Source organism: Staphylococcus sp. B1(2026), assembly GCF_058895785.1.
In genome coordinates this window covers 1-46043 of sequence record NZ_JBZXTS010000009.1, presented here as the reverse complement: position 1 = coordinate 46043, position 46043 = coordinate 1, and the positions used below count along the sequence as shown (strand labels likewise).

Genomic DNA, 46043 nt, shown 5'->3' with positions numbered 1-46043 from the left:
GCACCAACAAAAAGTTGACACTATCAAAATAAATATTATAATTGCTTTATTAAAAAAAATTGTATATAATTAGTTTACAAATAATTCAATGTAATACAAAAAAGACAGAGCCGTATACTCTGTCTTTTTTTTCGGCTTATTACTTACGAAAATAGCTATTAAGCCATTCACAAATGCAATAAGAAATTACATTCGCTATAATAGCTATTATAATTTCTACGAAATAATTCAATGTAATACCTCCCTTCTGTTACAGTTTTACAGAAGGTGTAAGTAACTTAATTATTATACCATAATGTACTTCATTATAAATATTTGAAATATATGTATGTTTATAATACAATTTAGTTATGCTATATGAATTGATAAATTAATTTAAGAGGTGAGCATTATGTTGAAACAAATTCAAAATGTACTATTATTAGTAATGCTTATTATAGCTGTAGGTTTATTTTTCTTGAAGAAGGATTATAGTATTGTAGTATTCTTTATTACTATGCTTTTTTCTACTTACTTATTGATTACCAGAAAACAATTTAAAAATAAATAAAATTCCTAAAAAATAAAAATACTCGCGTTTTGATATTATTTTGTTAAATGATATCAAAATCATGAGTGTTTTTTATTTAGAGGCTAGTGTTTCCTACCGTTTTAAAAATAATGAATTAATGCTGTTCGTTCTATTTAAAAAAAATGTATTTTATAACTGAACATATAATTAGATCAATGTAATATATTCCACATAAAATTAAACATGTAGTTAGAAAAAAATCAATTTTTAAATACATATCTGTACAGAAAAAGAATAGTAAACAGCACCAATATAGATATGTAGTAAAAGAAACCATAGTATAAACACACAAAAATTTTATGAAGTATTGTGTAAAATCGCAAGGTAATGCTATTGCTATAAATATAATTTGAGGAATTTGGTATACAGCCATAATACTGAAAAAACCCAATATCTCATAAATGATGTATAGATAACTTTCTTTAGGAGGAGTTTCTATCCAAAATAATAATTGAACTACTGTTATACATATAGCATTTAGTACAAAAAATAAAATTGCAAATCTAATTAAAGGATGTTGTTTCAAAAAATTAATCATACGAATTCCTCCATTATATGAAAATAATAAATTAATGCCGTTCGTTCTATTTAAAAAAAATGTATTTTATAACTGAACATATAATTAGATCAATGTAATATATTCCACCTAAAACTGAACATATATATAGAAAAAAATCAATATCAAAAAATCTACCTGGATATAAAAAGCTTAGTAAACAAGACAAATATAGACATATAGCAAAACAAACAATAGTATAAACACATAAAAATTTTATGAAGTATTGTGTAAAATCGTGAGGTAATGCTATCGTTATAAATATAATTTGAGGAATTTGATAAACAGTCATAACAGCGAAATAACCTAATAGATCATAAATGTTGTATAGATAACTTTCTTTAGGAGGTACGTCCATCCAAAGTGCTAATAGAAATAATGTTATACATACAGCATTTGGTACAAAAAATAAAATTGCAAATTTAATTAAAGGATGTTGTTTCAAAAAATTAATCATACGAATTCCTCCATTATATGAAAATAATAAATTAATGGCGATTATAAATGTTAACAATATATCTAATAACTAAACATATGATTAAATCAACATAGTATAATCCACATATAATTGAACATGTAAGTAGAAAAAAATCAGTTTGAAAAAATCTATTTGAATATAAGAAGCATGTTAAATAGAAACAATATACAGCAATTGCAAAAGAAACAATAGTATAAACACATAAAAATTTTATGAAGTATTGTGTAAAATCGCGAGGTAATGTTATCGCTATAAATATAATTTGTGGAATTTGATATAAAGTACTAATACAGAAATAAATTAATATATCATCAATAATAGATAAATAACTTTCTTCATGAGGTGTTTCCATCCAAAGTGATAATTGAAATAATGTTATACATACAGCATTTAGTACAAAAAATAAAATTGCAAATCTAATTAAAGGATGTTGTTTCAAAAAATTAATCATACGGCTTCCTCCATTTACATGATATTTTTTATATTATAACAAAATTGGGATAAAAATAGTAACGATAACAATTTAAATGATAAAAGAAAGTAGGTGGAAAAATGAATATTAGTTTAGAAAAGCTAATTGAAACAACAAATTTAATGACAAGAGATCCATACATACATATTATCACACTAATTATTATATTAGATGTATTGACTGGCTATATGAAAGCTTTAGTGCAACATAAATTAAATAGTAGTGTAGGTTTAATAGGGTTATGTAAGCATATGTTAATGATAATTATTTTATTGATAATTTATCCATATTTTATGATATTAGGATTTAAAGGTATTATCTATGCAATAATTTTATTCTACATTGTCACTTATAGTATCTCATTAATAGAAAATTTAACATTAATTGGTATTCCGGTCCCTAATTGGATTATTCGACGCTTAGAAAAAGTTAAACAACAATTAGATGATTATAAAGGGGAAGATTAATGAAAAAATATAAAGAAAAACAACAAATTCGATGGGATGTGCCTCAAGTAGGTGTAGCACCATATAGACAAATTCATGCACATTCGACAGGTAATCCAAATTCAACGGCACAAAATGAAGCGGATTATCTCAATAATAAGGATATTAATTTAGGATTCTATACACATGTTGTAGGCAATGGTAGTATTATTCAAGTTGCCCCAATAGGTCAAGGTGCTTATGATGTGGGTGGTGGTTGGAATTGCGAAACCTTTGCAGTAGTTGAATTGATAGAAAGTCATCAAAACTATGAGGCATTTCGTCAAGATTATGAAATATATATATATTTATTAAGAGCATTAGCTATGCAAGGCAATATTCCACTAACACTTGATACAAATGAATTAAGTGGTATTAAAACACATTGTTTTTGTACGAATAATCAACCTGATAATTATTCAGATCATATTGATCCATTACCATACTTATCAAAGTGGGGGATTTCTTTGGAGCAATTTAAAAAAGATATAGCAGATGGTATTGTGGAAAGTATAGGAATTATGACAGAAATTGTTAAAACAACTGAACAACAATTATGGATAAAAATTACACATTATCATAGTGTTTCAATGTTAGAGGGAACAATTTTCAATGTGTATCTTTTAAATAATCAGCGTGTAGATTGTGAAGTGATATATATTAAAGAAGATACGTATAAGGTCATCGTACCTTATGAACAATTAACATCAGAAGTTTATCAACTATGTGTAGAAATTATTTTAGACGAAAATCATATATTTTCAGAGGTTGCATGGTATCCTTATTATCAGAGACATGTTAATTATCAAAATTATCGATTATTAATTAATCATCATCGTGCGGGTATTCAGAGAATTTAACTAGAAGCATGTATTTATTATCACCAGATACAAATTGACAACACGACTAGTGATAGCTATATAATATATAAAAGGAGTGATAACATTGACAACAATTATTTTTGATTGGGATAATACTTTATTTGATTTTCAATATTATTGGGAACAAGCGCATCAGCAAATTTTTAAAGAATATGATTTTGATAAGTACAGTAGTTATGATGATTTTATGAAAATGTATAGAACATTTGATAAACATTTATGGCAACAATTATTGGATAATGATATAACTTTAGATGAATTAAGAACGCAAAGAATTATTTTGACATTGAAGCACTATCAAATCAACTTTAATGAACAACAAGCACAAGTATTTTTTCAAAGATTTTTTGAAATTTTATTAGAAAAGATAGAACCTAATACGCAAAGAATTAAACAAATTCAGTTATTACAACAAAAATATCCACTGGCAATATTAACGAATGGTAAAATTGAAGAACAAGTAAGTAAAATTAAACGTGCGAAGTTTGAAGGCCTATTACCAGTCTATATTTCTGAAGAAATAGGTTTTGAAAAACCTGACTTTAAAGCATTTGAATTTGTATTAAAAGACTTGAATATCGCTGCTAACACAACAATAATGGTAGGAGATTCTCTTGAAAATGACATTCGACCAGCGAAGCAGTTAGGTATGACGACGATATATATCGGTGATACACAAAATGAAGTAGCAGACTGTACTTTTGACAATATAGATGAAGCAATCGATTTTTTATTAAATCGTTAATTAAAGCATGAATTTACACTTGCATATCTGTTTTATATGTAGTAAGTTAGAGAGATAATGATATAACTAAAATTAAGAAGGGGGATAATAAGTGGTTAAACGTACAAAATTAGATGCAGATTATGTATATAAAAAAGGTCACCAACAATCAGTGAGAGCTGCGGCTATGAAACGCAGTCAACAAATAAAAATTAATCGTTTAAGATTATTTGTCATTGTGCCCTTAATTATCCTATCTTTAATTTTTTTAGTGAGTAATATTCGTATGTACATAGATATAAAACAAACAAAACAACAAATAGTAGAACAACAATCCACAATTGAAGTGTTGAAAAAACAACAAGCACAATATAATGAAGTGATTGAATCATTAAATAATGAAGAATTTATTGAAAAATTGGCACGTCAACAATATTTATTATCTAATAAAGGTGAAATTATTTTTAAACTGCCAAATGATGAAAGTTTAATTGATAATATGATTCATCAGAATGACTAATGACAATATAAAAGTAAGAAGACGAAGAGATTGTAATAATAACTTCGTCTTTACTCGTTTTTAATATGGAGGTAATAAATGCAACAGATTGAAGAAGGTAAAGTAATTAATATTACTGATTACGGTGTTTTTGTTAAAGTGCAATCAGGCAAAAAAGGTTTAGTACATATTAATGAAATGTCAAAAGCACAAAAAAATAAATTTAAAAAATTATATAAGCCGAAACAAAGTGTAACAGTGAGAGTGTTAGAACAATTAGAAAATAATAGATTGAAGTTATCTTTTAAATTAGATGATCAACCGTCAAAACCTAAAAAGAAAGTTGCACCAATCGCAGTTGTGCCAACTATTGAAGAAGATGAAATCACACCTATTCAAAAACAATTACAGAAATTGGCACGTGTAAAAGTACAACGTCAAAAAAAACCAACCAAAATGACACAACAACAAGAAAAAAAACAAACGATGAACAAACAAAAATCATTACCCTTAACAGGGCAAGAATTTGAACAACGATTATCTCAATTTTTATCAGAAAGCTATCAACGTTTAGAAATATTATCTCAAAAATCACAACATGAATAATAGAGGTTAGTATGAAAGCAGCAAAAATTTTATGGACACCACAAAGTAAATTATTAGTCGCTGTGTCAGGTGGTATTGATTCAGTTGTCTTATTAGATTGGTTGATGACGCAGTCTAATACTTACCAACAATTAGCCATTGTTCATGTAGATCATGGTTTAAGACAAGAAAGTCGTTCGGATTATCGTTTTGTTGAACAATTAGCGCAATACTATCAATTAGCTTTTTACGGCTATCATTGTGATGTAATAGCTTATAAACAACAGCATCATTTAGGGACACAACAAGCTGCACGTGAAGTGAGATATGCTTGTTTTGATCAAGCAATGCAACAAAGTGATAGTCAATTATTGTTAACAGCACATCATGGTGATGATCAAAGTGAAACCATTATTTATCGTTTAATGACTGGAAGATTTCATCAACAATCATTAGGGATCAATGAATTATCCACACGAAATAATTATCAAGTAGCAAGACCTTTATTGAAATGTAGTCGTCAGCAAATACAAGCTTATTATGATAAGCGTCATTTAAAACATGTAGAAGATAGTTCAAATGCACAATTAACTTATCATCGTAATCAAATACGTCATTTATTAATGCCGATTTGTCAACAAATTATGCCACAAACAGTACAACATTTAGATGATTTTAATCAACACTATCAAGCACAACAACAGTTTATTAATCAGTATAGTCAACAATTATTAACGCAATTAATTTTATCGATACAAGATAATAAAGTTGTGATTAATCGAAAAGAGTGGTTAATGCAGGATCAAATTATTCAGCAAACAATGCTTTATCAATTATGTCAGCAATATGCTAATATTAATGATTTGAAACATCATAGTGTAGCATCGGTTTGTTATATGATTAATACGGCACAAGGAGAAAAGCAATATTACTTGAAAAGTCATTGTCTAGTGCGTGTAAGTTATGATAAAATGACATTGTTAGTAAATGATATAAAAAAAACTGCTGAAATTGAACCAATTATTTTAAATCAACAGCATTTACAACAATATGTACGTTTTGATAATTATCAATGTATATTATCTGTTGAGAAAATAGATGAGACAAGTGTAGCTATTAATGAACAAGATTTACCTTTATGTATTCGTACTTATCGTCAAGGTGATCAAGTGGTATTAAAAAATGGTCATAAAAAAGTAAGGCGGCTATTTATTGATCATAAATTACCACAACATTTACGTGCTACTTATCCAATTGTTGAAAATAAACAAGGTGAGATTATTGCAGTAGGTCAATTATATCAACAACAAAGAACAATGAGTCAATATTATTTGACAATTACATTAATATAATTTCATAAATGGTATAGAAGGAGTTTAGGATGAAAGTATTATCACAGGAAATTGAGCGTATTGTTGTGTCAGAACAACAAATTGTGGAGGCATGCCAACGATTAGGCGCACAAATTACAGAAGACTACAAAGATAAAAACCCTGTACTAGTTGGGGCGTTAAAAGGCGCAGTACCATTTATCGCAGAATTAATAAAATATATTGATACACATATTGAGATAGATTTTATTGACGTATCAAGTTATCACGGTGGTACGGAATCTACGGGAGAAATTACAATTAATAGAGATATTGCAACATCTTTAAACAATAGAGATGTGTTAATCATTGAAGATATTATCGATACTGGTCAAACATTAAAACGTTTAGTGGAGTTATTAGCTTCACGTGGTGCCAATAGTGTTAAAGTTGTTACATTAACAGATAAACCTTCAGGACGCGTTGTAGAAATGGTTGCTGATTATGTAGGTGTTGTTGTACCAGAAGGCTTTTTAGTAGGTTTTGGTTTAGATTATCGAGAAAACTATCGTAATTTACCTTATATAGGTATTTTAAAAGAAGAAATGTATAAATAATCAATGGTCAGAAAGATAATTTTATCTTTCTGATTTTAATATATTACTTCAAAATGATTAAAAAACTGATAATATCGTACTAAAGTTGCAATTTTATCTAAATCTAGATAAGGATAATAATAATATACTAGCTTATTACTAGCATTAGAATAGCTAAATATGATAAAATTTTAATCATACTACTGAGAATAAATAATGTTTAAATCGTTTCAGTTAGTTTATATTAAATAAATATGAGTATCCAAAAAATACTTATTGTTATTACAACAAGGAGGAAGGGTTTAACATGAATAAAATGCCAAAAGGGCGTAGTAATATCTTGTCTATTATCTTGGCAATTGTTTTAATATTTGGAGTCTATTCATTTATTAATCCTACAGAGCCAGCAACAAAGCCGACAAGTTATTCAACTTTTGTGACTGCATTAAATCAAAATAATGTCGACACAATTACCATGCAACCGGATGAAAACAGTCCAACAACAACAGTAAAATGGAAAGAAAAAAACAATAAGTCACAAACGAATGTAACAGTGATTAAAGAAAATGATCAAGATGTTGCTAAATTAATTGCTAACAAGGCAGTGACTGTAGATGTTGAAGTTAAACAAACAGAAAAAACGAGTGTTTGGTTATCACTTGCATCAGGCATCATTCCATTTATCTTAATGATGGGCTTCTTGTTCTTTATTTTAAGCCAACAAAGTGGTGGTGGCGGAAAGCTTATGAGTTTCGGAAAATCTAAAGCTAAATTAATTAATAAAGATAAGAAGAGTGTTCGTTTCCGTGATGTAGCAGGTGCAGATGAAGAAAAACAAGAATTAGTAGAAGTTGTAGACTTCTTAAAAGATCATAGTAAATTTACAGCAATGGGTGCACGTATTCCAAAAGGTGTGTTACTTGTAGGTCCTCCGGGAACAGGTAAAACTTTATTAGCACGTGCTGTTGCTGGTGAATCAGGCGTACCGTTCTTTTCAATTTCAGGTTCTGATTTTGTAGAGATGTTTGTCGGTGTTGGTGCGAGTCGTGTTCGTGATTTATTTGAACAAGCTAAGAAAAATGCACCATGTATTATTTTTATTGATGAAATAGATGCTGTAGGTCGTCAACGTGGTACGGGTGTTGGTGGTGGACATGATGAACGTGAACAAACTTTAAACCAATTATTAGTCGAAATGGATGGTTTTGATGGTGATAAAGGTATTATTGTTATCGCTGCAACTAACCGTGCTGACGTACTAGATCAAGCATTATTACGTCCAGGTCGTTTTGACCGTCAAATTAGAGTTGGTTTACCGGATGTTAAAGGTCGTGAAGCAGTCTTGAAAGTCCATGCACGTAAAAAACCATTAGATAGTAGCGTTGATTTAGAAGCAATGGCGGAACGCACACCAGGTTTCTCTGGTGCTGATTTAGAGAACTTATTAAATGAAGCAGCGTTATTAGCAGCAAGAGAAAATAAAACTAAAATTGATATGCGTGATTTAGACGAAGCAATGGATCGTGTGATTGCAGGGCCAGCGAAGAAATCTAAAGTCATCAGTAAAAAAGAACGTGATATTGTGGCTTGGCATGAAGCAGGTCATACAGTAATTGGTATGGCATTAGATAATGCTGAGAAAGTTCACAAAGTAACAATCATCCCACGTGGTGAAGCGGGCGGTTATGCCGTAATGTTACCTAAAGAAGATCGTTACTTTATGACTAAACCAGAATTACTTGATAAAATTACTGGTTTACTTGGTGGACGTGTTGCCGAAGATATTACTTTCGGTGAAGTATCAACAGGTGCACATAATGACTTCCAACGTGCGACACAAATTGCACGTGCAATGGTAACTGAATATGGTATGAGTGATAAAATTGGACCAGCACAATTCCCAAGTAGCAATGGCGGCAATCCATTCTTAGGTCGTGAATTAGCTAATGGTTCACATTATTCAGAAGCGATTACTAAAGAAATTGATTTTGAAGTACAAGATATTTTAAAACAATGTTATGAACGTGCTAAAGAAATTTTATTAGCACATCAAGAACAATTAAATTTAATTGCGACTTCATTATTAGAATTAGAAACTTTAGATTCAAAACAAATTAATTCTCTATTTTATGATGGTAAATTAGAAGAACGTAAATATGGTACAGATGAAACAAACAATGAAATAGATGTGACATCTGTAGAAGATAAAGAAATTTAATGACGATCAAACAAGCTTGAAAATTTTATTTTCAAGCTTGTTTTTTTAATTACTATTTTGTATATATATGATTATTTTAGTGCAATATATATTGCCTTTTATATTATAATTATGTATTCTAATAAAGATAAAATAATATGTAAAATATTTTAATACGAATGAGGGGATATATAATGATTTGTACAATTGATGTAGGGAATACTAATATTTCTGTAGGTGTTTTCAATTCGCAAGATCAATTAATTCATGCTTGGCGTTTAGAAACAGATCATAGAAAAACAGCTGACGAATTAGGTATGATGACTAAAAATTTATTAAATGATGCTGACTTGACATTTTCAGATATTAAAGATATTGTCATTTCATCAGTTGTGCCTTCAATGATGTTTAGTTTAACACAATTATGTCAACGTTATTTCAAAGTGGAACCATTAATTGTTAATGGTTATATTGAAAGTGGTTTGAGATTAGATGAAGCACATAAAGGACGTTTAGGTGAAGATCGTATTGTAGATGCTGCACCAGTTATTGCAGCTGGAAAGTTACCTGCAATTATAATTGATTATGGTACAGCAACGACATTTGATTATGTGGATAAAGATGCAAAGTATTGTGGGGGTGTGATTGCACCGGGTATTCATATTAGTAGTGAAGCTTTATATGATCATGCTGCTAAATTACCAAGAGTTGCGATGGTCGCACCAACAACTGCTTTAGGTTTAAATACAGTTGAACAAATGCAAGCAGGACTTGTATATGGTTTTGTTGGACAAACAGAAGGTATTATTCGTCAAATGAAAAAAGATATTAACGAACCACAAGTACATGTGATTGCCACAGGTGGTTTAGCATCATTAATTGCACAATTCACTTCTGAAATAGATGAAGTTGATCCAGATTTAACGTTAAAAGGTTTGTTATTAATTTATCATTTAAATAAAAAACAAAAATAAAGGGGTACATAATATGGTAAAAAAAGGCTTTTTAACCGGTTTATTATTATTCGGTATATTTTTTGGTGCAGGTAATTTAATTTTTCCACCTAATTTAGGTTGGTTATCAGGCGAAAATTTTTGGACAGCTAATATTGGGTTTATTTTATCTGGTGTAGGGATTGCAATGATTACATTAATTATTGGTACATTGAATCCTAGAGGTTATCAAGCGGAATTAGAACAAAAATATTCAGTGTGGTTTGCTAATATTTTATTAGCGGTACTATATTTAACTATTGGACCATTATTTGCGATACCACGTACGGCAGCTACATCATTTGCGATTGGTTTACAACCTATATTTGGCGATAGCAGTTTAGCATTATTAATTTTTACTATAATTTATTTTGCGGCAGCACTTGCTATTTCATTAAAACCATCTAAAATTTTAGATAGTGTTGGTAAAATTTTGACACCATTATTTGCGTTATTAATAATTGTATTAATTATTTTAGGAAGTATTAAATACAGCAATATGCCAGTAGCTCCAGCAGCAGAGTCATTTGTTTTAGGAAAAGCATTTGGTGCAGGATTTATTGAAGGTTATAATACATTAGATGCAATTGCAGCAGTTGCATTCTGTATTATTGCTATGAATACTTTAAAACAATTAGGTTTTACTTCTAAAAAAGAATATTTATCAGCTGTATGGGTTGTCGGTATTGTAACTGCCATATTCTTTAGCGTATTATACATTGGTTTATCTTATTTAGGTAATCATTTCCCAGTTCCAGAAATGATTGCTAAAGATGAAACAATTAATAAAGGTGCGTATATTTTAAGTGAAGCATCTAAAGGTGTTTTTGGTAATTATGGTCAAATTTTCTTAGGTATTATGGTTGTGTTAACTTGTTTTACAACAACTGTAGGTTTGATTGTATCCGTATCAGAATTTTTTGTGAAGTTATATAATAAAATTTCATATGAAATTTATGTAATTTTCTTTACAACAGTAGGATTTTTAATTGCTAATATTGGTTTGAATAATGTAATTACTTATTCAGTACCTGTTTTATTAATTTTGTATCCAATTGTTATTACTATGGTTTTATTTACAGCCATTAATAAATTTATTGCATTATCTAAAAAAGGTATGCAGTTCACAATGGCGATAGTGACATTATTATCAATAGTTACAGTATTAGCAAAAACTTTTAATGTATCAAGTGTAATGAATTTATTAGCTTTATTACCATTTAATGAGCAATCATTAGGATGGTTAGTACCTTGTCTATTAGGTTTATTATTATCATTAATTTTACCTAATAAACAACGTGGTGAAGTTTTTGATTTCGATACATTCAATAAATAAGTGTTAACATAGTATTAAACGCATTGTCGTTTGATACTATGTTTTGTTTATATCAACTATTTGTTTTTAGTGATAAAAAATAGTATGATTAGCCTAATATGAATTTAGGAAGGAAGTTACAATGAAAGATTATTTAGTAAAAGCCATGGCATTTAATGGCGAAGTTCGTGTATATGCTGTTAATACAACAGCAACAATCAATGAGGCGCAACGTCGTCATCAAACATATCCAACTGCATCTGCAGCATTAGGTCGTGCTATGACAGTAGGTGTGATGATGGGTGCGATGCTTAAAGGTGATAATAAAATTACAATTAAAATAGAAGGTGATGGACCGATTGGTAGTATTTTAGTAGATGCTAATGCACAAGGTGGTGTTCGAGGTTATGTGACACATCCACAAACACATTTACCATTAAATGAATTTGGTAAATTAGACGTTGCTGGTGTTGTCGGAACAACAGGTGTTATCTCAGTCGTAAAAGATTTAGGTTTACGTGAAAATTATACTGGTCAAAGTCCAATTGTTTGTGGAGAATTAGGATTAGATTTTGCTAATTATTTTGTAACAAGTGAACAAACACCTACAGCTGTAGGTGTAGGTGTTTTAGTAGATACGGATAATACAATTAAGGCTGCAGGTGGTTTTGTTATTCAAATGATGCCAGGTGCAAGTGAAGCAACTGCTATCACCATAGAACAAAAAGTAACAACAATGACACCAGTTTCTAAATTAATTGAACAAGGTTTAACACCAGAACAAATTTTAGTATCAATATTAGGTGAAGAAAATATTGAATTTTTATCTGAAGAAGAAGTCAACTTCCAATGTACTTGTTCTCGAACAAGATTTGAAGATGCAATTATCAGTTTAGGACAACATGAGATTGAAAGTTTAATTGAAGAAGGGCAAGCAGAAGCGGATTGTCATTTTTGTCGAGAAAAATATATTTATACCATTGCTGATTTAGAAAAAATGAAAGATTTAGCAATATAAAATAAAAGCAACTGAGAGTGGTAGGTCTCTCAGTTGCTTTTATTTTTTGGATGAGAATTTTTTGTTGATTATACTATATGTTATTTGTATATAGTATAATGTAATGGTAAAATAAAAATATACATATCAACTAAATATTACATATTATTTCTCAACAACCATTACATTTACCATTATAAACAGAAAAAAGAACTTATGATTTTTTTGTTTACAATATTAAACAAATGGAGTGATAATGGCATGACAGTTAACAATTTTGGCAATATTTTAGCAACAGTACGTAAAGCAAAAGGTATGAAACAAAGTGAAGCAGCATCAGGCATTGTTACGAGATCATATTTATCTCAGTTAGAAAGTGATAGAAATAAAATAAGTTTAGAAGTATTTATTAAATTATTAGACAAATATAATACTTCATTATACGAATTCGAATATTTATTGCAAGAAACTGAAAATATGGTTGTAAAAACAAATCATTTAGTAGATATTCAAAATATTATGTATGAATATAGTACACGTGAAATTGAAGCATATCATCAAAAATTTCTTAATGTCGAGAAAAATATTTATTTGCATGAATATCATATGAAAATATTATCTCAAATAGTTTTATTATATCGTCAAAAGGGTAAAGTCGAGAAAAAAATTTATCAAGATTTAATGACGTATTTATTTAAAGTAGATATATGGGGATTATATGAATTACATTTGTTAGTTAATTTAGTGCATATGATTGATTATCGTGATAATCAAACGTTTTATCGACAAATAGAGAAAAAATTGACGAATACGAGATTTCCAGAAAAAGATAAATTATTATCACAACTTTATCTTAACTTATCTAATGTTGCACTAGATGTTAAAGATTATCATAATGTTTATTCGTTTGTTGAAAAAGGACTACAGTATACACGAAGATACAATTATATTTTTGAACAAATTTTATTAAATCTTAATTATCACATCGCAAAATCAATACAAAATATTACATTAGATAAAATGATTTATAATTATTTAAATATGCTACAATATTTAGGTTATCCTCAAATTATTCAACGTGTAAAACAAGAATTAAATAAACATAATTTTAGTCTATAAAATTTGATAAAAAGTATTGACATGAGACATAATAATGAATATAATAAGTATTGTTGTTAAGCAAAACAACTTATTATATTGGAGGAATACCCAAGTCCGGCTGAAGGGATCGGTCTTGAAAACCGACAGGAGTGTAAAAGCTCGCAGGGGTTCGAATCCCCTTTCCTCCTCCATTAAAAGTATATTCAAAGTCTTTTCTAATAAGAATGGGCTTTTTTATTTTATGTAGATAAAGAGTAGTATATTTGGTACAATCTAATAAAAGTAAGCATTATCTATATTAATTTTGGGGGAGATTATAATGATTAAAATTGAAACATATAAACTGTTAATAATTATTGCAAGTTTTTGTTATATGATGACCTTAATCTCAACATTCTTAATTAAGACAACTATGTTAAATAGCATGAAAATATTACTAGGCCATAGCTTGATTGAGACTTATAAGTTAATAATGTTAAGTGTAGGTACAATAACTGGATGTATGAGTATATTCTTAGGTATTCTAGCAAGTATATTAATATTGTTGAAAAAAAGAGTTTGAAATATGATTTCAAACTCTTTTAAAATTATTCAGATACAGGTTCTACTTTTTCAATAATTTTGATTAATTTAACTGGAATTGTAATGTCCATTGTTTCACCGTTAACTAAAGTCACTACATATTCTTTTTGGCTGTATTTATTATTACCTAAAGTTACATGTGCTTCACTAATAGATGTATTTAATATACCTGAACTATCACTTTGTGCATTACTTTCGATTTTGTAGCGACCTGCTTCAAAATCTTGACCAACTGTATATTGACCAGCTGATAATGTCTTAGGTTCATCTTTAGCAGTAATAATAGCTTTCGTTGTTCTTTCTAATTCTTGTTTAGCTGCTTCTATTTGTTTGTTTGTATCAGATAATTTAGCTAATTCATCCTTAATTTTGTCACGTTGTGCAATAAGTGCTTTTGCCGATTTTAAATCTTCAGAGATAGCTTCTAAGTCTTGGCGTTTAGTTTGCTCATCTTTGATTAAATTATCTAATTTTTGTTGTGATTCAACAACACGTTCATTAATATGTTTTAATGAAGTGGCTTGTTCATCAATAAAACTTTTTGTTAGTGTTTGTCCAGCAAAATATCCAACAACACCTGCAATTGCGATAAATAAAATCATAAATAATGTCATTAAAAAATTTTTCATTATGGCCTCCATTCTTTATTGATAGTATATACTGAAAGTAGTTAGATTTTCAAGGAAAAGGCTAGTTGCTTATGAATGAGAAATATCAAATAAAGTTCAGTACTTTTCTTGATATTTCTATAAAAATAAGGTATATTAGTAATATCGTGCTAGGTGGGGAGTTAGCGGTGCCCTATAACTTGCAATCCGCTTTAGCAAGACTGAAGACCTAATTTGAGGTGATTAACTTGTAGTTAACCTATATTAAGTGATGTTGAGATTAAGGTCCCATGCAACAAATCTTTTATGAACCATGTCAGGTCTGAGAAGAAGCAGCATTAAGTAAAATGACTTGTGTGCCGTGGGGAAGCCGTAATTGAGTTAACTGATAAAGAAGTGACTATGATTGATTATCGAGATTAGGGCACGATATTTAATAAAAAATTTCAAGATTAGTGCTTGCACTAATCTTTTTTCTTTATGTTATAATAATAATAAATCTATATGTGAAGGAGAGAATTAGTTGGCAAATTATCAAGCACTTTATCGTGCATTTAGACCACAAGCATTTAATGAGGTAGTTGGTCAAAATTATGTTGTGACGACATTGCAAAATGCTATTAAATTACATCAAATTTCTCATGCTTATTTATTCTCAGGACCACGTGGTACCGGTAAAACGAGTATTGCAAAAATTTTTGCCAAAGCAATTAATTGTCTTAATCATCATGATGGAGAACCGTGTAATCAATGTCAGTTATGCCAAGCAATTACAGAAGGTAGTTGTACGGATGTGATTGAAATAGATGCAGCGAGTAATAATGGTGTGGATGAAATAAGAGATATTAGAGATAAAGTACGTTTTGCACCAACAGAAGCACAATACAAAGTTTATATTATCGACGAAGTACATATGTTAACGACAGGTGCTTTTAATGCTTTATTAAAAACATTAGAAGAGCCACCGAGTCATGTTGTTTTTATTTTAGCGACGACAGAATTTCATAAAATTCCAGCGACAATTTTATCACGTTGTCAACGATTTGATTTTAAAACGATTAGTCAACAACAAATTGCACAACATTTAACAACTATTGCACAATTAAAAAATGCAACTGTTGAAGTGCAAGCGATGCAATTATTAGCGAGAGTAGCAGAAGGCGGTATGAGAGATGCTTTGAGTTTGTTAGACCAAACATTAGCACTTGATGCACAACAAGTGACTGTAGAAAATGCTCTGACTGTCACAGGTACAATGGGTGCAGAATTAATGACACAACTTATCGCAGCTATTTTATCTCAACAAACATCACAAGCAATTGATTGTTATCATCAATTTGTACAACAGGGAAAAGATAGTCGTAGATTATTAATCGACCTAATCACAGTTTTCCGTGACTTAATTTATTATAAAAAAATGTCGCAAAGTGATAGTTATTATGTAAAATCATTAATTGACAATCCGATAATTACTGAACAATTATCAATCGTATCGACAGATTATTTATATCAACAAATTCAATTGTTAACTAACACAGAAGAACAAATGAAATTTACTAATCATCTATTAATACAGATGGAAATTTTATTTGTTAAAATGTCAGAATTACCATTAACGATGGCAACAATAAATAGTTCGCAAGATACAACATTAATTGATAATTTACAACAACAAGTGCAACAGCTACAACAACAAATTCAACAATTAATGACACAAACACCAGTAACCGTAGCTTCAACTGAACCAACAACTGTTGTAACTAATAAAAATTATAAAGTGCCTATACATGATGTTTATGCTGTACTTAAGCATGCAACGAAACAAGATAAACAAGAAATTACAGCAGCTTGGGAACAATTAATTCAGCAATTATCGACAGATACGACAATGAAAAGCTATTTTAGTTTAATATCTAAATCAGAAATTATTGCTGCCAGTCAGACACATTGTGTTATTGGTTTTTCTAATGATATTCATTGTGAAATGGTAATGAAACGTCAAGAAAATACAAAACAAGTAGAACAAATGTTAGCGAATATTGTTAATAAATCAATTAAAATTGTCGGTGTAACAACAGCGCAATGGCCGAAATTACGTCAACAATATTTACAAGAGCATCATGTGGTTGATACGAATAAAAAAGAAAATGAACCAGTCGATCCATTAGTACAAAGTGTGATCGATATTGTTGGAGAAGAACTCGTAGAAATTATAGATTAAGATTGGATAACGAACATTTATTATGTGTGTATTAGTAATAATAGAACATATAAAATTTTTTATTTTATGCTAAAAATATGGTAAACTAATATAGTAAAAATTATAATTTATTTTAAAGAAAGGGTAATCTAATCATATTAGATTAAGGTAATTATGATGCGTGGAATGGGCAATATGCAAAATATGATGCGTCAAATGCAAAAAATGCAAAAACAGATGCTTGAAGCACAAGAAGGTTTGAAAGAACAAATCGTTGAAGGTACAGTTGCTGGTGGTATGGTAACTGTTAAAGCTAATGGTGACGGACAAATCTTAGATGTAATAATTAAACCTGAAGTGGTAGACCCAGAAGATATTGAAATGTTACAAGATTTAATATTAGCAGCAACAAATGATGCTGTAACGAAAGCAAGTGACTTGAAAGAGCGTACAATGGGACAATTTACACAAGGTTTAAATATTCCTGGTTTATAATATGAGATATCCAAAACCCATCGCTAAATTGATTGATAGTTTTATGAAACTACCAGGCGTAGGTCAAAAAACAGCAGCAAGATTAGCTTTTCATGTTTTAGATATGAGAGAAGATGATGCGATTGATTTTGCTAAAGCATTGATAGATGTTAAACGCAATTTGAGTTATTGTTCAATATGTGGTCATATTACTGAACAAGACCCTTGTATGATTTGTAGTGACAAAACAAGAGATCAATCTATTATTTGTGTCGTTCAAGATGATAAAGATGTCATCGCAATGGAGAAAATGCAAGAATATCATGGTTTATATCATGTTTTACATGGTGCAATTTCACCATTAGAAGGTATTGGTCCAGAAGATATTAATATGGCTGGTTTACTAACAAGATTAAAAGATGAGCGTGTTAAAGAACTTATTTTAGCTACTAATCCTAATGTTGAAGGTGAATCGACCGCATTATATATATCTAGGGTTGTTAAACCTATCGGTATTATTGTTAGTCAAGTCGCTCATGGTTTACCTATGGGAGGCGATCTAGAATATGCTGATGAGGTGACATTATCTAAAGCAATTTCAGGAAGAAAAACTTTATAGTTAAATAGAAAAGGTAGGTAATAATAATGACAAATTTATCAATTAATGCAATTCGTATGTTAGGTGTAGATGCGATTGAAAAATCAAAATCAGGACATCCAGGTATTGTTATGGGTGCAGCACCAATGGCATACAGCTTATACACTAAACAATTAACAGTTAATCCACAAGTACCAGCATGGGCTAACCGTGATCGTTTTGTATTATCAGCAGGACATGGTTCAATGTTATTATATGCATTATTACATTTATCAGGTTATGAAGATGTCTCAATGGAAGAAATTAAAAACTTCCGTCAATGGGGTTCTAAAACACCAGGACATCCAGAATTTGGTCACACTAAAGGTGTTGATGCTACAACTGGACCATTAGGACAAGGTATTGCAATGGCTGTAGGTATGGCACAAGCAGAGCGTTTCTTAGCAGCTAAATATAATAAAGCTAATTTCGATATCTTTAATCACTATACATATGTAATTTGTGGTGATGGTGACTTAATGGAAGGTGTATCTGCAGAAGCAGCTTCTTACGCTGGTCAACAAAAATTAAACAAATTAGTTGTATTATATGATTCAAATGACATTTGTTTAGATGGTGAAACAAAAGATACATTTACTGAAAGTGTACGTGAACGTTATAATTCATATGGCTGGAACACTTTATTAGTAGAAGAAGGTACAGATGTAGCTGCAATTAATGAAGCTATCGAAGCAGCAAAAGCAAGCGATAAACCAACATTAATCGAAATTAAAACAGTTATTGGTTTCGGCTCACCTAATAAACAAGGTACAAACGGTGTTCACGGTGCGCCTTTAGGTACAGAAGAAGCTGAATTAACACGTAAAGCTTTAGGGTGGGATTATGCACCATTTGAAGTTCCAGAAGAAGTTTATGCTGATTTCAAAGAAAATGTTGTAGAACGTGGTACAGCTAGCTACGATGCATGGGTAAAATTAGTTGAAGAATATAAAGCAGCTTACCCAGAATTAGCTGAAGAAGTAACAGCAATTTTAGAAGGTAAAGATGTTGTAGCATTAACAGAAAAAGATTTCCCAGTTTATGACAATGGATTCTCACAAGCTACACGTAATTCAAGTCAAGATGCGATTAACGCTGCAGCAAAAGTATTACCTAATTTAGTAGGTGGATCAGCTGACTTAGCACACTCAAACATGACAATGATTAAATCAGAAGGTTTACAAGATTCACAAAATCCTACGAATCGTAATGTACAATTTGGTGTACGTGAATTTGCCATGGGTACAATTTTAAATGGTATGGCATTACATGGCGGTTTACGTGTTTTCGGTGGAACATTCTTCGTATTCAGTGACTATGTAAAAGCGGCAATGCGTTTATCTGCATTACAAAATTTACCAGTGACATATGTCTTTACACATGACTCGATTGCAGTTGGTGAAGATGGTCCGACTCATGAACCAATTGAACATTTAGCTGGTTTACGTGCAATGCCTAATTTACATGTTTTCCGTCCAGCAGATGCACGCGAAACACAAGCAGCTTGGTACTTATCATTAACTAATAATACAACACCATCAGCATTAGTATTAACACGTCAAAACTTAACAGTACAAGAAGGTACAGATTTTGATAAAGTAGCTAAAGGTGGATATGTTGTATTCGAAAGTGCAGCAGATTTCGATACAATTTTAATCGCTACAGGTTCAGAAGTTGAGTTAGCAGTTAATGCAACAAAAGCTTTAGCAGAACAAGGTGTTAAAATTCGTGTAGTAAGTATGCCAAGTACTGAATTATTTGATGCACAAGATGCAGCTTATAAAGAAAGTGTTTTACCATCAGCAGTGCGTCGTCGTATTGCTATTGAGATGGCAGCAACACAAAGCTGGTATAAATACGTTGGTTTAGACGGTAAAGTTATTGGTATTGACACATTTGGTGCTTCAGCACCAGCAAATCGTGTAATGGCAGAATATGGCTTTACAGTTGACAATGTAGTTGAAGTAGTTAAAAGTTTATAATGATTGATAAAGGCTTGGAATTCTAGTGAAATAGAATTCTAAGCCTTTTAAATACGTACAATTATTTTGTTTAGCATAAAATAATTGAAAAAAACGAACGATTGTGATAACATACTTAAGTATTGTGAAAAAACGTTAAGAATATTAGGAGGCTTACTATGTTAAATGAATTTCACGTTTTCGATTATGAGGATATCCAGCTAATTCCAAATAAATGTATTATTAGTAGTCGTTCAGAAGCAGACACTTCAGTTCAATTAGGTCAGTATACATTTAAGTTGCCTGTCGTGCCGGCAAATATGCAAACAATTATAGATGAACCTTTAGCAGAACAATTAGCAAAAGAAGGTTATTTCTATATTATGCATCGTTTTGATGAGCAAAGACGTAAAGCTTTTATTGAAAAAATGCATGCACAAAATTTAATTGCTTCAATTTCAGTAGGTGTTAAAAAAGAAGAGTATGCTTTTGTTGAAAGTTTAAAAGATACAGCGCCAGAATTTATTACAATTGATATTGCACATGGTCATGCTGATAGTGTCATTACAATGATCAAACATATTAAAGCACATTTGCCAAATACATTCGTCATTGCTGGGAATGTAGGTACACCAGAAGGGGTTCGTGAGTTAGAGAATGCTGGTGCTGATGCAACTAAAGTAGGGATTGGTCCTGGTAAAGTTTGTATTACTAAAGTAAAAACAGGTTTTGGTACAGGTGGATGGCAATTAGCAGCTCTACGTTGGTGTGCTAAAGCTGCACGTAAGCCAATTATTGCTGATGGTGGTATACGAACTCACGGTGATATTGCCAAATCAATTCGTTTTGGTGCAACAATGGTTATGATAGGTTCGTTATTTGCTGGGCACGAAGAAAGTCCTGGTCAAACTGTTGAAGTGGACGGTAAATTATTTAAAGAATATTTTGGATCAGCTTCTGAACATCAAAAAGGTGCTTATAAAAATGTAGAAGGTAAAAAAATTGTCTTACCTTTAAAAGGGCATATTGCCGATACATTAATTGAAATGCAACAAGATTTACAAAGTGCTATTTCATATGCAGGTGGTAAAGACATCAATAGTTTACGCCGTGTAGATTATGTGATTGTTAAAAACTCTATTTGGAATGGTGATAGTATTTAATGAGCGGTGTTGATAACATTATTGTTATCAACACGCTATTTTTTTATCTAAGCTTAGAACGTCTATTGTATATCATAGGTACAATGGTTATAATAAATAAAAAGTATAAGCCTAGGAGAAATGTCTTGAAAAATATAACCATTAATGATATTGCACAATTAGTAGGTGTATCAAAAGCCACAGTATCTTACTATTTAAATGGTAATTTTAAAAAAATGTCAATAGATACGAGAGAACGCATTCGCCAAGTGATCGAAGATACTGGCTATGAACCGAGTAAAATTGCACAAAGTTTAGTCACTAAAGATACACGTACTATAGGTGTAGTGATTGCTGATATTACTAATCCATTTATTTCTTCGGTGATGAAAGGGATTCATGATACGTGTAAACAAGAAGGCTATTCTGTTAACTTTACGAATTCGGATAATGATATGCAAATAGAGTTAGATAATATTAATCGTTTAAAACAACAAAATGTCTCGGGTATTATTTTGGATTCTGTTAATCCTAATCGAATCGAATTAGCTGATCTGTCTAATGCCAATACTGTTATGGTAGATAGGCAAGCGAATCAATTGAGTATTGATACGGTTGTTTCGGATAATGAAGTATCCACTAAAAATTTTTTAAATATGATGCAACAACAAGATTATCAAGATATTTATTTTGTGTCTTTTCCTATTGAGGGTATTTCAACACGTGAAATTCGGTATGAAGGTTTTAAGAAAGTGGTAAGTGATGAGCCAAGTAAATTAATTATTGTTAATCAGTCTGATATAGTAAAAAAAATTGAGGCTATTATTCAACAATCGACAGTTAAAACTGCCTTTTTTACTATGAATGGACCTACTTTATTAGAATTTATAAAATTAATTAATCAAATGCAATATAGTTACCCTCAAGATTTTGGTTTAGGTTCGTATGAAGATCTTGAATGGATGGCATTGTTAAATCCTAATGTGTCTTGTATTTGTCAAGATTCTTATCAAATCGGGCAACAAGCTGCAACACGATTAATTAGTAAGTTAAAACAACCACAGCAAATAATCAAACCGCAATTAATAGAAGTAGCTAGTCATATTATTATTAGAAATTCATTTTAGTTATACAATCATATTACTATTTAAAGTGAAATATATTTCACTCAATAGTAGTATGATTTTTTTTATTGCTAAATTCTACAACGAAAATATTGAAAACGCTTGATTTTTATTATGAAAAGGTATACAATATTTTTGTATTAAAAGTTAACCGTTTAACTTGAGCTGAAATGAGGGAGGGCTTAAATGAAAGTTAATAAAATATTATCTGATCAATTAGAAGCATGTTATTCAGTTAGTCGTATTAAAGATGATAAACATGATTATTTGTTAATTGCATCAGAAGTTGAACAAGGTTGTTTTGCTTATGACATGAACAATCAATTGGCTAAAACAGTTGTTTGGGATACTGTTGGTGGCACAATGAGTATCGTACAAATACCTGGAACATTGGATTTTTTAGCAACACAAAAGTTTTATCCAGGTTTTAATTCAGCAGCATGTCAAATTGTCTACGGTAAATTTGATAATGGGCAATGGACAGTGACTAAATTAGTAGATTTCCCGTATTTACATCGTTTTGATTTAATTGAACAAAGTGACGGTAACATTTTATTTGTAGGTTGTACAATTGCTAATTCAAAAGCATTTGTTGAAGACTGGTCAGACAATGGTAAGATTTTTGTTGGTACTTTTGATAAAGATAAGGTCCAATTGAATGATGTACGTGCACTAGCTTTACGTTTATTAAAAAATCATGGTTATTATGCTGTTAAATCAGAGGGCTATTCATTAATTACAGCTGTTGAAGGTATTTTTAAATTAACTTATCCAGAGCATGCTGATACGGGTGAATGGCGTTTAGATATGATTTTCAACGAAGAAACAAGTGATATTGTACAAATAGATTTAAATAAAGATGGTCATAAAGAAAATATGTTAATCCAAGGATTTCATGGAGATCAATTTAAAATTTTCAATCATGACTTTAGTGAATTACTGTACCAACATCCAACACCAACTGAATTTGGGCATGCTTTATGGTCAGGCGATTTATTAGGACGTCCATTATGTTGTTTTGGTTGGCGAGCAAGACAAGCAGATTTAGTCGTAATAACAATGCTTGATGGCAAAGTCAATATTGAAATGATTGAAGAACAAGCAACATCAAGTAATGTTTTAGCATTTAATAAAGATGATAAAGCTTATATATTCTCAGCCAATAATAGTAAGGGTGAAGTTGCATTATACGAATTAACAAACTAATAATTAAGAGGAGATAGAACAATGACAAAGAAAAAGATTTTAGTAACAGGTATCGTACCAAAAGAAGGTTTAACATCATTAATGGAAGAATTTGACGTAACATATTCTGATGGTGAACCATTTTCACGTGAGTATGTGTTAGAGCACTTGCATGAATATGATGGTTGGTTATTAATGGGTCAAAAAGGTGACAAAGAAATGATTGATGCAGGTAAAAACTTACAAATTATTTCTTTAAATGCAGTTGGTTTTGACCATGTGGATATTAATTATGCTAAAGAAAAAGGAATTGTTGTATCAAATTCACCTCAAGCTGTACGTATTCCAACAGCTGAAATGACATTTGCTTTAATTTTATCAGCTGCAAAACGTTTACCTTTATACGACAAAATTGTGCGTCAAGGTGACTGGATTGATCCAAGTGAAAGACGTTATCAAGGTTTATCATTGCATGGTGCAACATTAGGTATTTTCGGCATGGGGGGTATCGGAACAACGGTAGCACATTTAGCAAAAGCATTTGGTATGAAAATTATTTACCATAGTAATAATCATTTATCTCCAGAAGAAGAGCAACAATTAGGTGCGAGATTTGTAGAATTTGATGAATTAGTGACACAATCTGATGTAATTACATTACATGCACCATTATTACCATCAACAAAACATAAATTTAATAAAGAAGTTTTCAAAAAAATGAAAAACCGCAGTTACTTAGTGAATGCAGCACGTGGCCCATTAGTGTGCGAAGAAGATTTAGTAGAAGCATTAAAAACTGGAGAAATTGCCGGTGCTGGTTTAGATGTATTTGAATTTGAACCAACTGTTTCAGAAGAATTAAGAGCCTTAGACAATGTTATTTTAGCACCACATGCAGGAACAGGGACAATAGAAGGGCGTTGTATTTTAGCAGAAGAAGCAGCCAATAATTTACATGAATTTTTTGCAGGCAACCCGATTAATGTAGTTAATAAATAAAAATAAGGGGGAATAAATAATGTTAGAAGCTTTACACGATTTCTTTGATGTTTTTGGTGCAGCAACAGTCGTACCAGCGATGATTTTTATCGTAGGTTTATGCTTGAAAGTAAATCCAAAACGTGCATTTTTTAGTGCTTTACGTGCTGGTGTAGGTTTAACAGGATTTGGATGGGTAATTTCAGCATTTTCACCACTAGTAACGAAGTATATTCAACAAATGGTAGAAACAACAGGGTTGAATTTACCAATCGTAGATATTGGTTGGCAAGCAGGTTCATTAACAGCCTTTTCTTCAGAAATTGGTTTATCATTCTTTGTTTTCGGTTTGATTATTGAATTAATTTTATTCTTAGTGGGTATTACACGTGTATTTGTACCTTCAAATTTATGGAATAACTTTGGTTACATGGTTTGGGGAACAATGATGTATGCCGTAACAGGTAACTTCATTTTATCATTTATCTTTATGGTATTTGTGTTACTTTATTCATTAGTGATGTCAGAAGTATTAGCTGATCGTTGGTCAGAATACTATGGAGTTAAAAATGCAACGATTAACTCAATTCATAATATTGAAACAATTGTACCCGCATTAATTTTAGATCCACTATGGAATTTATTAGGTATTAATAAAGTAAAATTAAATCCAGAGGCATTAAAAACAAAATTAGGTATTTTTGGGGAACCAATGACATTAGGTTTTATTTTAGGGATGGTTATTGGTATTTTAGGAAGTATTAAAGAATTAACACATTTAGCAACTTGGGGTGGTATTTTAAGTTTTGCGGTAGCATTAGGTGCTGTAATGACAATTTTCCCATTAATTACAGGTGTCTTTGCTTCGGCATTCGCACCATTAGCACAAGCTGTTGAGCGTAATAAGAAAAAAGAAAGTGAATCTACAGATGCAGGTGTCATTGCTAAAAAACGTTGGTTTATTGCTGTAGATGACGGTATTGGTTTTGGTGAACCTGCTACAATTATTGCTGGTTTAATTCTAGTACCAATTATGGTAGTTATTTCGTTAATTTTACCAGGTAATGAAGCTTTACCAGTGGTTGATTTAATTGCTATTCCATTTATGATTGAAGCAATGATTGCTGTATCTAAAGGTAATATTTTAAAAGCGATTTTAAATGGTATTATTTGGTTCTCATTAGGTTTATATGCGGCAAGTGCTTTAGGACCGATTTATACAGAGGCAGTTAAGCAATTTGGTGTAGCAATTCCAGCAGGTGTGGCGTTAATTATGAGTTTTAACTTATTAGCACATCCATTAACAGCAGTGGTATTCTTTGCGTGGATGTCAGGTAATCCATTATATATCGGTATCACAGTTGCAGTTTATCTTGTATCATTATTCTTCTTACGTACAAAACGTGAAAGTATTTATGCATACTTGAAAAAAATGGCAGATAAAAACAGTGGTTTTGAAGGTAGTACTGAAAAAATATTCATAGGTGAAGACTAATCGGAGGAAAAATCAATGAAAAAAATAGATGCACATGTACATATTGTCGAAGCAATTGCAGGGTTTAATGGTAAAGGTCGTTTAAATGCATTAGGTAATGGTTATGCAGTTTGGGATGATGGTGATTTAATTAAGTTAATTGAAGATGGTTATGGCGATAGAGATTTTACAACTGAAGCATTATTAAAATATATGGATGCGAATGATGTAGAAAAAGCTGTTATCTTACAAGGTCATTTAAATGGTTATCAAAATTACTACACACATTTAGCCATTAAAAAATATCCAGAACGTTTTACAGGTGCTTTTGCGGTAGATCCTTATGCTGAGAATGCGTTAAAAATTGTGCAGCGTTATGTTGAAGAATTAGGATTTAGAGCAATTAAATTTGAAATTAGTCAAGGTGGCGGAATTCATGGTTATCGTGGTGAAGCAGCACCATTTCGATTAGATAGTGATCCACGAATTAATCGTATTTTAACTTATTTATTAGATTATCCTGGTTTTGTTGTGACAATTGATTACGGTAATTGGGATCAAATTAGTCATCAACCAGCAGCCATTGCCAATTTAGCACGTGTGTATTCAACATTAGATTTTGTAGTGTGTCATTTATCATTCCCACATGCAGATAATCCGAATCGTTTACGTGCAGAATTAGAAATGTGGCGTCCATTTGATAATATTTATACAGATTTATCAGCAATTCAAGATATTGATAGTCCAGATAAATTCCCATTCCCGAAATCACAACAAAATGTACGTATTGCGAAAGAAGTATTAGGTGCTAAACGTTTGATTTGGGGGACTGATTCACCATGGTCAGCTACATTTAACACATATGAAGAGTTAGCAACATGGTTAGAAAAAGTAGATATTTTTACAACAGAAGAATTACAAGATGTACTGTATAATAATGCTGAGCGTGTTTACTTTAAACCAGAAGCAGTAAAAGCAAATCGTGAAGCTGTCGACTCAGTAACGAAATCGTTGAATCTTTATTAATATTTAAGCTGAGAAAATTTTCTCAGCTTTTCTTGATGAAAGGAGAATACATATGCAATATTTTTTAAGCATTGATTATGGCGGCACAAATACAAAAGCAATTATTTTTGATGAACGTGGGCAACAAATAGCCGTTTCATCATTTGAAACTTTGAAAATTGAAACACAACCGGGTTATAGAGAAGTCAATTTAGATGAAACGTGGCAAGCAATTTGTAATTCAATTAAAGATGTTATTGAGACATCTAAAGTCAATCCACAAGCTATTGCTGCAGTAGCTTGTATAGGTCACGGGAAGGGACTATATGTATTAGATAAAAATCATCAATCTTTTATGAATGGTATTTTATCAACTGATACGCGTGCAACAGCATTAGCACAACAATTTGAAGCACGTGTGGATGAATTATGGACGTTGACACAACAACATATTGTTGCTGTGCAAAATCCAGTTTTATTAAAATGGTTAAAAGACTATCAACCACAACAATATGAGCAAATTGGTGCGATTTTATCAGCTAAAGATTTTGTGCGTTTTAAATTAACGGGTAAAGTGAATCAAGAGTATGGTGATGCTTCGGGTAATCATTGGATTAATTTTAAAACAGGTAATTATGATCGTGAAATTTTGACATTTTTTGATATTGAGGAAATGTTATCAGCTTTACCACCTTTAGTTGATTGTACAGACATTGTGGGTGGTGTGAGTGAAGAAATTGCATTAAAAACAGGTATAGTAGCAGGTACACCAGTAGTAGGTGGTTTATTCGATATTGATGCTTGTGCTATTGGTTCAGGTGTTTTAGATGAAACGACTTTTAGTGTGATTGCAGGGACATGGAATATTAATACCTATCCAAGTGTTCAACCAGCAAGTTCATCTAGTGGACAAATGAATTCGTATTTCCCAGATAAAAAATTTTTAGTGGAAGCAAGTAGTCCAACATCGGCAGGTAATTTAAATACGATGTTAAAATTATTAATGTTTGATGAAATGCAAAATGCTAAAAAAGACGGTCATTCAATTTATGATATTTTAGAAGAATTCTTAGATAATACTACGGCAAGTGAGCATGGATTGATTTTCTTTCCGTTTTTATATGGTAGTAATGTTGAACAAGATGCGTCGTCATGCTTCTTTGGTTTATCAACAACATCAACTAAATCACATATGATACGTGCAGTTTATGAGGGGATTATTTTTGCTCATCAACAACATATTGAACATTTAATTGCAACAGCCGGTCATCAACCAGATAAAATACGTTTATCAGGCGGTGCAACAAATTCACCAGCATGGATGCAAATGTTTGCGGATGTACTTAATTTACCAGTTGAAACAGTAGAAGCAACTGAATTAGGTGGTTTAGGCGGTGTCATTATTTGCTTACAAGCATTAAGAGGTTTAACCTTAGAGCAAGCAGTACAACAAGTTGTTAAAGTTAAATCACGTTTTATGCCTAATATACAAGAACACGCCATTTATCAAAAAAAATATGTTGTTTATCAGCAACTATTAACATCTTTATCAAGTGCTTGGAAAGATTTAGCACAATTACAATAATTAGGAGAAGTAGCTATGTTACACAAATTAGTTTTAAATAGCATTGTGTTTAAAGCACAATTAGATCAAGGGGTATCGCAGGCACAATTAGTTGAACAAGTCGCACAATTAGGCGTACATAGTTTTGAAATCAGAAGAGAATTTTTAAAAAAGACAAATGAAGAATTACAATTGATTAAGCAGCAAGCAGACAAACATCATATTGCTTTATTTTATAGCATTAATGAAGATTTAATTGTTAACCATCAAATTAATCCATTATTAGATACTTTTATAGAAGAAGCACAATTATTACAAGCACCATTTATTAAATTAAATATCGGTGATGCGTCGCAGATCTCAATTGAACAATTAAGTCAATTGTCAGATATTGCTGTACCGATTCGTGTAGAAAACAATCAAACTTTAGGTCATGCTAATATTGATAATTGTGCGCATATGATGACATTATGTCAACAAGCTAATTTACCGATTAGTTTTGTTTTTGATACAGCCAATTGGGTATTTGTAGGTGATGATGTTGAACAAGCTATCACAATGATGGCTGCATCAACACATTATTTACATTGTAAAAATTATCAAATGATAGCCAATCAACCTCAAGTGACAACAAGTTTATTTACTGGTGAAATAGATATACCACAGTTATTTAAACGTTTTAAATCAGTAGATTACTATGCTTTAGAGTATGGTAGTCAGTTAGACATTTTAGCAGAAGATATAACAAAAATGAAGACGTATCTTGACGATATGAACGCTTAGCTACAAAAGAAAGACTAAGATATCATATTAGTATGTTATGTGTTATTATAGTGGTAGGTATTTTTGGTTATTTTAGTCATTAAAAAATTAAATTATATAAAGAGGCTGATTTTATTAGCCTCTTTATTATAACCATATAGGATAGTGTCTTAATGTAATATCTAATTGAGGATAGTTAAGTAAAATAGATTCACCATCAATTTGAAGATAGACACTAGCTTGTGGGATGGTTAATTTAAGTTGAGATGTTTCAAAATAATGACATAGTTGATGTTGGCAATGGTCAATATTTTTATTTAAAAGTTGTTTGGCAAAAGATACTAGTTTTGGGAGTGTGTCATTTTGTAAAGCAATAATATGAATGGTATGATTATTTTGTCGTGCTTTAGGTGCAATGGCAATACCGCCACCATAGTAACGATGATTAGCGACTGTTAATAATAATAATTGATTAAGTTGATAGGTTTCATTATCAATTATAAGCTGTGTTTCGAAAGTTTGACGTTGCGGTAAAGATTTTAATAATAAAGTTGGATAAGAGAATTGACCTAATATTTTTTTCAATGGTGAGATTGTGGCTAAATGGCAAACTTGTGCATCAAGACCTATACCTAAGCTGTTTAAAGCAGCTTGTTGAAAATGATTGCGACTATCTTCTATCCATAAATATTCTAGTGGTGTAGCTTGTGCTAATGTTAATTGATGATATAGCCATTTTTTGATATTTGTCGGTTGTTGAATTTCACGATTAAAATCGTTACCTGTGCCAGCAGGAAAATAAGCAATAGGAATGATTTGATTAAGTAGAATTAAAGTATTTAAAATTTCATTTAAAGTACCATCACCACCGATAACAATACAACGATATTGTATTACATTGTCTTGTTGTATTTGTTTTAAAATATGTGTTAATAATTGTTTGAAACTGGCAGCTTGATGTGTATAAAAAATAGTCGTTGATATTTGATGTTGTTTAAAATATTTTAAAAATTGTTGCGCAACACGTTCGCCACGATGTTGACCAGCAATCGGGTTAACGATTAAGTAAAATTTCATATTAAATCTCCTAAATTTATTAATAAAACCAACTTATTTTATTATAAAATAGTTGGTTGATATTATTTACTATTAAGGTTGAATTTTAGTTAATTTAAAAGGAATACTAACATCCAAGTTTTCACCGTCTACTAGATTAGCGATATATTCTTTTTGACTGTAGCTATTATTTCCTAAAATAACATTTGCATGGCTAATAGATGTAAATAAATTACCGGTACTATCGTTATCTGCATTACTTTCGATTTTATATCTTCCAGCTTCAAAATCTTTTCCAACTTTATATTGACCAGCAGCTAATTCTTTAGGTTTTTCTTTTGATAAGATAATTGCATGCTCTACTTTTTCTAATTGTTGTTTAGCATCCGTCACCTTTTTGTTTAATTCTTCTAAATGACCAATTTCTTCTTTCAACATGTCACGACGAGATAATAATGCTTTAGCATCTTTTAACTCTTGTGAAATAGCTTCAAGATCTGTTCGTTTAGTTGTTTCATCTTTTGTTAATTGTTGTAATTGCGCTTGTTCATTAGTAATTTGTGATTTGATTTGATTTAATGATACGATATGATTATCGATAGATTTTTTAGTTAAAGTTTGTCCTATAATATAACCACCAATACCTATTGCCATGCTCCATAAGATTATACCTATAATACTAATTATTTTTTTCATGTCTTTCTCCTATAAATTAATATAATTATCATATACTATTTTGACAAAAAACGATATAGCTATGATAAAAATAGTATAACAGAAAATAATTAAGTAAAACAATTGTGTTTTGCTGTACATTAGAAATAAAATATACTATACATATATAGACACAAAAATATATTACTAAATTTAATTATTATAAATAATAAAAAAATATACAAGAAAGCCTTTACAATTATTAAATATTCATGTATTGTATTACTGTAGCTATGAAGAGTAGCTATTGTAGATAAATTAATAATAAGTAATTATTTTATTGTTAATTATTTATTAAATCGTATATTTATGTCATCAACATAAAAAGCGATAGTTTTTATTCTTTTAAAATATTATACAAAGGAGAAAGTTTATGGAAAAATTTAGTCAACTGTTACAGCCAGTAGCAGACAATCTGTACTTATCAGCATTGGTGGCATTAATTCCAATTGTTTATTATTTAGTGGCACTAACAATTTTGAAAATGAAAAACTGGATAGCAGGTAGTACAACATTATTATTAGCTATGATTATTGCAGTTATTGCTTTCAAAATGCCAACTGTTTTTGCGGTAATGGCTTCAATTCAAGGGATGGTCTATGGTGCAATTCCGATTGGGTGGATTATTTTAGCATCAGTGTTCTTATATAAGATGACAGTGAAAACAGGTCACTTTGACATTATTCGTGACAGTGTATCATCAGTGACGGATGACCGTCGTATCCAAGCAATTTTAATTGCGTTTTCATTCGGTGCCTTTTTAGAAGGTGCAGCAGGATTTGGTGCACCAGTAGCCATTACAGCTGCTTTATTAGTCGGTTTAGGTTTTAGACCATTATATGCAGCAGGTATTTGTTTATTAGCAAACACAGCGCCAGTTGCTTTTGGTGCAGTAGGTGCGCCAGTAGCGGCTATGGATGGTTTAACAACTTATGTAGACGGCACACCAATTCAAGCAGCAGAAATTGCGATGATGATTGGTCGTCAATTACCATTAGTATCATTATTTGTGCCATTGTATTTAATTATTATTATGGCAGGTTTTAAAAAAGCATTAGAAATTTGGCCAGCATTATTAGTGTCAGGTGGTTCATTTGCATTAGCACAGTTTTTCAGTGCCAATTACATGGGAGAACAATTACCAGATATTATTTCAGCTTTAGTATCATTAATCGCAACAGTATTATTATTACAAGTGTGGCAGCCTAAAACGATTTGGCGTTTTAAAGATGAACCAGCACCAACGGTTAATCCAACTAAACACTCTTTATCAACAATTGCGATAGCATGGGCACCATTTGTTGTGTTAACAGGTATTATTTTCCTTTGGACACAACCAGCGATGAAAGCATTCTTTAAATCAATTGCTTTTCATCCAGCAGTACCATTCATTCATAAAAATATTATTAGTTCAGTATTAGATAAACCAATTGCAGCAGAATTTAAATTAGATTTATTAGGGGCAGTCGGTACAGCCATTTTAATTGCTGCAATTATTTCTAAATTTATTATTAAATTAAGTTGGAAAGACACGGCAAAAACTTTTATTGAGACATTTAAAGAAGTTAAGTTTGCATTATTATCAATTTGTTTAGTTGTAGGTTTTGCTTACGTAATGAATGCTTCAGGTATGTCGAATACATTAGGTAGTGCTTTAGCAGCAACAGGAAGTTTCTTTAAATTCTTCTCACCAGCATTAGGTTGGTTAGGGGTGTTTATTACAGGTTCGGATACATCAGCTAACTTATTATTTGCGAAATTGCAACAAGTAACAGCATTAAAAGTAGGTATGGATCCATTATTAGCAGTAGCTGCCAATGCTTCAGGTGGTGTAACAGGTAAAATGATTTCACCACAATCTATTGCAGTAGCTGCAGCAGCTGTAGGTTTAGTAGGACGTGAAGGCGAATTACTAAAATTCACAGTGAAACATAGTATTATCTTATTATTAGTTGTTTGTGGTATTATTGCCTTACAAGCAACAGGTGTTTTAAGTTGGATGATACCAGTACATCCATAAAGTTATTAAATAGCTAATAGAGTTTTAAACTCTATTAGCTATTTTTTTATTAAGAATGTGTCGGTTTTTCAACAATTCAAATAATAAATGAAACAATATGTAAAAGAACACTTTACAATCATAAAGTAATCTTGTATTGTATTAACGTAAATGTGTGATTAGCTGAATGTAAGAATGATCAATATAAAATTGTCTTGTTTATATTTATGATTATTTTTAATTTAATTGATCAATATCTTATTAATTCAATAGTTGGTTGCACAAATTATTATTCAATTTAAAAGGAGAATAGCTAATGGAACAATTTACACAACTGTTACAACCAGTAGCAAATAATTTGTATTTATCAGCATTAATTGCATTAATTCCAATTGTTTATTATTTAATTGCATTAATGGTGTTTAAGATGAAAAACTGGTTAGCAGGTTTTTCAACTTTATTATTAGCAATTGGTGTTGCTGTTATTGCTTTTAAAATGCCAGCAACTTTTGCGATAATGTCTTCTGTTCAAGGGATGGTTTATGGTGCTTTACCTATTGGGTGGATTATTTTAACTTCAGTATTCTTATATAAAATGACAGTTAAAACAGGGCATTTTGATATTATTCGTGATAGTATATCATCAATTACTGATGATCGACGTATTCAAGCGATTTTAATTGCTTATGCATTTGGTTCTTTTTTAGAAGGTGCTGCAGGATTTGGTGCACCAGTAGCAATTACAGCTGCTTTATTAGTAGGTTTAGGATTTAAGCCATTATATGCTGCAGGTATTTGTTTATTTGCTAATGCCGCCCCGGGTGCTTTTGGTGCAGTAGGTGCACCTATTGCAGCAATTGATAGCTTAACAACTTATGCTAATGGTTCACCGATTCAAGCTTTTGAGATTGCCGCAACAGTAGGACGTCAAGTATTTTTAACTTCGTCATTTACACCACTTTACTTAGTTATTATTATGGCTGGTTTTAAAAAAGCTCTAGAAATTTGGCCAGCCTTATTAGTATCAGGTGGATCATTTGCTTTAGCGCAATTTTTAACGACAAATTATCATGGTGAACAATTACCAGATATTACCTCAGCATTAGCTTCATTAGTATGTACAGTATTATTATTACAAGTATGGCAACCTAAAACAGTTTGGCGTTTTAAAAATGAACCAGAACCAACGGTTGAACAAACGAAACACTCATTTTCATCAATTGTTGTAGCATGGTCACCATTTTTAGTGTTAACAGCAGTTATCTTTGTTTGGACACAACCTGTTATGAAAGCATTCTTTAAATCTATTGCTTTTCATCCATCAGTACCATTAATTCATAATAATATTATTAGCTCCGTATTAAACAAACCGATTGCAGCAGAATTTAAATTAGATTTATTAGGTGCTGTTGGTACAGCCATTTTAATTGCAGCACTTATTTCTAAATTTATTATTAAATTAAGTTGGAAAGATACAGTAGCTACATTTGTAGAAACATTTAACGAAGTGAAAACAGCATTATTATCAATTTGTTTAGTTGTAGGTTTTGCTTATGTCATGAATGCAGCAGGTATGTCTAATACATTAGGTAGTGCATTAGCTGCAACAGGTGGCTTGTTTAAATTCTTATCACCAACATTAGGGTGGTTAGGTGTATTTATTACAGGATCTGTTACATCAGCTAACTTATTATTTGGTAAATTACAACAAGTAACGGCAATGAAAGTCGGTATGGATCCATTAATCGCAATTGCTGCCAACGCAGCAGGTGGCGCAACAGCTAAGATGATTTCACCACAATCTATTGCTGTAGCAGCAGCTGCCGTAGGTTTAGTAGGTCGTGAAGGTGAAATATTGAAATTTACAATCAAGCATAGTTTTATTTTATTATTAATTATCTGTGCAATTATTGCTTTACAAGCATTAGGCATTTTAGGTTGGATGATACCAGCACATCCATAAATAATCAAAAGTTTCAGAAAACATGTATGTTTTTCTGGAACTTTTTTATTTGATGAATTGTCAAACATATTGTGACGCTTAGTAAAATACTAATGTTTATAAATATTTCAAGAGGTGTTAGATAGTCAAGCCATTTTCTAGCACTACTATTAAGTAATTTTGTGGTGATAAACTAAGCATATTAAAATTGTTAAAAACCAAAGAATATAATTGATTGAAAGAAATCATGAATAATCTTTGGTTTTTTACTATTGCTTGATTACTTTTATTAAGCAATGTTAAAATTACATTGTAAGCGAAAACAAAAATATCGAAAGAGGTGAGTGTGTGCTATATAAAATAAAAATATGTTTACAAAATATATTTCACGAAATGTCTCCGAGAGAAGAGCAATACGATGATGCTAAAACGAGAACAATCAAATTATTTGATTATGAAACATTAATCAATAGTTATCAAGAAGATGAACGTCGTCGATTTTATGATTTAGATTTATTAACAATTATGAACAATATTAATTATACATTGACGAATGCGGGTGAAGAACAATTATTACACCATTTTCTTAAGGGAAGTGCTGTAAAAAAACATGTATTAACTGTAGAAGAAGATAACTTAATCAAACAGATAGGGTTTAATAAAAATTTAAGTTGTTGTACATTTTTATCAAATGACTATCATTTTATTTTGCCTAATAACAAAAAATTGCTTTATTCTTTAGGGTTATTACCGATAGGGTTAATTTTAGGTTGCTTCTTTAAATTGGCTTTTTTCTTAGTGTTTCTACAATTATTAGTCAATTATATTATAAGTTTATATTATGAAGAACGTTTAAATTTTATTGAAACACATCTTGATTATTTATTAGATATGAGTTTTAAAATTAATCGCACTGCTGTGACATTGCATATGAGTGAAGAAGTCATAATATTACTTCAACATTTGAAATATAAAAATGGATTGTCTAGTACATCACGAATGAATGGGAGTAGCTGGTTAGCTTTTTTATCAGGCGTACGAAAAATATTATTAATAAATGTCTTAGAAATTGTGAAATATTATCGTATTTTTTTAAAGAATAGGCCACAATTTCAAGAAATTTATGATTATGTTGCTGCACTTGATTTAGCGAGATTAAAAAATAATTGCTTAGCGCAATTAAATGTCGTTGAGAGTGAGACAAGTGAAACATTTCATATTGTGAATATGTATCATCCACTCATTGCTAATTGTAAAACACATAGTGTGACTATTGATCAAAGTATGTTAATTACAGGAACTAATGCATCTGGTAAATCTATATTTTTAAAAATGATGGGTATTAATTTATTATTTTCAAAGGTATTAGGTTTTGCTTTTGCAGATAAATTTAATGCACCTAAACTCAATATCATTACTTATATTGATATTAAAGATAATTTATTTGAAAGTGAGAGTTTATTTGTTGCTGAATTGCACGTCATTAAACGCATATTAAAGCAAAAACAAGCGATGGCTATTATAGATGAACCATTTAGAGGAACTAATGCAAGTGAAAGTGCTGCCTTAGTTTATGCATTGATTAAAACTTTTCAAGAAGAACAACGTTATTATTTAATTAGTACACATCATAAAGAATTAGCATATGAAGAAGAGAGCTCACGTCGATATTATTTTGATGAAAACAAAGAAAAATATCAGTTATATCAAGGTGTTACTAAGTGTACTAATGCAGTTACGCTAGCAGATGGTATAATAGATGATAAACAATTTTGTGATTTGGCAAAAAGTTATTTAGCAAAAAAATAAATATCGAGCTATATGATTGTGTGTTTATGCTAAATAATGATATGATATAAGTATTATTTAGGAGGATATAGTGATGACAAAACATACTTTTTATTATTCAGATAAGTGTTCAGAATGTGCACCATTTGAAGCTGAGTTAAAACGACAAGGCTTGGATTATGAATCAGTTAACATTACTGATAGTATGTCTAACTTGAAACGGTTTTTAAAATTAAGAGATACGCATCCTATTTTCGAAGAACGTCGTCAATGGGGCGTAGTAGGTGTACCTTTATTAGTAACACAAGATAATAAATATATTTTTGAATTAATAGATTTGAATGGATCGTCATGTTCCATTACAGAATTTAAAAAATAAGGAGATAATGATGACAAAAACATTGGTATTAAATAATGGTGTGGAAATTCCTAAAATTGGTTTAGGAGTTTGGCGTGCAAGAGATGATGAAGCTTATCAATCTGTATTAACAGCTTTACAATTAGGCTATCGTCATATTGATACAGCAAGTATTTATGAAAATGAAGAGCAAGTAGGTCAAGCTATTAAAGATAGTGGTGTGCCACGTGAAGATATTTTTGTAACGACAAAAGTATGGAATGATATGCAAGGTTACGACACAACTTTACAAGCTTTTGAAGCTAGTTTAAAACGACTACAACTTGATTATGTTGATTTATATTTAGTACATTGGCCACGTCCTAAAAAAGATATGTATATTGAAACATACCGTGCTTTAGAGACATTATATGAACAAGGTAAGGTACGTGCAATAGGTGTAAGTAATTTTAAAATACCACATTTACAACGCCTATTAGATAATACTAAAATTGTACCCGTTTTAAATCAAATTGAATGCCACCCGTATTTCCAACAACAAGATGTTAAAGCATTTTGTAAACAATATGATATTAAAATAGAAGCGTGGGCACCAATTATGCGTGCAGGTACAATTTTTGAAGATACTACAATTCAACAATTAGCACAAAAGTATGATAAAACACCAGCACAAATCATTTTAAGATGGCATTTACAAGAGGAGACAATTGCAATTCCAAAATCAGTAACACCTTCTCGTATTGCTGAAAACTTTGATGTCTTTGATTTTGAACTATCAGCAGATGATATGAAATTAATGGCACAATTAGATCGTGAAGATGGTCGTACAAATAAAGATCCAGATGATGTTAATGATTAAAAAAACAGCCACGATATCGTGGCTGTTTTACGTTAGGGAGTTTAAATTATGAAAAAAGTTAAGTTTGGCGTTTAATATTATTGATGTAAAAGACTGATTTCTTTTACGTATCTATAGAATATATCAAAATGCTTAAATAAAACTTAAGAATGATATTTTTTTAAAAATTATGTTTATGTTTCGTAATTTCATTGGAAATACAGTAGATGCCATAGAAAATCGACACTATTTTCTAGCTTATTTCATTGCTCATCATATTAATGTGTGATATGATGTTAAAGTATAAATTTAATGTACGGAGGTAATGATAGTGCATACTACATTAGTCGTGATATTAACTGTTGTTGCGGTGTTATTAATAATTACTGTGTTATTGCAACAAAGTAAAAGCGGTAATTTGTCTGGCGCAATCTCAGGTGGTGCCGAAGAATTATTTGGCGGTAAAACTAAAGTTCGTGGTGCTGAAAAGTTCTTAGAACGTGCAACAACAATTTTATCTATTTTATTTTTTGTAACATTAATTTTAATTACATGGTTCAAATTTTAAAATATGTCTAAGGTCTTCGTTAGTTGTCTGACGAAGACTTTTATTATGTATTTAAAGGAGTATAATGATGCAACCACAATTACCACAACCTTTTTTATTTGAAGCAGGGCCACGAATGGTCTTATTATTACATGGTTTTACAGGCAGTTCGGCAGACACAAGACAATTAGCAAGATTTTTAAATGCACGAGGTTATAGTTGCTATGCACCACATTTAAGTGGACATGGCGAAGTACCTGAAGAGTTAGTAAAATACGGCCCAACAGAATGGTGGCAAGATGTAGAAAATGCTTATCAATTTTTACAACAAAAAGGTTATGACAAAATTGCAGCAGCTGGTTTATCTTTAGGCGGTATTTATGCTTTAAGATTAAGTATGAATTATCCTGTTATATCGGCCGCAACATTTTGTTCACCAATGATGATTTTTGATGAGGCAACGATGTACCAAGGCGTTTTGAGTTATGCACGTAATTTGAAAAAATATTTAGGACAATCTCAAGACAGTATTGAACTGGATATGCAACAATTTAATCCTATGCCATCATTAGCAGCATTAAAACAATTGATTTTAGATACACGTTCTGAATTATATTTAGTAGAACAACCATTATTTATTGCACAAGGCCAATTAGACAAGATGATTAATCCAGAAAGTGCGAATATTATTTATCATGAAAGTTCATCTTTTGACAAAGTACTGAAATGGTATGAACAATCAGGACATGTGATTACAATAGATAAACAAAAACAACAATTATTTGAAGATTATTATCAATTTTTAGAAACATTACCTTGGTAATCGTTTCAAGTTAGAAAGGAAGTGAACTAATGAAACAACAATTATTACAAATTTTAAAGTCGACAGATTATCAACCACAAAATACGCAACAATTATTTCAAGAATTAGGCTTACACAGTGCAGCACAGTTTAAAACATTTTGTAAACTATTAACACAGTTAGAACAACAACAAGTTATTGTACGTAATGCACAAGATAAATTTAGTATGAAAGTACAAAAAGCACATGTGCAAGGTATTTTAAACATTAATAAACGTGGTTTTGGTTTTGTTAAAATTAATGACGAAGAACCAGATATATTTATTCCACAAACTGCTTTATACACAGCAATGTCTGGTGATGAAGTCGTTGTAGCTTTATCTGATAAAAAAAGTGGGGATAAGCAAGAAGGGCGTATTATTAGTATTGTGACTAGACATACAACACGTGTGATTGGGACATATAGTGCAGGTAAAAATTTTGGATTTGTTTTACCAGATGACCAGCAAATGCCTAAAGATATATTTATTCCTAAAGGCCAAAGTTTAGGTGCGGTGGATGGTCATAAAGTACTTGTAGAAATTTCTGATTATGGTAGTAGTAAAACGAATCCTGAAGGACATATTATCCAAATTATCGGTCATAAAAATGATCCGGGTGTTGATATATTATCTATTATTTATAAACATGGTATTCCAACTGAATTTTCAGAAGAAGTTATGGCTGAAGTTCATCAAGTTAATGATACTGTTCAACCAGCAGACATAGTTGGCAGACGCGATTTACGTGATCAATGTATCGTGACAATTGATGGTGAAGATGCTAAAGATTTAGATGATGCGATTAGTGTTGAACGTTTAGATAATGGTCATTATAAATTAGGTGTACATATTGCTGATGTCAGTCATTATGTAACAGAAGGTAGTGTTTTAAATCAAACGGCTTATGAACGAGGGACGTCGGTATATTTAGTTGATCGTGTTATCCCTATGTTACCTCATCGATTAAGTAATGGTATTTGTTCTTTAAACCCACAAGTTGATAGATTAACGTTAAGTTGTGAGATGGAGTTTACACAACAAGGGCAATTAGTTAATTATGAAATTTTTGATAGTGTGATTAAAACAAAAGCACGTTTAACTTATCACGATGTTAATTTATTATTAGCAGGCGATGACAATTTGCGCCAGTACTATGCTGAATTAACACCTATGTTATTAGAAGCACAACGCTTAGCGGAAATTTTAAATGCTAAACGACAATCTCGTGGTGCGATTGATTTTGATATCGCTGAAGCAAAAGTATTAGTAGATGAACTAGGTCAACCTACTGAAATTGTATCAAGAGAACGTGGCGTATCAGAGCGTTTAATTGAAGCATTCATGTTAGCTGCTAATGAAACGGTAGCCTTACATTTTGCTAAAGCACAGCTGCCATTTATTTATCGTGTACATGAAGAACCAAAAGCAGAAAAATTACAAAAGTTTTTTGAATTTATTACTAATTTTGGTGTGTTAGTTAATGGTACAGCTGATGAGATCCATCCTAAAACATTACAAGATATTATGACATCACTAGAAGATTCACCAGAAGAAATGGTTGTGGCAACGATGATGTTACGTTCAATGCAACAAGCAAGATACAGTGCAGATAATTTAGGACATTTTGGTTTGGCAGCGGAATTTTATACGCATTTTACTTCACCAATTAGACGATATCCGGATTTAATTGTCCATCGTTTAATTCGACAATATTTATTAGAAAATAAAATAACACCAGAGCATGTCACACGCTGGGAAAGCATGATGGATGATATTGCGAGTCATACATCTAAATGTGAACGTCGAGCAGTTGATTGTGAACGTGAAGTAGATGCCTTGAAAAAAGCAGAATATATGCAACGTCATATTGGCGAACAATTTGAAGGTATGATTAGCAGCGTGACAAATTTTGGTATTTTTGTTGAATTACCTAATACAATTGAAGGGTTAATTCATGTCACACAATTAACAGATGATTATTATCGTTTTGATGAACGCCATATGTCAATGATTGGTGAGCGTCATGGTCGTGTTTTACGTTTAGGACAATTAATAGATGTTAAATGTGAACAAGTGAATTTAGAAGAGAGAAGTATTGATTTTACTTTAGTTAATATGCCAGTAGTAAATAAACGTCATACGCCTAAACGTCCAGTTATTATTAAAACAAAGGCTATAAAAAATCAATCAAGTCAGAAGAAAAATAAAAAAACAACTAAAAAGAAACCATTTTATAAAGCAGTAGCTAAAAAGAGTAAACGTAAAAAGTCACGTAAATAATGGTTATAGTTGAAAATGATTATCAATTAGATTAAACTAAAAGTATGCATCAGGAGGTGATATTTTGAATCAATTAACAGTAAAAGATATTATGACCATGGGAATTTTAACAGCAATATATGTTGTGATTGTAGGGTTAATTACAACACTAGCTTTCGTTTTTGTACCAGGTATTTCATTGATTTGGGCAACTGGCGTCACAGCTTTTTTTGCAGCCGTGATTTATTTCTTAATCGTTATTCGTGTACCTAAACGAGGTGCTATTTTAACATTATCTTTAGCTATGGGAATTATTCTCGGTTTAACAGGTCACATGATTATTTCAATTACATTTTATGGGGTTGTAGGTATTTTGGCAGAAGTAGTTGTAGCTAAATTAGGTTATAAAAATTATACAGCACAAACAATAGGTTATGTTTTATTTTCATTACCATTAATCGGCCCTATTATTCCAGTATGGTTTTTAACAGAGAGCTATGTCGTGCATTTACAACAAAGAAATAAAGATACAGCGTATATTTCTCAGATGATGAGTTATAGTGATATGACAAGTTTTGTATTATGTATTATTTGTACAATTATAGGTGCAATTGCAGGTGCATTTTTATCTAAAAAATTATTAGCTAAACATTTTGAACGTGCAGGAGTGGTTAAATGAGGAAATATCAATTAGACACACGATTAAAATTAATTTTAATCGTACTAAGTCATGTGACCATTGCATTTAGTTTATCAGTTAAATGGCAAATAATTTGTATCGTATTAATATGGGGTATTATGTTATATTGTGGTATCTATAATGCATTAATAAAAAGCATGCTAACGGCAGTTATTTTTCTTTTATTTAGCCATTTGACATTACTAAGCAATAATAGTGTTTTTCATTTTATTGCTTATTTGTCGCATATTGGTTTTATTTTAGTACCCGTAGGTTCATGTGGTTTACTATTAATTTACACAACAACAACGCCACAATTATTATTAGCATTAAGAAAAATGAAATTACCGGAACCGATTGTGTTATTATTCTTTTCATTATTTCGCTTTTTACCGACAATGTATCAAGAAGCGCAACCTATTTTTCATGCAATGAAATTAAGGGGTTTATGGCAAGGTTGGTGGACACCAATATGTCATCCTTTAAGCACATTCGAATACTTTATTGTACCTTATTTAATGTTAGCATTAAGAACAGCAGATGATTTATCTCAAGCTGCACTAACAAGAGGTTTAAAAATTAATCAATCTAAATCTTCTTTAGCACTTATGCAATGGCAAAAAATTGATACAATTGTATTAGTTATTTTTTTAGTTTATATTGTATGTGCTATTTTAGGAGGTATTTGATGCTTAAACTAATTAATTATTCAGTAACAACGGCGCAAACGACTTTATTAAATGATGTATCATTAACGATACCAAAAGGACAATGTGTTGTCATTTGTGGTGAAAGTGGTTGTGGAAAATCAACGCTACTTAAAATTATCAATGGTTTAATCCATCAAGAGCAACAATTAACGACAACAGGCCAATTAATATATCAAGGGCAATCAATAGATGAGTTACCTGTTGAAGTACGTGCCGATAAAATAGGGTCACTTTTTCAAAATCCTAAACGTCAATTTTTTTACGGTAATGTGCTACATGAACTGGCTTTTGGTTGTGAAAATCTTAATATGCCACGAGCACAAATTCAACAACGTATTGATACAACAGTTAAGCACTTTAATATAGAGCATTTGTTAGACGCTAATTTATTTCAATGTTCGGGTGGTCAAAAACAACAAATTGCTTGTGCTGCCATTACAACAACAGCACCAGAAATTTATGTTTTAGATGAACCATCAGCTAATTTAGATCAAGTAGCTGTACAACAATTACAAAAAATATTGTTAATGTTAAAACAACAAGGCAAAACATTAATTATAGCTGAACATTATTTAGCTTATTTATTACCTGTTATGGATCAAGTCGTATATTTATCGGCAGGTCGTTTAACACAGCAATGGTCAGCTGAAGCGTTTAAAGATTTATCAACAGCACAATTACAACAATTAGGATTAAGACAATTAGTTAATAATGATGAATGGCCTGCTTATATTAATGAGGGGCAATTAATTATTGAACAATTACAATATCGTTATGCTAATCAATCGCAATCGATATTAAATATTCATCATTTAGCGTTTCAACGTGGTAATATTACTGCTATTGCTGGACGTAATGGGACAGGTAAAACGACGTTAGCTAAAATATTAACAGGAGAAATTAAAAATAAAACAGGCACGATTACGTTAGATGGTCAACGATTATCTCAACGTCAATTATTACAAAAAAGTTATATTGTTATGCAGGATGTGAATAGTCAATTGTTTTGTGAAAGTGTTGAACAAGAAATTACACTGGGTAAACCTTTAACTGAAGAAATGTCAGCTTTAATAGCTGAATTTAACTTACAAGACGTATTACAACAACATCCTATGACTTTATCAGGTGGTCAAAAACAACGTTTAGCAGTTGTTTGTGCTTGTTTGATGAATAGAGATATTATTATTTTTGACGAGCCCACAAGTGGACTAGATTATAAAAATATGAGGGCATTTAGTAAATTGTGTCGTCAACTAGCAGATAAACAAAAAATTATTATCATTATTACGCACGATGAACAATTATTACAGCATTGCGATACGATATGCCAATTAAATGAATACAATATAAAATAGGTTGAGCAGTAAATCAACCTATTTTAATTTTTTCAGTTTGTTAAATTATGGTATACTAATACTATCAATTTGCCGAGGAGGTTAATTTATGGAATGGCAAACATTATTAACAGCTAAAAGACTAGGGGGATCTGGTGTTGTAGGACGCTATGCATTTGCTAGTGATTATAAACGTATTGTAACGAGTCCATCATTTAGAAGATTGCAAGATAAAACTCAAATCTTTCCATTAGAACGTAATGATTTTGTACACACGCGTTTAACACATTCACTAGAAGTACAGATGATTGCCACTCAATTATTACAATCTATTTTTGAAAAATTTGAACAGCAAGATCATGCCGATAAGCAAGTCATGTTAAATTATCAAAGTGAAATTTTTCGAATTTTAGACTGTGCCTCATTATTACATGATATTGGTAATCCACCATTTGGACATTTTGGAGAAACAATTATTCGTCAATGGTTTAAAGAAAATTTACGCGATACATTAGAAAATAAAAAATATCCTTTTACCGAAGAGTTTATGACGAGTCATTATGTGCATGATTTATATCAATTTGAAGGTAATGCACAAGCTTTAAGAATTATTACTAAATTACATGATTTTTCAGGGTCACACGGTATGAACTTAACTTATCCAACTTTAAATACCATAATTAAATATCACCGTGCTGCTTATGAAAAACCAGGTGGTGAAGGTAAAATCGGTTATTATCAATCTGAGAAAGAAATTTATGAAGAAATTGTCAATACATTAAATACACGTGGTGTGCGTCACCCATTAACTTATCTATTAGAAGCGGCAGATGACATTGCTTACATCACAGCTGATATAGAAGATGCTTTGGCTAAATCAGTAGTGACACGTTCAGATTTAAAAAGATTTTTAATTCGTGAATTAGAAGGTACACTGAAAGAAAATGAAAAACGCATCATCGATGCACTCGCAAAAGAAAAATTTAATGTCAATACACTATTCGTCGACATTAGAAATATTATGATTCAAGCAGTTGTAGATAATTTTGATCAACATTATGATAAAATCATGAACGGACAATTTACAGCTGATTTATTTGAAAATTCATCAGCAGAAAGAATTTATCACACATTACGTCAATTTACTCGCCAATATATTTTTACAGATAAAAATATATTAAAACAAGAAATTAAAGGGGATACGGTGTTGTCATATTTACTAGATAAATTTGTTGCAGCCGTTATTAACTATGATTTTATTGATGATCAAGCAAGAACAGGCACATCAGCATTAGATGAAAAATTCATTGCAATTATCTCTACCTCATTAAAAAAAGCCTGTAAAAAATCTTCAAAAGATCAAGCGCCTATCGTACAATTGTATTATAAACTATTATTAGTAACCGATTTTATTTCGGGTATGACAGATAGTTATGCACAAAATTTATATTTAGAATTGAATGGTCGAAAATAAAGATAAAACACGTTAGTTTATTTGGCTCTTTGTCAAAGAGTGTTGAT

40 protein-coding genes, 1 tRNA gene and 1 other RNA gene are annotated in these 46043 nt (G+C 30.9%); 38 read left to right on the top strand and 4 right to left on the bottom strand.

Annotated features, from left to right (window positions below; genetic code table 11):
- Nucleotides 1-1615: 1615 nt before the first annotated feature.
- Entirely contained in the window at nucleotides 1616-2056 is a 441-nt protein-coding gene (locus AC5EAH_RS02990) for a hypothetical protein (RefSeq protein WP_493493268.1), read from the bottom strand.
- Between the two features lie 101 nt (nucleotides 2057-2157).
- On the opposite strand from AC5EAH_RS02990, the gene AC5EAH_RS02985 reads away from it, so the two are divergent.
- From AC5EAH_RS02985 to AC5EAH_RS02925, 13 genes are all read left to right on the top strand, one after another.
- Nucleotides 2158-2544, top strand: a complete 387-nt coding sequence (locus tag AC5EAH_RS02985) for a phage holin family protein (RefSeq protein WP_493493267.1) — start codon at nucleotides 2158-2160, stop codon at nucleotides 2542-2544.
- Complete coding sequence (locus tag AC5EAH_RS02980) at nucleotides 2544-3422, top strand: N-acetylmuramoyl-L-alanine amidase (protein ID WP_493493266.1); 879 nt, start codon at nucleotides 2544-2546, stop codon at nucleotides 3420-3422. Before AC5EAH_RS02985 ends, AC5EAH_RS02980 begins: the two co-directional genes overlap by 1 nt.
- A gap of 85 nt (nucleotides 3423-3507) precedes the next feature.
- Entirely contained in the window at nucleotides 3508-4188 is a 681-nt protein-coding gene (locus tag AC5EAH_RS02975; protein WP_493493265.1) for an HAD family hydrolase, read from the top strand.
- A 91-nt stretch (nucleotides 4189-4279) separates the two neighbouring features.
- Nucleotides 4280-4687, top strand: a complete 408-nt coding sequence (locus AC5EAH_RS02970; protein ID WP_493493264.1) for an FtsB family cell division protein — start codon at nucleotides 4280-4282, stop codon at nucleotides 4685-4687.
- Nucleotides 4688-4765: 78 nt separating this feature from the next.
- Nucleotides 4766-5272, top strand: coding sequence for a S1 RNA-binding domain-containing protein (locus AC5EAH_RS02965; protein WP_493493263.1), 507 nt, complete (start codon nucleotides 4766-4768; stop codon nucleotides 5270-5272).
- An 11-nt stretch (nucleotides 5273-5283) separates the two neighbouring features.
- Nucleotides 5284-6603, top strand: a complete 1320-nt coding sequence (gene tilS, locus AC5EAH_RS02960; RefSeq protein WP_493493262.1) for a tRNA lysidine(34) synthetase TilS — start codon at nucleotides 5284-5286, stop codon at nucleotides 6601-6603.
- Between the two features lie 29 nt (nucleotides 6604-6632).
- Nucleotides 6633-7178, top strand: coding sequence for a hypoxanthine phosphoribosyltransferase (gene hpt, locus AC5EAH_RS02955; protein WP_493493261.1), 546 nt, complete (start codon nucleotides 6633-6635; stop codon nucleotides 7176-7178).
- Between the two features lie 295 nt (nucleotides 7179-7473).
- A complete protein-coding gene (gene ftsH, locus AC5EAH_RS02950; RefSeq protein WP_493493269.1) occupies nucleotides 7474-9375 on the top strand; it encodes an ATP-dependent zinc metalloprotease FtsH in 1902 nt (633 codons plus the stop codon).
- A 173-nt stretch (nucleotides 9376-9548) separates the two neighbouring features.
- Nucleotides 9549-10328, top strand: coding sequence for a type III pantothenate kinase (locus AC5EAH_RS02945; protein WP_493493260.1), 780 nt, complete (start codon nucleotides 9549-9551; stop codon nucleotides 10326-10328).
- 13 nt (nucleotides 10329-10341) lie between these two features.
- Nucleotides 10342-11682 carry a branched-chain amino acid transport system II carrier protein gene (gene brnQ, locus AC5EAH_RS02940; RefSeq protein ID WP_493493259.1) on the top strand — a complete coding sequence of 447 codons (1341 nt, stop codon included), beginning with the start codon at nucleotides 10342-10344 and terminating at the stop codon, nucleotides 11680-11682.
- A gap of 121 nt (nucleotides 11683-11803) precedes the next feature.
- On the top strand, nucleotides 11804-12679 hold the full coding sequence (gene hslO, locus AC5EAH_RS02935; protein ID WP_493493258.1) for an Hsp33 family molecular chaperone HslO: 876 nt from the start codon (nucleotides 11804-11806) through the stop codon (nucleotides 12677-12679).
- 240 nt (nucleotides 12680-12919) lie between these two features.
- On the top strand, nucleotides 12920-13777 hold the full coding sequence (locus tag AC5EAH_RS02930; protein WP_493493257.1) for a helix-turn-helix domain-containing protein: 858 nt from the start codon (nucleotides 12920-12922) through the stop codon (nucleotides 13775-13777).
- Between the two features lie 80 nt (nucleotides 13778-13857).
- A tRNA-Ser gene (locus AC5EAH_RS02925) sits at nucleotides 13858-13950 on the top strand.
- Between the two features lie 396 nt (nucleotides 13951-14346).
- Here AC5EAH_RS02925 and AC5EAH_RS02920 read toward each other — a convergent pair.
- Entirely contained in the window at nucleotides 14347-14970 is a 624-nt protein-coding gene (locus AC5EAH_RS02920; protein WP_493493256.1) for a hypothetical protein, read from the bottom strand.
- Between the two features lie 144 nt (nucleotides 14971-15114).
- Here AC5EAH_RS02920 and ffs point away from each other — a divergent pair.
- The 13 genes from ffs (at nucleotide 15115) to AC5EAH_RS02855 (ending at nucleotide 29476) form a co-directional block, all read left to right on the top strand.
- An RNA gene (gene ffs / locus AC5EAH_RS02915) (signal recognition particle sRNA large type) lies at nucleotides 15115-15379 on the top strand.
- Nucleotides 15380-15472: 93 nt separating this feature from the next.
- Nucleotides 15473-17170: a DNA polymerase III subunit gamma/tau gene (gene dnaX / locus AC5EAH_RS02910; protein WP_493493255.1), complete on the top strand. Its 1698-nt coding sequence runs from the start codon at nucleotides 15473-15475 to the stop codon at nucleotides 17168-17170.
- Nucleotides 17171-17323: 153 nt separating this feature from the next.
- Complete coding sequence (locus tag AC5EAH_RS02905) at nucleotides 17324-17644, top strand: YbaB/EbfC family nucleoid-associated protein (protein WP_493493254.1); 321 nt, start codon at nucleotides 17324-17326, stop codon at nucleotides 17642-17644.
- A 1-nt stretch (nucleotide 17645) separates the two neighbouring features.
- The gene (gene recR, locus AC5EAH_RS02900) at nucleotides 17646-18242 is read left to right on the top strand and encodes a recombination mediator RecR (protein ID WP_493493253.1); all 597 of its coding nucleotides are present in this window, start codon (nucleotides 17646-17648) and stop codon (nucleotides 18240-18242) included.
- Nucleotides 18243-18268: 26 nt separating this feature from the next.
- Nucleotides 18269-20242: a transketolase gene (gene tkt / locus AC5EAH_RS02895; protein ID WP_493493252.1), complete on the top strand. Its 1974-nt coding sequence runs from the start codon at nucleotides 18269-18271 to the stop codon at nucleotides 20240-20242.
- Between the two features lie 158 nt (nucleotides 20243-20400).
- Complete coding sequence (gene guaC / locus AC5EAH_RS02890; RefSeq protein WP_493493251.1) at nucleotides 20401-21384, top strand: GMP reductase; 984 nt, start codon at nucleotides 20401-20403, stop codon at nucleotides 21382-21384.
- A gap of 125 nt (nucleotides 21385-21509) precedes the next feature.
- Nucleotides 21510-22490, top strand: coding sequence for a LacI family DNA-binding transcriptional regulator (locus tag AC5EAH_RS02885; protein ID WP_493493250.1), 981 nt, complete (start codon nucleotides 21510-21512; stop codon nucleotides 22488-22490).
- Between the two features lie 183 nt (nucleotides 22491-22673).
- Nucleotides 22674-23693: a hypothetical protein gene (locus tag AC5EAH_RS02880; RefSeq protein ID WP_493493249.1), complete on the top strand. Its 1020-nt coding sequence runs from the start codon at nucleotides 22674-22676 to the stop codon at nucleotides 23691-23693.
- 21 nt (nucleotides 23694-23714) lie between these two features.
- Complete coding sequence (locus AC5EAH_RS02875) at nucleotides 23715-24671, top strand: NAD(P)-dependent oxidoreductase (protein WP_493493248.1); 957 nt, start codon at nucleotides 23715-23717, stop codon at nucleotides 24669-24671.
- A 19-nt stretch (nucleotides 24672-24690) separates the two neighbouring features.
- Entirely contained in the window at nucleotides 24691-26145 is a 1455-nt protein-coding gene (locus tag AC5EAH_RS02870; RefSeq protein WP_493493247.1) for a PTS galactitol transporter subunit IIC, read from the top strand.
- Nucleotides 26146-26160: 15 nt separating this feature from the next.
- A complete protein-coding gene (locus AC5EAH_RS02865) occupies nucleotides 26161-27150 on the top strand; it encodes an amidohydrolase family protein (RefSeq protein WP_493493246.1) in 990 nt (329 codons plus the stop codon).
- 52 nt (nucleotides 27151-27202) lie between these two features.
- Nucleotides 27203-28714 carry an FGGY-family carbohydrate kinase gene (locus tag AC5EAH_RS02860; RefSeq protein ID WP_493493245.1) on the top strand — a complete coding sequence of 504 codons (1512 nt, stop codon included), beginning with the start codon at nucleotides 27203-27205 and terminating at the stop codon, nucleotides 28712-28714.
- A gap of 15 nt (nucleotides 28715-28729) precedes the next feature.
- On the top strand, nucleotides 28730-29476 hold the full coding sequence (locus tag AC5EAH_RS02855; RefSeq protein ID WP_493493244.1) for a sugar phosphate isomerase/epimerase family protein: 747 nt from the start codon (nucleotides 28730-28732) through the stop codon (nucleotides 29474-29476).
- A gap of 126 nt (nucleotides 29477-29602) precedes the next feature.
- On the opposite strand, the gene AC5EAH_RS02850 is transcribed toward AC5EAH_RS02855, so the two are convergent.
- Together AC5EAH_RS02850 and AC5EAH_RS02845 are read right to left on the bottom strand one after the other, a co-directional pair.
- On the bottom strand, nucleotides 29603-30532 hold the full coding sequence (locus AC5EAH_RS02850; protein WP_493493243.1) for a diacylglycerol/lipid kinase family protein: 930 nt from the start codon (nucleotides 30530-30532) through the stop codon (nucleotides 29603-29605).
- Nucleotides 30533-30604: 72 nt separating this feature from the next.
- The gene (locus AC5EAH_RS02845; RefSeq protein ID WP_493493242.1) at nucleotides 30605-31207 is read right to left on the bottom strand and encodes a hypothetical protein; all 603 of its coding nucleotides are present in this window, start codon (nucleotides 31205-31207) and stop codon (nucleotides 30605-30607) included.
- Nucleotides 31208-31598: 391 nt separating this feature from the next.
- On the opposite strand from AC5EAH_RS02845, the gene AC5EAH_RS02840 reads away from it, so the two are divergent.
- From AC5EAH_RS02840 to AC5EAH_RS02785, 12 genes are all read left to right on the top strand, one after another.
- Nucleotides 31599-33245, top strand: coding sequence for an L-lactate permease (locus AC5EAH_RS02840; protein ID WP_493493241.1), 1647 nt, complete (start codon nucleotides 31599-31601; stop codon nucleotides 33243-33245).
- A 295-nt stretch (nucleotides 33246-33540) separates the two neighbouring features.
- On the top strand, nucleotides 33541-35187 hold the full coding sequence (locus AC5EAH_RS02835) for an L-lactate permease (protein WP_493493240.1): 1647 nt from the start codon (nucleotides 33541-33543) through the stop codon (nucleotides 35185-35187).
- A gap of 327 nt (nucleotides 35188-35514) precedes the next feature.
- A complete protein-coding gene (locus AC5EAH_RS02830; protein WP_493493239.1) occupies nucleotides 35515-36975 on the top strand; it encodes a MutS-related protein in 1461 nt (486 codons plus the stop codon).
- Nucleotides 36976-37048: 73 nt separating this feature from the next.
- Nucleotides 37049-37333, top strand: a complete 285-nt coding sequence (locus AC5EAH_RS02825) for a hypothetical protein (RefSeq protein WP_493493238.1) — start codon at nucleotides 37049-37051, stop codon at nucleotides 37331-37333.
- Nucleotides 37334-37343: 10 nt separating this feature from the next.
- Nucleotides 37344-38171, top strand: a complete 828-nt coding sequence (locus tag AC5EAH_RS02820; protein ID WP_493493237.1) for an aldo/keto reductase — start codon at nucleotides 37344-37346, stop codon at nucleotides 38169-38171.
- A gap of 310 nt (nucleotides 38172-38481) precedes the next feature.
- A complete protein-coding gene (gene secG / locus AC5EAH_RS02815; RefSeq protein ID WP_493493236.1) occupies nucleotides 38482-38718 on the top strand; it encodes a preprotein translocase subunit SecG in 237 nt (78 codons plus the stop codon).
- 64 nt (nucleotides 38719-38782) lie between these two features.
- A complete protein-coding gene (locus AC5EAH_RS02810; protein ID WP_493493235.1) occupies nucleotides 38783-39520 on the top strand; it encodes an alpha/beta hydrolase in 738 nt (245 codons plus the stop codon).
- 29 nt (nucleotides 39521-39549) lie between these two features.
- On the top strand, nucleotides 39550-41820 hold the full coding sequence (gene rnr, locus AC5EAH_RS02805; protein ID WP_493493234.1) for a ribonuclease R: 2271 nt from the start codon (nucleotides 39550-39552) through the stop codon (nucleotides 41818-41820).
- Nucleotides 41821-41884: 64 nt separating this feature from the next.
- Entirely contained in the window at nucleotides 41885-42478 is a 594-nt protein-coding gene (locus tag AC5EAH_RS02800; RefSeq protein ID WP_493493233.1) for an MptD family putative ECF transporter S component, read from the top strand.
- Nucleotides 42475-43167, top strand: coding sequence for an energy-coupling factor transporter transmembrane component T family protein (locus tag AC5EAH_RS02795; protein WP_493493232.1), 693 nt, complete (start codon nucleotides 42475-42477; stop codon nucleotides 43165-43167). Before AC5EAH_RS02800 ends, AC5EAH_RS02795 begins: the two co-directional genes overlap by 4 nt.
- The gene (locus tag AC5EAH_RS02790; RefSeq protein WP_493493231.1) at nucleotides 43167-44543 is read left to right on the top strand and encodes an ABC transporter ATP-binding protein; all 1377 of its coding nucleotides are present in this window, start codon (nucleotides 43167-43169) and stop codon (nucleotides 44541-44543) included. Before AC5EAH_RS02795 ends, AC5EAH_RS02790 begins: the two co-directional genes overlap by 1 nt.
- Nucleotides 44544-44631: 88 nt before the next feature.
- Nucleotides 44632-45996, top strand: a complete 1365-nt coding sequence (locus AC5EAH_RS02785) for a deoxyguanosinetriphosphate triphosphohydrolase (protein WP_493493230.1) — start codon at nucleotides 44632-44634, stop codon at nucleotides 45994-45996.
- Nucleotides 45997-46043 lie beyond the last annotated feature (47 nt).

Excerpts from the sequence above, each read along its gene's own strand:
- AC5EAH_RS02855 (WP_493493244.1), top strand. The coding sequence starts at position 28,730 with ATGTTACACAAATTAGTTTTAAATAGCATTGTGTTTAAAGCACAATTA.
- AC5EAH_RS02945 (WP_493493260.1), top strand. The coding sequence starts at position 9,549 with ATGATTTGTACAATTGATGTAGGGAATACTAATATTTCTGTAGGTGTT.
- AC5EAH_RS02785 (WP_493493230.1), top strand. The coding sequence starts at position 44,632 with ATGGAATGGCAAACATTATTAACAGCTAAAAGACTAGGGGGATCTGGT.
- AC5EAH_RS02860 (WP_493493245.1), top strand. The coding sequence starts at position 27,203 with ATGCAATATTTTTTAAGCATTGATTATGGCGGCACAAATACAAAAGCA.
- AC5EAH_RS02795 (WP_493493232.1), top strand. The coding sequence starts at position 42,475 with ATGAGGAAATATCAATTAGACACACGATTAAAATTAATTTTAATCGTA.
- brnQ (WP_493493259.1), top strand. The coding sequence starts at position 10,342 with ATGGTAAAAAAAGGCTTTTTAACCGGTTTATTATTATTCGGTATATTT.
- AC5EAH_RS02825 (WP_493493238.1), top strand. The coding sequence starts at position 37,049 with ATGACAAAACATACTTTTTATTATTCAGATAAGTGTTCAGAATGTGCA.
- AC5EAH_RS02870 (WP_493493247.1), top strand. The coding sequence starts at position 24,691 with ATGTTAGAAGCTTTACACGATTTCTTTGATGTTTTTGGTGCAGCAACA.
- AC5EAH_RS02990 (WP_493493268.1), bottom strand. The coding sequence starts at position 2,056 with ATGATTAATTTTTTGAAACAACATCCTTTAATTAGATTTGCAATTTTA.
- AC5EAH_RS02820 (WP_493493237.1), top strand. The coding sequence starts at position 37,344 with ATGACAAAAACATTGGTATTAAATAATGGTGTGGAAATTCCTAAAATT.
- AC5EAH_RS02790 (WP_493493231.1), top strand. The coding sequence starts at position 43,167 with ATGCTTAAACTAATTAATTATTCAGTAACAACGGCGCAAACGACTTTA.
- AC5EAH_RS02880 (WP_493493249.1), top strand. The coding sequence starts at position 22,674 with ATGAAAGTTAATAAAATATTATCTGATCAATTAGAAGCATGTTATTCA.
- guaC (WP_493493251.1), top strand. The coding sequence starts at position 20,401 with ATGTTAAATGAATTTCACGTTTTCGATTATGAGGATATCCAGCTAATT.
- AC5EAH_RS02835 (WP_493493240.1), top strand. The coding sequence starts at position 33,541 with ATGGAACAATTTACACAACTGTTACAACCAGTAGCAAATAATTTGTAT.
- AC5EAH_RS02965 (WP_493493263.1), top strand. The coding sequence starts at position 4,766 with ATGCAACAGATTGAAGAAGGTAAAGTAATTAATATTACTGATTACGGT.
- AC5EAH_RS02980 (WP_493493266.1), top strand. The coding sequence starts at position 2,544 with ATGAAAAAATATAAAGAAAAACAACAAATTCGATGGGATGTGCCTCAA.
- AC5EAH_RS02850 (WP_493493243.1), bottom strand. The coding sequence starts at position 30,532 with ATGAAATTTTACTTAATCGTTAACCCGATTGCTGGTCAACATCGTGGC.
- AC5EAH_RS02875 (WP_493493248.1), top strand. The coding sequence starts at position 23,715 with ATGACAAAGAAAAAGATTTTAGTAACAGGTATCGTACCAAAAGAAGGT.
- rnr (WP_493493234.1), top strand. The coding sequence starts at position 39,550 with ATGAAACAACAATTATTACAAATTTTAAAGTCGACAGATTATCAACCA.
- hpt (WP_493493261.1), top strand. The coding sequence starts at position 6,633 with ATGAAAGTATTATCACAGGAAATTGAGCGTATTGTTGTGTCAGAACAA.
- AC5EAH_RS02920 (WP_493493256.1), bottom strand. The coding sequence starts at position 14,970 with ATGAAAAATTTTTTAATGACATTATTTATGATTTTATTTATCGCAATT.
- AC5EAH_RS02810 (WP_493493235.1), top strand. The coding sequence starts at position 38,783 with ATGATGCAACCACAATTACCACAACCTTTTTTATTTGAAGCAGGGCCA.
- ftsH (WP_493493269.1), top strand. The coding sequence starts at position 7,474 with ATGCCAAAAGGGCGTAGTAATATCTTGTCTATTATCTTGGCAATTGTT.
- recR (WP_493493253.1), top strand. The coding sequence starts at position 17,646 with ATGAGATATCCAAAACCCATCGCTAAATTGATTGATAGTTTTATGAAA.
- AC5EAH_RS02930 (WP_493493257.1), top strand. The coding sequence starts at position 12,920 with ATGACAGTTAACAATTTTGGCAATATTTTAGCAACAGTACGTAAAGCA.
- AC5EAH_RS02865 (WP_493493246.1), top strand. The coding sequence starts at position 26,161 with ATGAAAAAAATAGATGCACATGTACATATTGTCGAAGCAATTGCAGGG.
- tkt (WP_493493252.1), top strand. The coding sequence starts at position 18,269 with ATGACAAATTTATCAATTAATGCAATTCGTATGTTAGGTGTAGATGCG.
- AC5EAH_RS02985 (WP_493493267.1), top strand. The coding sequence starts at position 2,158 with ATGAATATTAGTTTAGAAAAGCTAATTGAAACAACAAATTTAATGACA.
- AC5EAH_RS02845 (WP_493493242.1), bottom strand. The coding sequence starts at position 31,207 with ATGAAAAAAATAATTAGTATTATAGGTATAATCTTATGGAGCATGGCA.
- AC5EAH_RS02905 (WP_493493254.1), top strand. The coding sequence starts at position 17,324 with ATGATGCGTGGAATGGGCAATATGCAAAATATGATGCGTCAAATGCAA.
- hslO (WP_493493258.1), top strand. The coding sequence starts at position 11,804 with ATGAAAGATTATTTAGTAAAAGCCATGGCATTTAATGGCGAAGTTCGT.
- tilS (WP_493493262.1), top strand. The coding sequence starts at position 5,284 with ATGAAAGCAGCAAAAATTTTATGGACACCACAAAGTAAATTATTAGTC.
- AC5EAH_RS02840 (WP_493493241.1), top strand. The coding sequence starts at position 31,599 with ATGGAAAAATTTAGTCAACTGTTACAGCCAGTAGCAGACAATCTGTAC.